This window comes from Halobacterium yunchengense (assembly GCF_037031165.1).
GTDB classification, from domain to species: Archaea; Halobacteriota; Halobacteria; order Halobacteriales; family Halobacteriaceae; genus Halobacterium; species Halobacterium yunchengense.
The window spans coordinates 161,133-215,798 of sequence record NZ_JAYEZL010000006.1; the positions used below are offsets into that span (position 1 = coordinate 161,133).

The 54,666-nt window shown below is 70.0% G+C and carries 57 protein-coding genes and 2 tRNA genes (1 of these 59 cut by a window edge); 25 read left to right on the plus strand and 34 right to left on the minus strand.

The features are described from left to right. The 10 genes from U5911_RS15115 to moaA all read right to left on the minus strand — a co-directional run. Positions 1–380, minus strand: partial view of a 30S ribosomal protein S9 gene (locus U5911_RS15115; RefSeq protein WP_336037888.1) — the 5' portion only. Its footprint begins 19 nt before the window's first position; 380 of the gene's 399 nt are visible here — the first part of the coding sequence; its start codon is at positions 378–380; the stop codon falls past the left edge of the window. Further along, positions 374–811, minus strand: a complete 438-nt coding sequence (locus U5911_RS15120) for a 50S ribosomal protein L13 (protein ID WP_336037889.1) — start codon at positions 809–811, stop codon at positions 374–376. The genes U5911_RS15115 and U5911_RS15120 overlap by 7 nt, the downstream gene beginning before the upstream one ends. After that, a complete protein-coding gene (locus tag U5911_RS15125; protein ID WP_336037890.1) occupies positions 808–1,161 on the minus strand; it encodes a 50S ribosomal protein L18e in 354 nt (117 codons plus the stop codon). Before U5911_RS15125 ends, U5911_RS15120 begins: the two co-directional genes overlap by 4 nt. 32 nt (positions 1,162–1,193) lie before the next feature. Next, positions 1,194–1,278: transfer RNA gene (locus tag U5911_RS15130), tRNA-Leu, on the minus strand. Positions 1,279–1,404: 126 nt separating this feature from the next. After that, on the minus strand, positions 1,405–2,148 hold the full coding sequence (locus tag U5911_RS15135) for a DNA-directed RNA polymerase subunit D (protein ID WP_336037891.1): 744 nt from the start codon (positions 2,146–2,148) through the stop codon (positions 1,405–1,407). A gap of 2 nt (positions 2,149–2,150) precedes the next feature. Next, a complete protein-coding gene (locus U5911_RS15140; protein ID WP_336037892.1) occupies positions 2,151–2,534 on the minus strand; it encodes a 30S ribosomal protein S11 in 384 nt (127 codons plus the stop codon). 6 nt (positions 2,535–2,540) lie between these two features. After that, a complete protein-coding gene (locus U5911_RS15145) occupies positions 2,541–3,053 on the minus strand; it encodes a 30S ribosomal protein S4 (RefSeq protein ID WP_336037893.1) in 513 nt (170 codons plus the stop codon). Then, positions 3,053–3,559: a 30S ribosomal protein S13 gene (locus U5911_RS15150; RefSeq protein ID WP_336037894.1), complete on the minus strand. Its 507-nt coding sequence runs from the start codon at positions 3,557–3,559 to the stop codon at positions 3,053–3,055. The genes U5911_RS15145 and U5911_RS15150 overlap by 1 nt, the downstream gene beginning before the upstream one ends. Positions 3,560–3,581: 22 nt before the next feature. Continuing rightward, a tRNA-Ser gene (locus U5911_RS15155) sits at positions 3,582–3,664 on the minus strand. Positions 3,665–3,889: 225 nt separating this feature from the next. Beyond that, positions 3,890–4,876, minus strand: coding sequence for a GTP 3',8-cyclase MoaA (moaA, locus tag U5911_RS15160; RefSeq protein ID WP_336037895.1), 987 nt, complete (start codon positions 4,874–4,876; stop codon positions 3,890–3,892). 140 nt (positions 4,877–5,016) lie between these two features. Here moaA and U5911_RS15165 point away from each other — a divergent pair, with 140 nt between their 5' ends. Both U5911_RS15165 and U5911_RS15170 read left to right on the plus strand, forming a co-directional pair. Further along, the gene (locus U5911_RS15165) at positions 5,017–6,060 is read left to right on the plus strand and encodes an Mrp/NBP35 family ATP-binding protein (protein WP_336037896.1); all 1,044 of its coding nucleotides are present in this window, start codon (positions 5,017–5,019) and stop codon (positions 6,058–6,060) included. 33 nt (positions 6,061–6,093) lie between these two features. Then, a complete protein-coding gene (locus tag U5911_RS15170; protein WP_336037897.1) occupies positions 6,094–6,309 on the plus strand; it encodes a DUF7976 family protein in 216 nt (71 codons plus the stop codon). Positions 6,310–6,330: 21 nt separating this feature from the next. On the opposite strand, the gene U5911_RS15175 is transcribed toward U5911_RS15170, so the two are convergent. Beyond that, entirely contained in the window at positions 6,331–7,272 is a 942-nt protein-coding gene (locus U5911_RS15175; RefSeq protein WP_336037898.1) for a hypothetical protein, read from the minus strand. Further along, positions 7,262–10,546 carry a PKD domain-containing protein gene (locus tag U5911_RS15180; RefSeq protein WP_336037899.1) on the minus strand — a complete coding sequence of 1,095 codons (3,285 nt, stop codon included), beginning with the start codon at positions 10,544–10,546 and terminating at the stop codon, positions 7,262–7,264. The genes U5911_RS15175 and U5911_RS15180 overlap by 11 nt, the downstream gene beginning before the upstream one ends. 221 nt (positions 10,547–10,767) lie before the next feature. On the opposite strand from U5911_RS15180, the gene U5911_RS15185 reads away from it, so the two are divergent. The 5 genes from U5911_RS15185 (at position 10,768) to U5911_RS15205 (ending at position 15,412) form a co-directional block, all read left to right on the plus strand. After that, on the plus strand, positions 10,768–12,651 hold the full coding sequence (locus tag U5911_RS15185; protein WP_336037900.1) for a 2-oxoacid:acceptor oxidoreductase subunit alpha: 1,884 nt from the start codon (positions 10,768–10,770) through the stop codon (positions 12,649–12,651). A 3-nt stretch (positions 12,652–12,654) separates the two neighbouring features. Beyond that, a complete protein-coding gene (locus U5911_RS15190) occupies positions 12,655–13,593 on the plus strand; it encodes a thiamine pyrophosphate-dependent enzyme (protein WP_336037901.1) in 939 nt (312 codons plus the stop codon). Positions 13,594–13,808: 215 nt separating this feature from the next. After that, positions 13,809–14,237: an HTH-type transcriptional regulator LrpA1 gene (lrpA1, locus tag U5911_RS15195; protein ID WP_336037902.1), complete on the plus strand. Its 429-nt coding sequence runs from the start codon at positions 13,809–13,811 to the stop codon at positions 14,235–14,237. A 112-nt stretch (positions 14,238–14,349) separates the two neighbouring features. Further along, positions 14,350–14,826: an SRPBCC family protein gene (locus tag U5911_RS15200; RefSeq protein ID WP_336037903.1), complete on the plus strand. Its 477-nt coding sequence runs from the start codon at positions 14,350–14,352 to the stop codon at positions 14,824–14,826. Between the two features lie 31 nt (positions 14,827–14,857). Then, entirely contained in the window at positions 14,858–15,412 is a 555-nt protein-coding gene (locus tag U5911_RS15205; RefSeq protein ID WP_336037904.1) for an NAD(P)/FAD-dependent oxidoreductase, read from the plus strand. 41 nt (positions 15,413–15,453) lie between these two features. On the opposite strand, the gene U5911_RS15210 is transcribed toward U5911_RS15205, so the two are convergent. Then, complete coding sequence (locus tag U5911_RS15210) at positions 15,454–15,681, minus strand: DUF7542 family protein (protein ID WP_336037905.1); 228 nt, start codon at positions 15,679–15,681, stop codon at positions 15,454–15,456. A gap of 131 nt (positions 15,682–15,812) precedes the next feature. Between U5911_RS15210 and U5911_RS15215 the strand changes: the two genes are divergently transcribed. Beyond that, entirely contained in the window at positions 15,813–16,670 is an 858-nt protein-coding gene (locus tag U5911_RS15215) for a DMT family transporter (RefSeq protein WP_336038088.1), read from the plus strand. A gap of 96 nt (positions 16,671–16,766) precedes the next feature. Further along, positions 16,767–17,507: a DICT sensory domain-containing protein gene (locus tag U5911_RS15220; protein WP_336037906.1), complete on the plus strand. Its 741-nt coding sequence runs from the start codon at positions 16,767–16,769 to the stop codon at positions 17,505–17,507. Positions 17,508–17,519: 12 nt separating this feature from the next. Here U5911_RS15220 and U5911_RS15225 read toward each other — a convergent pair whose 3' ends face one another. The 4 genes from U5911_RS15225 to U5911_RS15240 form a co-directional block, all read right to left on the minus strand. Beyond that, positions 17,520–17,918 carry an acyl-CoA thioesterase gene (locus U5911_RS15225; protein ID WP_336037907.1) on the minus strand — a complete coding sequence of 133 codons (399 nt, stop codon included), beginning with the start codon at positions 17,916–17,918 and terminating at the stop codon, positions 17,520–17,522. A 103-nt stretch (positions 17,919–18,021) separates the two neighbouring features. Continuing rightward, a complete protein-coding gene (locus U5911_RS15230) occupies positions 18,022–18,654 on the minus strand; it encodes a nucleotidyltransferase family protein (protein WP_336037908.1) in 633 nt (210 codons plus the stop codon). Next, complete coding sequence (locus U5911_RS15235; protein ID WP_336037909.1) at positions 18,651–19,865, minus strand: molybdopterin molybdotransferase MoeA; 1,215 nt, start codon at positions 19,863–19,865, stop codon at positions 18,651–18,653. The genes U5911_RS15230 and U5911_RS15235 overlap by 4 nt, the downstream gene beginning before the upstream one ends. Before the next feature lie 366 nt (positions 19,866–20,231). Further along, the gene (locus tag U5911_RS15240) at positions 20,232–20,996 is read right to left on the minus strand and encodes an IclR family transcriptional regulator (RefSeq protein ID WP_336037910.1); all 765 of its coding nucleotides are present in this window, start codon (positions 20,994–20,996) and stop codon (positions 20,232–20,234) included. Between the two features lie 329 nt (positions 20,997–21,325). On the opposite strand from U5911_RS15240, the gene U5911_RS15245 reads away from it, so the two are divergent. Then, positions 21,326–22,525: a CaiB/BaiF CoA transferase family protein gene (locus tag U5911_RS15245; protein ID WP_336037911.1), complete on the plus strand. Its 1,200-nt coding sequence runs from the start codon at positions 21,326–21,328 to the stop codon at positions 22,523–22,525. A 135-nt stretch (positions 22,526–22,660) separates the two neighbouring features. After that, positions 22,661–23,425 (plus strand): cyclase family protein, encoded by a 765-nt coding sequence (locus tag U5911_RS15250; RefSeq protein WP_336037912.1) that lies wholly within the window; start codon positions 22,661–22,663, stop codon positions 23,423–23,425. Positions 23,426–23,455: 30 nt separating this feature from the next. Here the strand turns inward: U5911_RS15250 and U5911_RS15255 are convergent, their stop codons facing one another. Beyond that, positions 23,456–24,871 (minus strand): uracil-xanthine permease family protein, encoded by a 1,416-nt coding sequence (locus tag U5911_RS15255; protein WP_336037913.1) that lies wholly within the window; start codon positions 24,869–24,871, stop codon positions 23,456–23,458. Between the two features lie 127 nt (positions 24,872–24,998). Between U5911_RS15255 and U5911_RS15260 the strand changes: the two genes are divergently transcribed. The 5 genes from U5911_RS15260 (at position 24,999) to U5911_RS15280 (ending at position 31,653) form a co-directional block, all read left to right on the plus strand. Further along, positions 24,999–26,045 carry an alcohol dehydrogenase catalytic domain-containing protein gene (locus tag U5911_RS15260; protein WP_336037914.1) on the plus strand — a complete coding sequence of 349 codons (1,047 nt, stop codon included), beginning with the start codon at positions 24,999–25,001 and terminating at the stop codon, positions 26,043–26,045. A 72-nt stretch (positions 26,046–26,117) separates the two neighbouring features. Further along, positions 26,118–27,266, plus strand: coding sequence for an MFS transporter (locus U5911_RS15265; RefSeq protein WP_336037915.1), 1,149 nt, complete (start codon positions 26,118–26,120; stop codon positions 27,264–27,266). A 104-nt stretch (positions 27,267–27,370) separates the two neighbouring features. Next, positions 27,371–28,519 (plus strand): XdhC family protein, encoded by a 1,149-nt coding sequence (locus tag U5911_RS15270; RefSeq protein ID WP_336037916.1) that lies wholly within the window; start codon positions 27,371–27,373, stop codon positions 28,517–28,519. 89 nt (positions 28,520–28,608) lie between these two features. Next, entirely contained in the window at positions 28,609–29,178 is a 570-nt protein-coding gene (locus tag U5911_RS15275) for a (2Fe-2S)-binding protein (protein WP_336037917.1), read from the plus strand. Then, positions 29,179–31,653: a xanthine dehydrogenase family protein molybdopterin-binding subunit gene (locus tag U5911_RS15280; protein WP_336037918.1), complete on the plus strand. Its 2,475-nt coding sequence runs from the start codon at positions 29,179–29,181 to the stop codon at positions 31,651–31,653. 118 nt (positions 31,654–31,771) lie between these two features. Here the strand turns inward: U5911_RS15280 and U5911_RS15285 are convergent, their stop codons facing one another. The 3 genes from U5911_RS15285 to U5911_RS15295 form a co-directional block, all read right to left on the minus strand. Continuing rightward, positions 31,772–32,275 (minus strand): CoxG family protein, encoded by a 504-nt coding sequence (locus tag U5911_RS15285; RefSeq protein WP_336037919.1) that lies wholly within the window; start codon positions 32,273–32,275, stop codon positions 31,772–31,774. Beyond that, the gene (locus U5911_RS15290) at positions 32,272–33,162 is read right to left on the minus strand and encodes an FAD binding domain-containing protein (protein WP_336037920.1); all 891 of its coding nucleotides are present in this window, start codon (positions 33,160–33,162) and stop codon (positions 32,272–32,274) included. The genes U5911_RS15285 and U5911_RS15290 overlap by 4 nt, the downstream gene beginning before the upstream one ends. 190 nt (positions 33,163–33,352) lie before the next feature. Then, positions 33,353–35,284 carry a CocE/NonD family hydrolase gene (locus U5911_RS15295; protein ID WP_336037921.1) on the minus strand — a complete coding sequence of 644 codons (1,932 nt, stop codon included), beginning with the start codon at positions 35,282–35,284 and terminating at the stop codon, positions 33,353–33,355. Between the two features lie 176 nt (positions 35,285–35,460). On the opposite strand from U5911_RS15295, the gene U5911_RS15300 reads away from it, so the two are divergent. Beyond that, entirely contained in the window at positions 35,461–37,032 is a 1,572-nt protein-coding gene (locus U5911_RS15300; RefSeq protein WP_336037922.1) for a uracil-xanthine permease family protein, read from the plus strand. Between the two features lie 54 nt (positions 37,033–37,086). After that, complete coding sequence (locus tag U5911_RS15305) at positions 37,087–37,509, plus strand: hypothetical protein (RefSeq protein ID WP_336037923.1); 423 nt, start codon at positions 37,087–37,089, stop codon at positions 37,507–37,509. 59 nt (positions 37,510–37,568) lie between these two features. Here the strand turns inward: U5911_RS15305 and U5911_RS15310 are convergent, their stop codons facing one another. Further along, the gene (locus U5911_RS15310) at positions 37,569–37,931 is read right to left on the minus strand and encodes a Zn-ribbon domain-containing OB-fold protein (protein WP_336037924.1); all 363 of its coding nucleotides are present in this window, start codon (positions 37,929–37,931) and stop codon (positions 37,569–37,571) included. Then, positions 37,928–39,076 (minus strand): thiolase family protein, encoded by a 1,149-nt coding sequence (locus U5911_RS15315; RefSeq protein ID WP_336037925.1) that lies wholly within the window; start codon positions 39,074–39,076, stop codon positions 37,928–37,930. Before U5911_RS15315 ends, U5911_RS15310 begins: the two co-directional genes overlap by 4 nt. A gap of 145 nt (positions 39,077–39,221) precedes the next feature. Here U5911_RS15315 and U5911_RS15320 point away from each other — a divergent pair, with 145 nt between their 5' ends. Beyond that, positions 39,222–40,646: a dihydroorotase gene (locus tag U5911_RS15320; RefSeq protein WP_336037926.1), complete on the plus strand. Its 1,425-nt coding sequence runs from the start codon at positions 39,222–39,224 to the stop codon at positions 40,644–40,646. A gap of 232 nt (positions 40,647–40,878) precedes the next feature. On the opposite strand, the gene U5911_RS15325 is transcribed toward U5911_RS15320, so the two are convergent. The 4 genes from U5911_RS15325 to U5911_RS15340 all read right to left on the minus strand — a co-directional run bounded on the left by U5911_RS15325 (position 40,879) and on the right by U5911_RS15340 (position 47,138). After that, complete coding sequence (locus tag U5911_RS15325; RefSeq protein WP_336037927.1) at positions 40,879–42,627, minus strand: methyl-accepting chemotaxis protein; 1,749 nt, start codon at positions 42,625–42,627, stop codon at positions 40,879–40,881. A gap of 295 nt (positions 42,628–42,922) precedes the next feature. Beyond that, positions 42,923–43,192 carry a DUF8152 family protein gene (locus tag U5911_RS15330; protein ID WP_336037928.1) on the minus strand — a complete coding sequence of 90 codons (270 nt, stop codon included), beginning with the start codon at positions 43,190–43,192 and terminating at the stop codon, positions 42,923–42,925. After that, complete coding sequence (locus U5911_RS15335; RefSeq protein WP_418771549.1) at positions 43,185–45,131, minus strand: DEAD/DEAH box helicase; 1,947 nt, start codon at positions 45,129–45,131, stop codon at positions 43,185–43,187. The genes U5911_RS15330 and U5911_RS15335 overlap by 8 nt, the downstream gene beginning before the upstream one ends. Before the next feature lie 69 nt (positions 45,132–45,200). Beyond that, positions 45,201–47,138, minus strand: coding sequence for an aldehyde ferredoxin oxidoreductase family protein (locus U5911_RS15340; RefSeq protein WP_336037930.1), 1,938 nt, complete (start codon positions 47,136–47,138; stop codon positions 45,201–45,203). A gap of 135 nt (positions 47,139–47,273) precedes the next feature. Here U5911_RS15340 and U5911_RS15345 point away from each other — a divergent pair, with 135 nt between their 5' ends. The 3 genes from U5911_RS15345 to U5911_RS15355 are packed head-to-tail and all read left to right on the plus strand — an operon-like array spanning position 47,274 to position 48,241. Then, positions 47,274–47,660, plus strand: coding sequence for a DUF7971 family protein (locus U5911_RS15345; RefSeq protein WP_336037931.1), 387 nt, complete (start codon positions 47,274–47,276; stop codon positions 47,658–47,660). Beyond that, complete coding sequence (locus U5911_RS15350; protein ID WP_336037932.1) at positions 47,657–47,974, plus strand: ubiquitin-like small modifier protein 1; 318 nt, start codon at positions 47,657–47,659, stop codon at positions 47,972–47,974. Before U5911_RS15345 ends, U5911_RS15350 begins: the two co-directional genes overlap by 4 nt. 3 nt (positions 47,975–47,977) lie before the next feature. Then, positions 47,978–48,241, plus strand: coding sequence for a MoaD-like domain-containing protein (locus U5911_RS15355; protein ID WP_336037933.1), 264 nt, complete (start codon positions 47,978–47,980; stop codon positions 48,239–48,241). Between the two features lie 13 nt (positions 48,242–48,254). Here the strand turns inward: U5911_RS15355 and U5911_RS15360 are convergent, their stop codons facing one another. Continuing rightward, complete coding sequence (locus U5911_RS15360) at positions 48,255–48,608, minus strand: DUF8159 domain-containing protein (RefSeq protein ID WP_336037934.1); 354 nt, start codon at positions 48,606–48,608, stop codon at positions 48,255–48,257. A gap of 101 nt (positions 48,609–48,709) precedes the next feature. On the opposite strand from U5911_RS15360, the gene U5911_RS15365 reads away from it, so the two are divergent. Further along, complete coding sequence (locus U5911_RS15365) at positions 48,710–49,120, plus strand: MoaD/ThiS family protein (RefSeq protein ID WP_336037935.1); 411 nt, start codon at positions 48,710–48,712, stop codon at positions 49,118–49,120. A 15-nt stretch (positions 49,121–49,135) separates the two neighbouring features. On the opposite strand, the gene msrB is transcribed toward U5911_RS15365, so the two are convergent. Together msrB and U5911_RS15375 are read right to left on the minus strand one after the other, a co-directional pair. After that, on the minus strand, positions 49,136–49,585 hold the full coding sequence (msrB, locus tag U5911_RS15370) for a peptide-methionine (R)-S-oxide reductase MsrB (protein WP_336037936.1): 450 nt from the start codon (positions 49,583–49,585) through the stop codon (positions 49,136–49,138). Positions 49,586–49,636: 51 nt separating this feature from the next. Further along, on the minus strand, positions 49,637–50,272 hold the full coding sequence (locus U5911_RS15375; RefSeq protein ID WP_336037937.1) for an alpha/beta hydrolase: 636 nt from the start codon (positions 50,270–50,272) through the stop codon (positions 49,637–49,639). A 233-nt stretch (positions 50,273–50,505) separates the two neighbouring features. Here U5911_RS15375 and U5911_RS15380 point away from each other — a divergent pair, with 233 nt between their 5' ends. Both U5911_RS15380 and U5911_RS15385 read left to right on the plus strand, forming a co-directional pair. After that, a complete protein-coding gene (locus tag U5911_RS15380) occupies positions 50,506–50,868 on the plus strand; it encodes a winged helix-turn-helix transcriptional regulator (protein ID WP_336037938.1) in 363 nt (120 codons plus the stop codon). A 91-nt stretch (positions 50,869–50,959) separates the two neighbouring features. Next, entirely contained in the window at positions 50,960–51,211 is a 252-nt protein-coding gene (locus tag U5911_RS15385; RefSeq protein WP_336037939.1) for a hypothetical protein, read from the plus strand. Positions 51,212–51,295: 84 nt separating this feature from the next. Here U5911_RS15385 and U5911_RS15390 read toward each other — a convergent pair whose 3' ends face one another. From U5911_RS15390 to U5911_RS15405, 4 genes are read right to left on the minus strand one after another with little or no spacing between them, the layout of a single operon-like run. Further along, entirely contained in the window at positions 51,296–51,562 is a 267-nt protein-coding gene (locus U5911_RS15390; protein ID WP_336037940.1) for a hypothetical protein, read from the minus strand. 47 nt (positions 51,563–51,609) lie between these two features. After that, positions 51,610–53,787, minus strand: a complete 2,178-nt coding sequence (locus U5911_RS15395) for a type B DNA-directed DNA polymerase (protein ID WP_336037941.1) — start codon at positions 53,785–53,787, stop codon at positions 51,610–51,612. Beyond that, positions 53,787–54,029, minus strand: a complete 243-nt coding sequence (locus U5911_RS15400) for a DUF8156 family protein (RefSeq protein WP_336037942.1) — start codon at positions 54,027–54,029, stop codon at positions 53,787–53,789. The genes U5911_RS15395 and U5911_RS15400 overlap by 1 nt, the downstream gene beginning before the upstream one ends. Then, positions 54,029–54,664: a hypothetical protein gene (locus U5911_RS15405; protein ID WP_336037943.1), complete on the minus strand. Its 636-nt coding sequence runs from the start codon at positions 54,662–54,664 to the stop codon at positions 54,029–54,031. The genes U5911_RS15400 and U5911_RS15405 overlap by 1 nt, the downstream gene beginning before the upstream one ends. Positions 54,665–54,666 lie beyond the last annotated feature (2 nt).

The window sequence follows — 54,666 nt, forward strand, 5'->3', positions numbered from 1 at the left end:
TAGCGGGCGCGAGCGCCGGGGCCGCCCCACTTCTTGGACTCGGACTGGCGGACGTCGTTGACCAGCAGGCTGCGGTCGAACTCGCGGTACGTGTCCTGGAGTTCGGCGTCGCCGTAGTGCTCGACGAGCCCGCGCGCGATGGCGGTGCGGACGGCGTCCGCCTGCCCGGCGAAGCCGCCGCCGGAGACGTCGACGTCGACGTCGACGCCGTCGCGGAGGTCATCGCCGGCGATGCGGAACGGCTCCAGCATCTTCAGGCGCGCCATCTCCGGTTCGACGAGCTCCACCGGCGTGGAGTTGATTCGCACGCGACCCTCGCCGTCGCTGACGGTCGCCCGCGCGACGGCGGTCTTCTTCTTTCCTGACGTGTTGGTTACCATGTGACGTTAGCCCCCAGTTCTTCGGAGACTTCGCCGAGGGTGACGAAGCGGATGGTCGAGAGCCGGTCGAGGGACGTCTCCTCGAGCACCTCGCCGTCCTCGTCCAGCGGGTTCCCCACGTAGACGCGGACGTTCTCGAACGCCTCGCGGCCGTCGCGCTGCTTGTACGGCAGCATGCCGCGGACGGCGCGCTTGAAGATGCCGTCGGGGCGCTTCGGGTAGTACGGGCCGCTGTCGGAGCCGAGCTCCGCGCGCTTGCGGTACGTCCCGAAGACGTCCTCCTTCGTGCCGGTGACGACCGCCTGCTCGGCGTTCACGACGGCGACCGACTCGCCGTCGAGGGCGCGCTCGGCGACGTTGCTCGCGACGCGACCCAGGATGCAGTCCCGGGCGTCGACGACGACGTCGGCGTCGAACTCCGCGAGACTCATCGGATCACCCGCACGTCGCTGCCCTCGGGGTTCTGTTCGACTGCCTGTGCCAGGTGGACGGTCTCGCCGTCGGCGTGCTCGATCTTCGTCTCCGCGCTGCCGGAGAAGTCCACGGCAGCGACGGTGACGGGCTTCCGCAGCGCGCCGGACCCCAGCACCTTGCCGGGGACGACGACGGTCTCGTCCTCGTTCGCGTATCGTTCGATGCGACTCAGGTTCACCTCGGCGTGCGTGCGGCGCGGCTTCTCCAGCCGCTCCGCGACGTCGCGCCAGACGTCCGCGCCCGAGTTCCGGGCGGCGGACTTCAGTTCGGCGATGAGACTGCTGAGTCTCGGACTTGTCTTACTCATACTCGTGCTCCTGAAAGTGCTGAGAAGTCGAGTGCAGGGAGCAGGATTTGAACCTGCGAACCCCTACGGGACAGCGCCCTGAACGCTGCGCCTTTGGCCTAACTTGGCTACCCCTGCACGGCCGGAACCCGGCCTCACTCCTCGTTTGCCGCCGGCCCTTCTTACCCATTTCGATTGCCGGTCCCGTGGCTCCCGGGGCAGGAGCGGACGCCGGAGCGGACTGAAGGGTGGCGGCGGACATTGTTACAGTTGGACTGCCTGTTCGAGTTCGTCCGCGCGGTCGACCAGGGAGTCGACGGCGCGGAGCACCAGCTCGGTGACGGGCATCGAGCCGTCGGATTCCACGTGGAAGACGAACGCGCCCTGGACGTCCTCGACCTCGACCTCCTTGCCCGGGTACCGGTTCGTGAGGTCGTTGTCGAACTCCTCGGTCGGCACGAGGTCACCGTCCTCCTCGACGACGCCGCGGAGGATCTCGGGTTCCTCCTCGGCGTACTCGGGCGCGTCGCCGACGACGTTCACGCGCTGGAGGTGCCGGTAGCCGACCGCGACCCCGCCCTGGTGTTTGGCGTGGTCGCGGCCGTAGCCGAGCTCGGCGTCGGCCTCCAGCTCGAGGCGCTGGTCGTCTTTCAGCTCGATGATGGGGATGTTCGTGTCTGCGGCCTCGACCTCGGGGTCCTGGCAGACCAGGTCGCCCGAGTACGCCGTCCCCGGGCCCTCGACGTCGAGCGCGAGCGTGACCGCGTCGCCCTCCGCGAAGTCCTCCGGCGTCGTCAGCGGGACGAGCCCGAGGCGCAACGCGAGCTGTTCGTCGAACATCACGCTGGAGTTCTCCACGAAGCGCACGCTGTCGATGGACAGCGTCGGCACGTCGGCGAGGATCGCGCGACGGACGCCGTTCGCGAACGCCGGCGTGATGTTGCGGACGACGAACCGGGCTTCCCGGTCGCCTCTGTCGACGAATTCGACGTCGAAGTCCGTGCTCATGCTTAGTACCCGCTGTTCTTCGGCGGTCGCGTCCCGTCGTGCGGAATCGGGGTGACGTCCTCGATGCGACCGATCTCGAGGCCGGCGCGAGCGAGCGCGCGGATGGCCGCCTGCGCGCCCGGACCCGGGCTGCGCTGGAGGTTGCCACCCGGGCCGCGCACGCGGACGTGCACCTTCTCGATGCCCTGCTCCAGGACGTCCTCTGCGAGCTGTTCGGCCATCTGCATCGCGGCGTACGGCGACGCCTCGTCGCGGTTCTGCTTCACCACGCTCCCGCCACTGGACTTCGCGAGCGTCTCGGCGCCCGTCTCGTCGGTGACGGTCATGATGGTGTTGTTGAACGAGGCGTGGATGTGCGCGATGCCCCATTTGGTGTCGTCAGCCATTGTTGGTCACTCCTGTGCACCGGCGCGAGCCGGGTGCAGTTCGTCCGTGAGGTCGCTTCGTTCGTCGAACGCGAGCGCGTCCTCCTCGTCGACGGTCACCTTGTACGACGGCTCCGTGACGCGGCTGCCGTCGACGGTGACGTGGCCGTGCGTGATGAACTGCCGGGCCTGCTTGGCCGTGTTCGCGAGTCCCTCGCGGTAGGCCACCGTCTGCAGGCGGCGCTCGAGGACGTCCGTCACGTCCAGGGACAGCACGTCGTCGAGGCCCTCCTGTTCGGAGAGCACGCCGATGCGCTGCAGGCGGGAGACGAACTCGTCGCCGCTGACGGCCTCCGTGCGACCGAGCAGCCGGCGCGCCTCGCGGCGGTAGTCGCGCAGTTCGGACTGCGCGCGCCACAGCTCCTCCTTGTTCTTCAGGCCGTACCGGGAGATCAGGTCGCTCTCCTCGGCGATGCGTTCGCCCTGGTAGGGGTGGTTCGGCGTCTCGTAGAACTTGGTGTTCTCACCGGGGAGCGCCATTACTCTTCACCACCCGCTTCTTCCTCTGCCTGTTCTTCCTTGATCGCCTCGACGTTGACGCCGATGGTGCCCTCCGTGCGACCGGTGGACTTCGTGCGCTGACCGCGGACCTTCTGTCCGCGCTCGTGCCGGATGCCCTTGTACGAGCGGATCATCTGCATCCGGTTGATGTCCTGGTCGCGCGTCAGGCTGACGTCGTTGCCGGTGACGTGCTGGGTCTCGCCGGAGTAGAAGTCCTTCCGGCGGTTCGCCAGCCAGTCCGGCGCGCTGTCGGCGAACTCGCCGACAGCCGTCTTGACGCTCTCGATGGCGTCGTCGTCGAGGCGGCCCATCGTCGCGGTGCGGTCGACGCCCGCTTGCTCCGCGACGACTCGCGCGACTCGGCGGCCGACGCCGTCGAGCTCCGCGAGGGCACGCTCGACGGTCTTCGTGCCGTCGAGGTCTGTCTGACCGATGCGGACGAAGTATCGAATGTCCTCGTCCGCGTCTCCTTCTTCCGAACTCATGTTTTGGTGTGTTGTGGAGAGGCGTCGTGGCGGGGATTTGAACCCCGGAGGCTTACGCCACAGAGTTAGCAACCCTGCGCCTTGACCAGGCTAGGCTACCACGACCCGCTTCCGTGTGTATCTTCGCCCTCTCGGACTCGGGGCCTGGGCCCCTACAGTGACTGCGTTCGAGAGAAATCGGGGACTACACTTAAACATCACGAAAGGCGGCGGTCTGCGGCGCTCCCGCCCCGGAACGCTCCGGCGCCCGCCCGGCGGCCAACGAGCCCCACTTACGGGGTCGACGAGCCCCCCGTTCACTGCGGCGACGAACGCCCTCACTCACTGCGTTCACTCCGGCTGTTCGCCGCCGTCCGCGTACACCTCGATGTACTCGTCGTTGACCTCCCAGCCGCCGTCACCGTCCTCGACCATGTACTCGCCGTAGTACGGCACGCGGTTCTCGACGGTCTCCCGGAACGCCTCGCGGATCTCGGGCTTCGTCATCTCGCCCATCGACCGCAGGTCGTCGTTGCGGTTCAAACAGCCCTTCAGGTAGCCCTCGTGGGTCACGCGCACCCGGTGGCAGTTCGCGCAGAACTCCTCGTTCCCCACGGGATCGACGATCTCGACCATCCCGCCGTCGACCCAGTACCGGCGCCGGTCGTGCATCTCGCGGTGCTCGACGCGGTCCGCGCGCTCCGCGAGCCAGTCGTGGACGTCCTCGATGTCGACCGCCCACTCGGGGTGGCCCGCGATCTCCGGCATGTACTCGATGAGCTGGAGCTGGAGGCTGTCGTGCTCGGCGACGTGGTCGACCATCTCCGGGACGTAGCCGGCCGTCTTCCGGAACACCACCATGTTCAGTTTCACCGGGTCCAGGCCGGCGTCCACCGCCGCCCGGACGCCATCCAGCACCTGCTCGTACGCGCCGCTCTGGGTCAGCCGCTTGAAGTCCTCGGGGTCGAGGGCGTCCTGGGAGACGTTCACGCGTTCGAGCCCCGCGTCCACGAGCCCCTCGGCGCGCCCGGGGAGGAACGTCCCGTTCGTCGTCATCGACACCTCCATCGAGTCCGGTGTGCGCCGGACGATCTCCTCGAGGTCGTCCCGCAGCATCGGCTCCCCGCCGGTGAGTTTCACCTTCCCGACGTCGAACTCCTCGGCGACCTCCAGGAAGCGGACGACGTCGTCCGCGCTCATCTCGTGGTCTCGCGGGTCCATCGGCCCGCGCGTGTCCCCCAGCCCCTCGTTGTGGCAGTAGACGCAGTCGAAGTTACAGCGGTCTGTGAGAGACACCCGGACGCCAGAGACCTCGCGTCCGAACGAGTCCGAGAGCATGCAAGAGGTTCGCACGTGAAGGTGCATAAACTCGTGGGTGGAAACCCCCGTTTCGTAACCGCGAGTGGTTACACTCCCGCCGGTGGGGCCACGAGTGTTCGTCACAATCCTTATCGGCGCACCGGCCCCTACTCGGCGCCATGAACGAAGACGACGTCCGGGACCTCCTGCGGGACGTGGAGGACCCGGGTCTCGGCGACGACATCGTCTCCCTCGGCCTCGTCAACGACCTCGACGTCGACGGCGACACCGTCACTGTCTCGCTCGCGCTCGGCGCACCCTACTCGCCCACCGAGACGGACATCGCCGGGCGCGTCCGCGAGGTCCTCACCGACGCCGGCCTCGAACCCGACCTCACCGCCGCCATTCCCGACCGAACCGGCGGCGACGTCCTCCCCGGCGTGAAGAACGTCGTCGCCGTCGCCTCCGGCAAGGGCGGCGTCGGCAAGTCCACCGTCGCCGTCAACCTCGCCGCCGGCCTCGCCGACCGCGGCGCCCGCGTCGGACTCTTCGACGCCGACATCTACGGCCCGAACGTCCCCCGCATGGTCGACGCCGACGACCACCCCAAGGCCACCGAGAGCGAGACCATCGTCCCCCCGGAACGCCACGGCATGAAACTCATGAGCATGGCGTTCATGGTCGGCGAGGACGACCCCGTCATCTGGCGCGGCCCCATGGTCCACAAGGTCCTCACCCAGCTCGTCGAGGACGTCGAGTGGGGCCACCTCGACTACCTCGTCGTCGACCTCCCGCCGGGCACCGGCGACACCCAGCTCACCCTCCTCCAGACCGTCCCGCTCACCGGCGCCGTCGTGGTCACCACGCCCCAGGAGGTCGCCGTCGACGACGCCCGCAAGGGCCTCCGCATGTTCGGCCGCCACGACACGACCGTCCTCGGCGTCGCCGAGAACATGAGCACGTTCGTCTGCCCGGACTGCGGCGGCGACCACGACATCTTCGGCAGCGGCGGCGGCCGGCAGTTCGCCGACGACAACGAACTCCCGTTCCTCGGCTCCATCCCCCTCGACCCGAGCGTCCGCGAGGGCGGCGACGACGGCAAGCCGGTCGTCCTCGACGACGACAACCAGACCGGCCAGGCGTTCCGCGAGTTCGTCGCCGAGACAGCGGACATGGTCGGCCTCGTCCACCGCCGCGACGCCAGCCGACCCGCCAAACACTAACTACGCGGTCGGTGTACCACCCACACAGCACCCATGTCAGAGTTCGACGACAGCGAGAAGCGCGACGCCCTCCGCGAGGTCGCTGACGACCTCCGCGGAGAGGGCAGCGAGGAGGCCGAACGCGTCGCCGCAATCGTCCACCGCGTCAGCGACATCTACGACGACGGCGAGGACACCGACGCCCAGCACGTCTACCTCAACATGCGGAACATCTTGCGGATCTCCGAACAGGGCGGCATCGAACGTTAGCGGAAGGTCCGGAACCCGGCGTCACCGGAACTTCCGCCTGCGCCGCCACGCGACTGCCGCGACGAGCAACACGACGACGCCAGCCGCGCCGATTTTCTGAGTGCGCTCGGAGTAGTAGTCCTCGTCGACCACGCCCGATCGCGCGTGCCTCGCCGACTCGTTCTGGTAGGGCGCCTCGGAATCCGTGCCCGGCATGTGTTCGAACTCCTTCTGCCAGGACTCGGTGTCCGCACCGGGCTCGGACATGAACTCCACCTGCCCGTACTTCGTGTCAGGGTCGCCCCAGTCGTCGAAGATGCGGACTTTGCCAGCGACGACAGCGTCCGATCCCTCCTCCAGCGGGAGCGTGAACACCTTCGTCTCGTTCGGCTGCGGTGCGCCCGTCGTGTAGACGCGTTTCGTGCCGAACGTCTTCGCTTGGACGTACATCCCGTACCCGCGCTCTGTGGGATTCCTGACGGCGACTCGAAGCGCTGACGACCCGTTGTCCTCGTACCGCGCGACTTCCACGTCTTCGATGTACGGCGACAGGGAATTACGGGCCGTCGAATCGATCTCCCGGGTGAAGTTGTACGTGTACGACGTGCCCCAAGCACCCATCTCGACCGTGTGGTTCTTTTCTAGGGAATCTAGATGGTTGGAGATGTTCACCTTGTAATGATTCGACTCGTTGGGGGCTACTTCTGATACTTCTGGTGTTGCAGATATATTGTCCACGCCGATATGAAATATACCGGAGTGTTTCTTTTCACCCTCATTACTTACCTCCACACAGACTTTGTTCGATTCCCTAGAATATTCAAATATGTATTCAATGTGGATTGACTCACCCATCTCATGAACAACGGTCTCACTGACTGCACTACCACATGGCTGCTGAGTATTTATTGCACCCACCGTCACAACCGATGAACTCATCACTAATATGACCAAAGCTAAAAGGATTCCCCTATCAACGCTCATGTTTCCTCTTTAATTCCTTTACTAATTGGTCTTTAATCTTCTCTCTGGTAACTTGGCTTTGTTCGATTATTTCTATTTTTGTCTGTTGCTCTTTAGTCCTTTTAGAAGCAACTTGCTTGCCGCTGTTCGGAGTATAGTGCTGGATTACGGTGGCTTCCGCAGTACCGATGGTTTCGAGAACCTCCCAGTCGGGCTCTGTGTAGCCTCTCGTGGTAACTTCCGTCCCGTCCTGTTTCTTGAGGATCCACTCTCGAGTCGGTCTCGTTTCGGCGATGCGCGTGTCGTCGGCGTTCGCTTCTAGTTCGGCCAGCGACTGCCTGGCCACGGTCTTTTCCGTCTGCCACTCGTACTCTGCGGGCTGGACGAGCGTCCGGTGCGCTGCGAAGTAGACTCTCGTCGTCTCCTCGTGTCGTTCTTCGACCTCGAATTCGTACTGGCGCTCGTATTCCGGTTCCTCGAGCGTGATGGTCCGTTCGCGTCCGGTGCGTTCGTGCGACCACCCTCGTGGACGCGTGGCCCAGTAGGTCTCGGTCACCGTTCTGGTCTCCTGCACTCGCCGAGTTCGCGTCACAGTGTGGTACTCCGTTTCGGTAGTCGTCGTCTGGTAATTGTAACAGCCGAACGCAGTGCAGCGCTCCCTGGTCACGGTCTCTGTCTCGGTCGTTGTATATGTGTCCTGGTAGGTCTCGGTCGTCCAGTAGGTCTCCGTCGTCTCGTGACGGTACTCGTGCTCGGTCTGGTACCGACCGTGCTCGACGAGTTTCCGCCGTGTGTTCCCCGTGAACGTTCCATCGCCGCTCTGGTCGGATCTCCACTCGCGTTCCGTCGTCGTCCAGCTTCGCGTCTCCAGTTGCGAACCGGCGTCCTCCCACTCGGGGTTGTCCTCGAGGTACATCCCGCGCCGACCGCGCTGCTGGAACTCCATCCGGTCGACGTCGTACTCCGCATCCTCTACTTTCACACGCTCCTCGAGAACGTACTCCTGTCCGCTGTTGGTCGTCAGCGCGACCTCGTACCCGTCCCCGAGTAGCTCGTCTCGGTACGTTTCGTCGACCGTCGCGCGTTTCTGGTAGGTCGGACGTTCGACGCGGTACCGAACGGAGGTATCTATCTCGTCAATTTCGGCGTCAGTCGGCACGAATACGGTCGGCTCCTCGAGAGGCAGCGAGTCGGCGATCACGGGTTTCTCCGTCGGCGCGGAAGCGACCTCAAGCGGCTCAGACGAATCCAGGAACTCGCGTGCCGGAATCTCGACTGTCCAGCGGTACTGGCGGGAGCGCGGTTCCCCCTCCGGGATTCCGTTCTGTGGGCCGGGGTCGCGGAACAGCTCTCTGTCGACCACTCGGCCGCTATCGGAATCGAGAGCGAAGGACGCCGAATCCTCGTACTCGGGCTTGGAGTACCGGAACACGTCCGACCAGACGACGACTTCGACGGTCTCGTTGGGGTAGAACGGCCCCTCGTCGACTACCGAAGCGTTCCTCAGTTCGGGGGCGAACCAATGCAGTAAGTCTCTCGTGCTACTCGACAGTCCAGCCCCGTCTGTGACTACCAGCTCTGCGACGTCCAGCGAGTCCAGTTTCGCTATCGGACCCTCCGCGTGTCCACTACTAACGCCGTACCAATCGTATTCGAGACTCCGGCCATCGGGGTCGAACGATCCGCTGGCGTTCAATGCCATACCGCTTATTGTATCAGCATCAGCTGATTGTGGGGAAATTATCGAAATACGGATTTCCGGCGGTGACGGGGTTACTTGAATTGATGCTCTTGAGACGCCTCGGTCAAGCTCCCATCTCGTTGACGAAATTCGGGAATTCCCAACGATTGATCCTATATTTTCTCTATAAGCTTTCTTTTGAATGACCAACTTTCCATCCGAAGTGGCGGTTCGGTTGACTTCAGAATTCCAGCCTTGAGTTTCTACACTTATCTCTGAATCTACTAACTCCGGTTCGACACCGTTCAGATCGACGACCACCCGGTACGTCGCCACGTACCGAGATTCGTCGATGCGTGGGTGGTACTGGTCGAGGGGGCCGTCCTGGACGAATCCGGCCGAGACGACTTCCGGGGGCCCCGGGACCTCGACACTCCGGGTGACCGTGTCCGTCTGTCCGCGGCTGTCGCGAGCGGTCACCGTGACCTCGTGTCGGCCGGGGTCGAGCGTCCGGAGGTGTGCTACAGCGCCGAGGCTATCACCGGTCGCTCCAGTTCGCAGTCCGTCCTCGGTGACGGTCTCGACCGTATCCCCGTCGACTTCGATAGTAATCGACTGGAGGTTCCCGAAGTCGTCGGTGGCGTGGACGTCGACGGGGACGATCGAGGCGTTCTCGACGGACACGGTTTCCAGTACCGGCGCTGGGTCGGCGACGACGGTCCTGGTGCCGTCCGAGAACGTCGCGGCGGCGTCGGCAGTCGTCGCGTAGAGTTCGTGGACGCCCGCGGGGAACGTCTGCACGGTCTGCTGGCCGCTGTCGACGCGGTCCCCGTCGCGTATCCACGTGCCGGACGTCCCCGAAGTGAGTTCGTACGTGCCAGTGAGCGCGTCGTCGCTGGTGAGCACGCGAGGGCCGTCGACGTCCGGCACGCTACTCGCGGGGGAGTCCGTCGTGTCGTCCATGGGATTGTCAGGGTTCGTAACGTCGATGGCCCGCGTGTCGGCGGCCCGCTGGCCGTCCTCGTCGATCGCCAGGACGGTGACGTCGTGAGCCCCGTCTGTGGGGAAGTGGAGGTCGCGGTCGGTGGTGGCCGCGCCGCCCGAGAGGTACTCAGTGGCGACGCGTTCGCCGTCCTGTTTCCAGACGAGCCGGTCCAGCGGCGCTGCACCTGCGTCAGTGTCCGCGGTGAACGCGGCGGCGTCGGCCGTCGTCGTCGCCGTGGGGCCCGACAGCGACACGGACGGTGGGTCGCCGGGTTCGACCGTGACGTAGAGCGCATCGGTCGCGGTAGCACCGTCGTCGTCGGTCACTTCGAGCGTGGCGCGGTACGTGCCGGTGGCTTCGGCCTGGAACTTCGTGCGTTCGCAGGTCGGGCAGGCGGGCGTGGTCGCGTTGGTCGCGTCGCCGTCGACGCCGGCGATCGACCACTCGTAGCGTTCGATGGTCCCGTCGGGGTCGCGCGAGCCAGCGGCGTCGAGGTAGACGGTGCTGCCGCGCGTGACCGTCTGGTCGAGGCCGGCGTCGGGCAGCGGCGGGTCGTTCGCGGCGGCGATACCAGGGGTCGTCGCCGCCCCGAACACGAGGAGGGCGGCGAACAGCCACTCAACATTCACACTACAGGTAGTTGAATCCGCTAACCCGTATATAAAATTTCATCGCGATAATACAGAATGATAATTGCGGGCCTCGCCTCCGCTCCGCCGGCGCGAACGCAGGAGCGCGGTCGGCGTGGGGGAGTCCTTAATCATCTTTCCGTGATAATGGATGGCAAACGATTTAGTGGCGAACGCACCAACCTCCAGTAACGGTCCGAGCACGGGCCAGAGGTTACACTATGACTGATGACGAACTCATCTGGCGAGTGGCAGGGGGTTCCGGCGACGGAATCGACTCCACGAGCCAGAACTTCGCGAAGGCGTTGATGCGTTCGGGACTCGACGTCTTCACGCACCGTCACTACCCGTCCCGCATCCGCGGCGGCCACACGTACGTCGAGATCCGCGCGCGGGACGGCGAAGTAACGTCGCGCGGCGACGGCTACAACTTCCTGCTCGCGCTCGGCGACTCGTTCGCGCGGAACCCGAGCGAGCACGCCGTCTACGGCGACGAGGAAGTGAAGCCGCTGACCGAGAACCTCGAGGACCTCCGCGAGGGCGGCATCATCGTCTACGACGAGGGGCTGCTCGACGAGGAGGACGTCGACGGCCTCGAGGAGCGGGCCGAGGAGAACGACTGGCACGTCTACCCGCTGGACCTCCGCGGCCTCGCGAAAGAACACGGCCGCGAGGTCATGCGGAACACCGCGGGCGTCGGGGCGACGGCGGCGCTGATCGACATGGACCTCGACCACGTCGAGGACCTGATGTCCGAGGCGATGAGCGGCGACGTCCTCGAGCAGAACCTCGAGGTCCTGCACGACGCCTACGAGCAGGTCCAGGACCTCGAGCACACGCACGACCTGACGGTCCCGGAGGGCGAACACGACGAGGAGCAGGTGCTCGTCTCGGGGAGCCACGGCATCGCGTACGGCGCCATCGACGCCGGCTGTCGGTTCATCTCCGGGTACCCGATGACGCCGTGGACCGACGTGTTCACCATCATGAGTCAGGCGCTGCCTGACATGGGCGGCATCGCCGAGCAGGTCGAAGACGAGATCGCGGCGGCGGCGCTCGCGGTGGGCGCGAGCCACGCCGGCGTGAAGGCGATGTCGGGCTCCTCCGGCGGCGGGTTCGCGCTCATGTCCGAGCCGCTCGGACTCGCGGAGATGACCGAGACGCCGCTCGTGCTGCTGGAGGCGATGCGGGCCGGCCCCTCGACGGGGATGCCGACGAAGCCCGAGCAGGCCGACCTCGAGCACATCCTGTACACGAGCCAGGGCGACAGCCACCGCGTGGCGTTCGGTCCCAGCGACCCGAAGGAGTGCTACGAGCAGACGCGAACCGCCTTCGAACTCGCCTACGAGTACCAGATCCCCTCGATCGTCGTCTACGACCAGAAGCTCTCCGGCGAGTACCGGAACGTCGACGCCTCGTTCTTCGACCGCGAGCCGAACCCGAGCCTCGGGAGCACGCTCACGGAGGACGAGATCGAGGACGCCGCCCACGACGTGACCGGGAAGTTCGAGCGCTTCCAACACGACGTCGAGGACGGCGTGAGTCCGCGCACGATCCCCGGCCAGAAGGGCGGCCGGTTCCTCGCGACGGGCAACGAGCACTGGCCGACCGGCCACATCGCCGAGGACCCGGACAACCGCGTCGCGCAGGTCGAGCGGCGCCTCCAGAAGCTCGACGCGGTCCGCGAGGACCTCGACGAGCGCGACCAGCAGGTCGTGTACGGCGACGAGGACGCGGACTTCGGCCTCGTCGTCTGGGGCAGCCAGCAGGGCACCGTCGCGGAGGCCGTCGAGCGGCTGAACGACGACGGGAACAGCGTGAAGGCGCTGGGCGTCAGCGACCTCTCGCCGTTCCCCGCCGAGCGCGTCCGCGAGTTCGTCGACAGCGTCGACGAGGCCATCGTCGTGGAGATGTCTTCGACCAAGCAGTTCCGCGGGCTCATCCAGAAGGAGGTCGGGGACTTCGGCGGGAAGCTCTCGAGCCTCCTGAAGTACAACGGCAACCCCTTCGAGCCCGCGGAGATCGTCGAGGCCGTCGAGCTCGAGCAGGACGGCGGCGGCGAACCGACCGCACAGACGACCCTCGAACCCGCAGCAGGTGACTAATCCATGAGCAAAGCGTTCAGCGCGATCGGAGAGGAACGGGACGTCGAGCGAGACGAGTTCACGCCCGGCATCGAGCCGCAGCCGACGTGGTGTCCGGGCTGCGGCGACTTCGGCGTCCTGAAGGCGCTGAAGGGCGCGATGGCGGAACTCGGCAAGGACCCCGAGGAGGTCCTGCTGTGCACGGGCATCGGCTGCTCGGGGAAGCTCAACAGCTACTTCGAGAGCTACGGCTTCCACACGATCCACGGCCGGTCGCTGCCGGTCGCTCGCGCGGCGAAGCTCGCGAACCACGACCTGGAAGTGGTGGCCGCCGGCGGCGACGGCGACGGCTACGGCATCGGCGGGAACCACTTCATGCACACCGCCCGCGAGAACCACGACATGACGTACATCGTGTTCAACAACGAGGTCTTCGGCCTGACGAAGGGCCAGACGTCGCCGACGTCGCCGAAGGGCCACAAGTCGAAGACCCAGCCCCACGGGAACGCGAAGGACCCGGTGCGGCCGCTGTCGATGAGCCTGTCGGCGGGCGCGTCGTTCGTCGCGCGCACCGCGGCGGTGAACCCGAACCAGGCCCAGGAGATCATCGTGGAGGCCGTCGAGCACGACGGCTTCGCGCACATCGACTTCCTGACGCAGTGTCCGACGTGGAACAAGGACGCCAAGCAGTACGTCCCCTACGTCGACGTCCAGGAGTCCGACGACTACGACTTCGACGTCACCGACCGCCGCGAGGCGTCGGAGATGATGCACGAGACGGAGAACGCCCTCTACGAGGGCACCGTCTTGACGGGCCGGTACTACAAGGACAGCGAGCGGAACTCCTACCAGCAGGAGAAACAGCAGCGCGGCGACATGCCCGAGGAGCCGCTGGCGGAGCGGTACTTCGACGACGACTACGAGTGGGAGCGCTCGTACGACCTCGTCGACCGCCACAAGTAGCACCGCCGCCGCCACCGGCAGCCGACTGTCGCTGACTGGACGGTCGCCACCGGCAGCCGACTGTCGCTGACTGGACGGTCGCCACCGGCAGCCGACTGTCGCTGACTGGACGGTCGCCACCGGCAGCCGATTGCCGCCGGGCGGTCGTTGTGCGTTCGTCCCGCGCGACTTACTGATTCGGAAGATATTTTTTCACAGCCACCAAAACGACGGGTGTGAGTACCGAATCGACGGAGGACCGCATCCTCGCCGCGCTCGAGGAGGACGCGCAGGCGTCGTACGCCGACATCGCCGCGCGCGCGGACGTCTCGAAGCCGACGGTCCGGAAGTACATCGACAGACTCGAGGAGGAGGGCGTCATCGTCGGCTACTCCGCGGACGTCGACCCGAAGAAGCTCTCCGGGCAGAGCATCGCGCTCGTCGGCATCGACGTCGCCTCGGAGCGCTACGTCGAGGCGACCCGCGACCTCAAGGAGATGGACGCTGTCCGCGCGCTGTACACGTCCAGCGGCGACCACATGCTGATGGCGGAGGTCCGCGCGGCGGACGGCGACGCGCTCGGGGAGGTCATCAGCGACGACATCATGGGCATCGACGGCGTGACGGCCGCCCACCCGTCGTTCCTCCAGGAGCGACTGAAGTAGCGGTCACCGCCGCTCGGGCGCGTGCCGGTCGCGGCACCGACCGGAGCGGGTCGTGGCACGTGGTAGCACTGTCGCCGCCGGAATTTTGCGCCCGCGCGCCCAACGAGTAGGTATGGCGACGTTCGAGCGGGAGGTCCGGGTCCGCGCGCCGCTCGCGGACGTCTGGGCGTTCCACTCCACCATCGACGGCCTGCGGTCGCTGACGCCGGACTGGCTGCACCTCCGCGTCGAGGAGATCGAGCGCCCGGCGGCCGAACCGGAGACGCACGTGCTGACCGCGGGGACGCGCATCCGCGCGTCAGTGCAGCCGTTCGGCGTCGGGCCGCGGCAGCGCTGGGTGTCCCGCATCACGGCCCGCGAGGAGGGCGAGGCCACCGCGTACTTCGTGGACGTGATGGAGGACGGGCCGTTCCCGCACTGGGAACACACGCACCTCTTCTACGGCGACGGCGACGGGACGCTGGTCAGGGACCGCGTGGAGTACCGCGCGCCCGCTGGCGGCGTGCTCGACGGCGTCGCCGGCGCGTTCCTCGAGCCCGGGTTCCGGTACCGCCACCGGAGAACCCGTGAGATCCTCGAGGACGCGTAGCTTTATCGGACGCGCGGCCGAACTGTCACCCATGACGGACGTCATCGTCGTCGGCGGCGGCCCCGCCGGCCTGAGCGCCGCGCTGTTCACGGCGAAGAACGGCCTCGAAACCACCGTCTTCGACACGGACGAGACGTGGATGCACAAGGCCCACCTGTTCAACTACCTCGGCATCGACTCGCGGGACGGCTCGGCGTTCGTCGAGGACGCCCGCGAGCAAGTCGACGAGTTCGGCGTCGACCGCCGCCAGGGCGAGGCGGTCACGGGCGTCGCCTCGAGCGGCGACGGCTTCACCGTGACCACCGAGGACGACGAGTACGAGGCCGCGTACCTCGTGCTGGCGACTGGCGCGGACCGCGACCTCGCGGACGACCTCGGCGCGGCGTTCGACGGCGACGTCGTGGACGTCGACGTGGACATGGAGACCAGCGTCGCTGACGCGTACGCGACCGGCGCGATGGTGCGCGACCAGGAGTGGCAGGCGGTCATCTCGGCGGGCGACGGCGCGGCCGCCGCACTCGACGTCCTCTCGAAGGAGGAGGGCGAGCACTTCCACGACTTCGACACGCCCGCCGACGCGGAGTAACAGCTCTCTCGCGCGGTTTCGCTGTACCGCGTCCGCCCCCGCTACAGGTCGTCGCGGAACAGCGGCGACGCCTCGTCCGTGCACTCGGGGCGGCCGCAGACGCCCGCGTCCTCGCCCGCGCGCTCGACGCCCGGTGCGACCCTGCGGATGTCCCAGTCCGCGTCGTGGCCGGCCGACTCGTGGGCGTCGACGGCCTCGCGCGCGTCCCGCAGCCGGTCGAACCCGGCCTCGAAGCCACACGAGCACTCGACGACTGTCTCGCCGTGCATGCGCGCAGCTTCGCGCCGGTCGCGCATAACGGTCCCGGCTCGACGACCCCGCTACCGGAACCCCAACCGCTATTCGCCGCCGGCGCCCTGGTTGGCGTGTGAGTCCCGGGACCGACCCGCGCGTGCCGCCGATGGCCGCCGTCGCCGTCGCGGTGGTCGCGGTGAGCACGTCCGCGATTCTCGTGGAGCTCAGCGAGGCGCCCCGCGTCCTGAAGGCCGGCTACCGCGTGCTGTTCACGACGGCGCTGGTGGCGCCGTTCGCGTTCCGGGAGCGCGAGGCGTTCGCGACGGTCTCGGGCACGGACTGGGTCGTCGTCGGGGTCGCCGGCGTGCTGTTAGCCGTGCACTTCACGGCGTGGTTCGCGTCCATCGAGTTCACGTCCATCGCGGCGTCGACGACGCTCGTGCAGACCCAGCCGGCGTTCGTCGCGGTGGGCGCGTGGCTGCTGCTGGACGAGCGCGTCGGGCCACGCATCGTCGGCGGCATCCTCGTGGCGCTCGCCGGCTCCGTCCTGCTGTCGGCCGGGGACTTCCTCTCGGGGACGGCGGTCGGCGCCGCGCCGACGCTCGGGAACGCGCTCGCCGTCCTCGGCGCGGTGTCGGGCGCGGGCTACGTGCTCGCCGGCCGGTCCGTCCGCCAGCGGCTGTCGCTGGCGCCGTACGTGTTCGCCGTGTACGGCGTCTGCACGGTCGCGCTGTTCGCCGGCGCGGTCGCCTCCGGGATCCCGCTGTTCGACTACCCGCCACGGGAGTGGGCGCTGTTCGTGGCGATGGCGGTCGGGCCGGGGCTGTTCGGGCACACCGTCGTGAACTGGGCGCTGAAGCACGTCGAGTCCAGCGTCGTGAGCGTGTCGCTGCTCGGCGAGTCGGTGGTGAGCACGCTGCTCGCGCTCGCGGTGTTCGCGGAGGTGCCGGGCGCGTTCACGCTCGTCGGGGGCGCAGTCGTCCTCGTCGGCATCGGCGTCACGGCGACCGGCCGAGCGACGTGACGAGACCGTTGCTGCCGAGTGGGGGTGCCTCCGGCGGCGGTGACGACGGGCACGCGAATTTAAGGGGGGCGCGGTCTACTGTCCGGCCAGCGACAGATGCACGCCGACGACCCGCCGCCGCTCCCCGACATCGTCGACGACGTGGACGAACGCGCGCTCACGCTGTCGTTGTACAACGCCGACGTCCCGCGTGAGGTGCTGGTGGACGTGCAGTCGTACTTCGACGTGCAGTCCGTGGACCTCCGGCGCGCCGGCACCGACGACGGCCGCCCGCGGAACTTCGTCGTGCTCCACGACGGCGACGAGTACGTCGCGGCGAGCGACCTCGCGTCGGTGTACCGCGTCGTCAGACCGGACTCGCCGCTGCTTGCCGCCGCCGACCCGAGCGAGGTGGACTACCCCGACCTCCTCCGGCAGATCGACCAGACCGTGTTCACGGACTACGGCCGCGCGCGGATGGTGGTCGCCTCCCGGGAGATCGAGGCGGCCGCGGCGCGGTACGGCGGCACCCTCCACGCCGGCTTCCAGCGCCTGTCGAACCTCCGGCCGCAGTTCCGGCTCTACGAACGCGTCGCGGCCGCCGGCGTGGAGACCCACGTCTACGGCGCGCCTGACTGGGAAGTGCCCACCGACGCCCACGCCGTCCACGCGTCGGCGGACCCGGAGATCACTGATTCGTGGTTCGTCGTGCTGGACGCCGACGACGACGCACAGAAGCGCGCGCTGCTCGCCGAGGAACGCGACGACGGCCGGTTCTTCGGGTTCTGGACGTTCGACGCGGGCATCGTCGACGTGATCCTCGCGCGCCTGGCGGCGTTCCCCCCGACCGACGCCTGACCGGGGCGCGCGTCAGCGCCGCGCGCCCTCGAGGGCGGCCCGCCAGTCCGCTGGGATCGGCTGGCTCTCCGCGGTCTCGGGGTCGACGACCACCTGCACGGACTCGGCCTCGACGGCGACCGCGTCGCCGTCCCGGACCTCGTAGGCGAACCCGAAACTCGTCGTGCCGACGTCCGTGACGGCGAGCGCGACGTCCACCTCGCGGGCGTCCTCGACGGGGGCGCGGTAGTCGAACTCGAGGTGCGCGAGCACCATGTCGATGTCGCCGGGCCTGAGGCCGACGTAGTCGTCGAGGAACTCGGTGCGCGCGTCCTCGAGGTACGCCGCGTAGACGGCGTTGTTCACGTGGCCGAGCATGTCGTAGTCCTGGTAGCGGACGGCGACGGTGTGCACGAACGGGAACTCGGTCATCACCGGAGGTGCGCCCGCGGCGGGGTTAACGCCCCCGGTTCGCGGGAACTCGACGGCCGGCGGTCGGGCCGCGGCCGCTGGCTGCCGTCGGCGGACCACGTGCTCACGAGAGGTCTCCGGGTTCGTCGACGTCCCGCCGGACGCCGGGGTCGCCCGTCTCCACGACCGCGGCGTCCTCGGCGTCCAGCAGGACCGCTCTGCCGCCCGCGTCGCCCTCGCGGTCGGCGAGCGCGGGGAAGTGCCGCGAGTCGAACAGCACGGGGTTGCCGCGCTCGCCACGGACGCCCGCGGCGAGCGCTGACCCGGCGCCCGCCTCGTAGGCCGCGACCAGCGCGCGCACCGACCCGGGGTCGACGTACGGCATGTCGCCGAGCGCGAACACCGCGGCGTCGACGGACGCGTCGTCGCCGTCCGCTCCCGCGAGGGCGCGCACGGCGGCGCGGACGGAGGACGCCTGGCCGGACGCGTAGTCGGCGTTCTCGACGAACTCGACGGGCGCGTCCGCGAGCGCGGCGCGGACGCGGTCGGCCTCGTGGCCGACGACGACCAGCACGCGGTCGAGGCCGGCGTCGAGGAGGGTGCGCGCGCTCCGCCGGACCATCGGCTCGCCGTCGACGGACGCGAGGAGCTTGTTGTCGCCGCCGAACCGCGAGCTGGTGCCCGCGGCGAGCAGGACGCCCGCGACGGTCGCGTCGCCCGTTCGCGCGTCCGGGGGGTCGACGACGGGGAGCGTCATTCGACCACTGGATAGGGGACGACGCGGACGTCCGCTCCGGCCGCCAGCGGCGTCTCGGTGAGCACGAAGCCGTCGGCGCGCGTCGCGCGCGTGCTGGACGAGAGCACGCTCGGGTCGAAGGTCTCCTCGTAGACGGACAGCGCCGACGCGGTGTGCCCGAGGGGTGTCGCGTCGCCGCCGTCGAGCGTCACTGGCACCGCGTACTCGAAGCCGTCGGGACCGAGGCCGACGTCGTGAGTGCAGGCCGCCGGGACCGTCGCGAGGTCCGTGCGGCCGGTGAAGAACGGTCGCGCGACGAGCACGGCGACGGTGTGTGCGCCCACGGGCTTGCCCGGGATGGCGAACGCGGTCGCGTCGAACTCGGGGAGGTCGGCGAGCGCGATCGGCTTCCCCGGGCGGACGCGCACGCGGTGGAAGTCGACGTCGCCGAGGTCGGCGAGCGCGCGCACGACGTAGTCCTTCCGCCCGACGCTCGTGCCGCCGGTCGTCACCACGACGTCGTGGCGCTCGGCGAGGGCCGCGACGCGGTCCCGGACCGTCTCGGCGTCGTCGGGGACGCTGCCCTCGTAGGTGGCGTCGTGGCCCCAGGACTCCACGAGGCCGGCGAGCATCGGCGAGTCGAGGTCGTCGACGCGGCCCTCGTGGATCTCCGTGCCGGTCGCGAGCACGCCGACGGAGAACCGCTCGCGGACGGGCACGGACTCGACGCCGAGGTCGCGGAGCAGGACGGCGTCCTTCGGCGAGAGCCGCTCGCCCGCGTCGAACAGCCGGTCGCCGGCGGCGACGTTGCTGGCGCGCTCGTAGACGTACGTCCCGGGGTCGACCGGTTCGCCCGCGAGTTCGCCGCCGTCGACGACGCCGTCCTCGACTTTCAGGACGGCGTTCGCGCCCCGCGGCAGTGGCGCGCCGGTCGCGATGCGGACCGCCCGCCCGGAGCCGAGTTCGCCGGGGTCGTCCTCGGGGAACACGTCGCGGTCGACCACCTCGAGGGGGTAGTCGGCGGTCGCGTCGAACGCGAACCCGTCCATCGTCGCGAAGCTGTGCGCCGGCCGGTCCTCGCTGGCGGTGACGTCCTCGGCGAGGACGCGGCCCGCGACCGCGTCGAGGCCGACCGACGTCACGCCGAGCCGCGACAGCGCCGCGTCGCGCGCGTCGAGGACGCGCTCGACGGCGTCCGACCGCCACAGCAGGTCCGCGTGGTCGTGACTCATACGCACACGAGAGTCCCCGGGCCGTTAAGGTCTTGTCGCGAACGGTGCCGCCCGCCCCTCTCGACCGCGGGGCGAGAAAAATCAGAATTTATAGATATATAGTTATACCGTCCGCTGGGGTAGGAATCTAATTCTCCACTTTCAGGCCAACAGAAACGATAATACTCGAGAATAGTACTGTACTGGCGCCGTTCCTCCTGGGTGCTCTTCTAACAGCGTAACCGTATTTTGAGGGTACTAGACGCCATTTAAGCCCGGTTCCCGCGAATTCCGCGGCTCTCCTCGGAAACGTACTGGAAAAATTACTATATAGGCGAACCGCGTCGACTCCTCCAATTCTCGTTACAGGCGTACATACGTCACGGCTCACGAGTAGGTGACGTTGAGGTCGATGACGTTGACGGCGCTGCGGACGACCTCCGGGATCTCCTCGCGGAACCGCTCGTCCTGGAGGCGGGTCGTCGGGCCGGCGACGCTGACGGCGCCGAGGACGTCGCCGTCGGGGTCGGTGACGGCGGCGCCGACGCTGCGGAGGCCCTCGAGGCGCTCCTCGTCGTCGAAGGCGATGCCGGCCTCCCGGATCTCGGCGAGTTCGTCGGCGAGCTCCTCGCGGTCGGTGATGGTGTTCTCGGTGAGCGCGGGGAGGCCGTGGCGGTCGACGATCTCGTCGACGCGCTCCGCCGGGAGGTTCGCGAGGACGGCCTTCCCGAGCGCGGCGCCGTGGAGGTAGATCCGCTTGCCGGCGTACGTGTCGACGTGGACGGCGCGGTCGCCTTTCGCGCGGTGGAGGAAGACGCCGCGGCCGTGCTCCTCGACGACGACGCCGGACAGCTCGCCGGTCTCCTCGGCGATGCGGTCGACTTCGGGCCGCGCGACCTCGTAGACAGCGCGGCGGTCGCGGGCGTGGGCGCCGAGCTCGAGGAAGCGCGTGCCGACGCGGTACGTGCCGTCCTCGTTGACGACGTACTCGTTGCGCTCGAGCGTCTGCAGGTGGTTGTGGACGGTGCTCTTCGGGAACGCGAGTTCGTCGGCGAGCTCCGTGACGCCGGCGCCGCCGCTGTCGTGGAGCGCCTCGACGATGCGCAGCGTGGTCTCGACCGACTTCACCGCCGGGGTGCCCGTGTCGTCCATGGTGTTCGTTCACACGTCTGCGTTCGGTGACGTAAATCTTTTGTTCAACTGGACAGGACAACTGTCCAGACAGGCGCGCGATTCGTGCCGCGAATCCCCGATAGTGAACGGTGTGCTAACACGGGGCACTCGGGGTGCTCTGCGGATTGTCGCCCTTCGAGGCCCGAGGCGCCAGTTCGGAAGTATGCACGTTCTTGAACACGAACGCGTGCGTTCAGCGATGCCGAACGAGCGGTCGAACCGGGCCCCATCCGCGGCGCGCGCGGTCGACTCCAGCTCGCCGCGGCGACGGCAATGATTTATGGCCCGGGTCCGCGTCGGTGACTACGATGAGCGACGGACACGTACTCGACGGCGTGACGGTCCTCGACCTGAGCACGTTCGTCACCGGGGGGTTCTGCTCGCTGATGCTGGCGAACCAGGGCGCGGACGTCGTCAAGGTGGAACGTCCCGGGGTCGGCGACGACAACCGCCACTCCGGGCCGCCGTTCGTGGACGGCGAGTCGCCGTACTTCTGGACGGTGAACTACGACAAGCGCAGCGTCGAACTGAACCTCAAGAAGCCCGAGGGGCTGGCCGCACTCTACGACCTCGCCGAGGAGGCGGACGTCTTCGTCCAGAACTACCGCCCGGGCACCGCCGAGAAACTCGGCGTCGCGTACGACGAAATCAGTGACGTCAACGACGAGATTGTCTACTGCGCAATCTCGGCGTTCGGCCAGACGGGCCCGTGGAGCCAACGTCCGGGCTACGACCTCCTCATCCAGGGGATGAGCGGCATCATGTCCGTCACGGGCGAACCGGACGGCCGACCGGTGAAGGTGGGGCTGCCCCAGACCGACCTCATCACCGCGATGTGGTCGGCGTTCGGCATCATGGGCGCGCTCTACCGCCGCGAGCGCACCGGCGAGGGCGAGTACGTCGAGCTCGGGATGCTCGACGCCACCCTGCCGTGGCTCACAAAGCAGGCCGGGAAGGCGTTCGTCGGCGAGGAACCGAAGCGCATGGGCACCAAGGACCCCGTGCTCGCGCCGTACCAGACGTTCGAGACGGCGGACGGCCACATCAACGTCGCGTGCCTCAACCAGAAGCTCTGGCGGCAGTTCTGCGAGGCCATCGGTCGTCCGGACCTCCCCGAGGACGACCGCTTCGAGACGAACGGCGACCGCGTCGAGCACATGGACGAACTCGAGGCGGAACTGGAGACCGAGCTGCGCGAGCGCAGCACCGACGAGTGGATGGACGTGCTCGTCGAGGACGCCGGCATCCCCGCCGGCCCCGTCTACGACGTCGAGGACGCCCTGTACAACGAGCAGACCGAGGCGCGGGGCGTCGTCACGGAGATGGAGGCGCGCGGCAAGACCATCCCCGTCGTCGAGCACCCCCTGAACTTCGAGCACAGCGACAGCGGCTTCGAGTCGCCGCCGCCGGAGCTCGGCGAGCACAACCGCGAGGTGTTCGCGGAGCTCGGCTACAGCGACGAGGAGATCGAGGAACTCGCCGACGCCGGCGTGTTCGGCGACGACTGACCGGCGTCTCCTCGAATCCTCGACTGACCGGCGTTCTGTCACCCCGCCGACCGAAGTCTTGGTACCGTCGCCGTGTTCCCCCGTCGGTCTGCCCTATGGCCAACCGTTAAGAGGGAGTCGCGCGACGGTCGGGGTATGCTGGATGGCTACGAGATGCACGACCTGACGCAGCCGTGGTGTGCCGACACGCCCGCCTGGCCGACCTACGACAACCCGAAGGTCTGGTACGAGAAGTCACTGGACACGGAGAAGGTCAACGGCCAGAAGATCGAGTTCATGAACCACACGGGCACGCACCTCGACGGCGAGAAGCACTTCGTCGCCCACGGCCGGGACATCGAGAGCATGCCCCTCGAGGAGCTCGTCAGCGACGCCGTCGTCGCGGACATCTCCGAGAAGGTCGGCGACTACGACGTCTACACGCCGGAGATGATCGAGGACGTCGTCGACGTCCGCGAGGGCGACATCCTGTTCGTCCACACGGGCTACCAGGAGTACGCCTGGCACAAGGAGAACGCGGACCCGCACAAGTTCTTCTGCAAGCACCCCGGCCCGAACCAGGAGTTCGCGGACTGGTGCAAGGAGAAGGACCTGAACTACCTCATCCTGGACTGCGGGAGCGCCGACCACCCGATGAACACCGTGATCCGGGACGTCCGCCCGGAGCTCGCCGCGGAGGCCCGCGAGCACTTCGGCGTCGACGACCTCGACGAGATCTTCCCGCCGGAGGGCTACCAGCTGATGCACACGGAGCTGTTCCCGGAGGGCATCGTGCACGTCGAGAACGCGCAGGTACCCGAGGAGCTGCTGAACGAGCGCTGCCAGATCGGGACGTTCCCGTGGCGGTTCCGCGGCGGCGAGTCCTCGGTCTCGCGGGTCGTCGCGTTCACCGAAGAATAGGCGGTTCGAGCGGCTGCTTTCGTCCCGTGCTCAGTCGTCGACGGCCTCCTCCGGGTCCTGTCCGGCGACGGGTTCGCCGACCGGGCCCTCGCCGACGGGCGGGACGTTCTCGGGCAGGACGGCGTTCAGGACGAGCGCGATCGTCCCGCCGACGATGATGCCCGACGTCGCGAAGATCTGGACGTCCTGCGGGAGCTGTGCGAGCGCGTCCGACTGCCACTCCACGCCGACGCCGAGCAGGACCGACACCGCGAGGATGGTGAGGTTGCGGCGGTTGAGCTCGGCGCCGCGGGAGACGATGCGCACCCCGATGGAGAAGATCATCCCGAACAGCACGACGGCGGCGCCGCCCAGCACGGGGTTGGGCATCGCCGCGACGACTTCCGCGACCTTCGGCACGAGGCCGAGGACGACGAGGAACACGCCCGCGATGGCGACGACGAACCGGCTTGCGACGCCCGTGAAGCTGATGAGGCCGACGTTCTGGCTGAACGACGTGTTCGGGAACGCGCCGAACACGCCCGCGAACGCGGACATCACGCCGTCGGCGACGAGCCCGCCTTTCGTCTCCTCGCTGGTGGGTTCGCGGCCGACCGACTCGGTGGTCCCGGCGATGTCGCCGATGGTCTCCATCCCGGTGACGACGTACGCGAACGCGACCAGCAGGATGGCGCTGGGTTCGAAGGAGACCCCGTAGGACAGCGGGGTCGGCAGCGAGAACCACGACGCGCCCGCGACCGCCGAGAGGTCGAGCAGGCCGAGCGGGATGGCCGCGAGGTAGCCGACGACGACGGCGACGAGCACGCTCGCGGCCCGGAGGAAGCCGTCGAAGAACTGGTTCACGACGACGGAGACGACGAGCACGAGCGCCGCGAGCCCGAGGTTCTCGAGGTTCCCGTACGTCGGCGCGCCGGGGCCGCCCGCGGCGTACTGCATCGCGGTCGGGATGAGCGTCAGGCCGACGAGCATCACGACGATACCGGTCACGAGCGGCGGGAACAGCCCGCGGACGTCCTCGAAGACGTACCCGAGCAGGACCTCGACCGGCGCCGCGACGATGACCGCGCCGAAGATGGCCGCCAGCCCGAACTCGCTGCCGACGTCGATGAGCGGCGACACGAAGATGGCGCTGGTGCCCATGACGATGGGGAGGCGCGCGCCGACCGGGCCGAGCGGGTACGCCTGGACGATGGTGGCGACGCCGGCGACGAACAGCGCCATCTGGACGATGAAGGTCGTGTCGGCGCCGCCGAGGCCGATGGCGCCCGCGATGACCAGCGGGAGCGCGACCGTCGAGAGGAACATCGCGAGGAGGTGCTGGGCGCCGAGGGCGACGGACTCCCCGAGCGGCGGTTCCTCCTCGATGCCGTACTCGACGAGCCTGGCCCCGCCGTCGGTGCGTGGTTCTGCGTCTACGCTGGACTCTGTGGTGGTGTCTCGTGGCACACTCTCGGGCACACAATCGCCCCCAATAAACATTTATAACATTTTTTAGAATGGTCCGCAGCGGGTATTATCACCCGGGGCTGCCGCGGGGCGAACAGCTAACTGACAGCGCGCAGACTGGGCCCGTATGTCACGGATGGACGCAGTCGTCCTCGAGGAGTGGGGCGGCGACCTGACGGTCCGCGAGGTCGAACGCCCGGAGCCGGCACCCGGCGAGGTGCGCGTCGACGTCCGCGCCTGCGGCGTCACCCGAACCATCGAGAACGCCGTCCGGGGCGGCCTCAGCGACGACCCCGGCCTCACGCCGCGGATCCCCGGCCACGAGTTCGCCGGCGTCGTCGACGCGGTCGGCGACGGCGTCACCGACGTCGCGGTCGGCGACCGCGTCCTCGCGTACTTCTACCTGACCTGCGGGCGCTGTGACCGCTGCCGGCGCGGCGACACGAACCAGTGTACGGACTTCGGCGGCTGGTTCGGCGTCCACCGGGACGGCGCGTACGCCGACGCCACCACGATTCCGGCGTCGAACGTCCTCCCGCTCCCGGACGGCGCGTCGTTCGCGGAGGGCGCGGTGGCGGCGGACGGCCTCGCGACGCCGCTGCACGTCTGCGACCGCACCGGCGTCGGCGACGACGACACCGTACTCGTGCTCGGGGCGGCGGGCCGCATCGGCGTCCACCTCTCGAAGCTCGCGGCGGCGCGGGGCGCGCACGTCCTCGCGGCGGACGTCCACGACGACCGTCTCGCGCACGTCGACGCGGTCACGCCCGACGCCGTCACGCCGGTCGACGCGCGCGGCGACGACTTTCCCGAGCGCGTCCGCGCCGCGACCCCCTACGGCGAGGGCCCGACGGTGGTCGTGGACACGGTCGGGGACCTCGAGACGCTGCGGGACGCCTGGGCGGCGCTGGCGATGGGCGGCCAGGTGGTCACGCTCACGACCCACCACGAGCGTTCGTTCGCGCCGCTCCTGAAGGAGTTCGTCGTGACGGAAGCGAGCGTGGTGGGGTCGCGGTACGCCACGAAGGACGAGGTGGTCCGTGCCGCGCGCCTGCTCGCCGACGACCGCGTCGAGGTCGACGACGCGCGCACCGTCGACCTCGCGGGAGTCCCCGAGTACCACCGCGACCTGCGCGCCGGCGACGCCTACGGGATGGCGGTCCTGGAGCCCTGACGCGCTCGTACCGACCGCTCGCCGGTCGCCGGAGCCGGGACAGTTTTTACACCGGCCGCGGAACCCCGGGGCGTGAGCGACGAACTGCCGCGGCGCGCGCTCGCCGTCCTCGGCGTCGGCCTGCTCGGCATGGGGCTGGCGGTCGGGAGCTACGGCGCGGCGGTCGCGCGGCTGCTCGAACGCGGCGTGGCGCCCGGCGTCGCCGGCTTCGGGATGACGCTGTTCCTGCTCGGCCAGCTCGCCGTGGTCGCGCCCGCGGACCGCCTGACGCGGACGCGCCGGGCGGCGTGGGTCGCGGCGGCCGGCCTCACCGCCGGCGCGGCCGCGAGCCTGCTGTCCGCCGGCGAGACGGTCGCGACGACCCTGGCGGCGCGCGCGCTCCTGGGGCTCGGGCAGGGCGCGGCGTTCGTCGGCGCGATGAAGCACGTCGGCCGCCGCACGCCACGGCCGCACGTTTCGACTGTCCAGGGGTTCCTCGGCGCGATGTTCACGCTCGGGCTCGCGGTCGCGCTCGCCGCCGCGCCCGTGACCTTCGCGGCCGTCGGGCTCGGGGCGTCGATGACGGCCGTCGCCGCCGTGACCGCCGCGGGCGCGCTCGGCGCGCCGTTCCTGGCGTCCGCCGACGAGGAGCCGGTGGTGCCGTTCCGGGCGTACCTCGCGCCGCTGCAGTCGCCCGTCGGGCTGGCGCTCGGTCTCGGGAACATGGCGACGTTCGGCTTCCTGATGGTGGCGACGACGTGGTACGAGGCCGCCCTCGACGGCGTCGCGGCCGTCCCGACGACGACGGCGCTCGTGGCGTTCGCCGCGACGACGGTGGTCGGGCGCGCGCTCGGCGGCGTGCTCGCGGCCCGCGTCGGCGACCGCGCGGTCGTCCGGCACTCGCTGCTGGCGCTCGCCGTCGTGCTCGCCGGGATGGCAGCGGGCGTCCACTACGAGTCCGCGGCCGTGGTCGTCGCCGCCGTCGCGGGCACCGGCCTCGGGTTCAGCGTGCCGTTCGGGCCGCTGTTCGCGCTCGCGTTCTCGAACCTCGCCGACGACGCCGGCGTCACGCTCGTGGTGATGCTCGCGGTGGGGAACGCCGGCGCGCTCGCGTACCCCTGGTTGGTCGGCGAACTCGTCGCCGCCACCGACACGTACGCCGTGGGGTTCGCGGCGATGGCGGCGTCCGTGCTCGGCGTCTGGCTGCTGTGGCGGCGCGCGATCACGGCGCGGGCCGAGTGAACGGCGTTTCGTACCCGCATTCGGCCGTGAACCCGGCGCGGCGAAACCGGTCCCGGTTACACGTTCGAGGAACGCCTAAGTGCCAGTGGGTGGAACGTGCTGGCATGGACCGAGACGACCCGTGGAGCGTGACCGACCGCGACCTCCACGACGCCCTGCGCTCCCTGCGCGAGGCGGGCGCGTCCGCGGCCGTCGCCACCGTCGTCGGCGTCGAGGGGTCCGCGTACCGGCGTCCCGGCGCGAAACTCGTCGCGCCCGAGGGCGACGACGCGCTCGGCGCGATCACAGCCGGCTGCCTCGAGGGGCCGGTCGCCGACCTCGCGGCGGACGCCCGGGAGACCGGCGCGAGGACCGTGGAGACGTTCGACCTGATGGACGACGACGAGTGGGGCCTCGGCCTCGGCTGCAACGGCGTCATCGACGTGCTCGTCGAACCGCTGGACGACTCCGTCGACCCGCTGCTGGACGCGCTCGCCGACGGCGAACCGGCGGCGCTGCTGACGGTCGTCGGAAGCGACGACCCGGACGTCCCCGTGGGAGCGCGCGCCGTCTTCGACGGCCGGGACTTCCTGACCGGCGAGGACCGCGCGGCGCTGCCCGCGGACGCACGCAGCGACCTCCGGGACGCCGCCGCGAACGCCCGCGACGCGGGAGCGAACGCCTCCCTCGAGGTCGCTCGCGACGCGGGCGACCTCACGGTGTTCGTCGACGGCGTCGAACCGGCGCCGGAACTCCTGCTGTTCGGCGCGCAGAACGACGTCCACGCGGTCGCGCGGTTCGGCGCGCAGGCAGGCTTCCGGGTGACCGTCGCGTCGCCGCGAGGCGGCCGCGCGAGCCGCGAGTCGTTCCCGCACGCCGACCGCGTCGAGGCCACGCACCCCGACGACGTCGCCGACCTCGTGGTGGACGACGAGCGCACGTACGCCGTCCTGCTGTCGCACAACCTCGTCGACGACCGGCTCGCCCTCGAGTCGCTGCTGGACGACACCGCCGTCGGATACGTCGGATTGATGGGGCCGCGCAAGCGCTTCGAGGACCTCCGGGAGGACGCGAACGCGGACGGCCGGACGTTCTCGCCGGCCGACCTCGACCGGGTGTCGACGCCGGTCGGCCTCGACCTGGGCGACGGCGGCCCGACCGGCATCGCGCTCAGCGTCGTCGCGGAGGCGGTCGCCGTGGCGAACGGCGCGTCCGGCGGCCGCCTCGCCGAGCAGTCCGGCCCGATTCACGCGCGCAGCGACCCGACGCCCTGAACTGCGGTCCCGCGCGAGCGTCGGCCTCCCGGTCCCGTCCGCCGATTTCGGCGAAACAATAATGAACAGTCGCCGCGATGGTCGTGTACATGAGTAGTGAGAGCAGTTCACAGAGCCTCGCCCGCCCCACCGAGGCCGTCTCGGTCACGGTGAACGGCGAGGCGGTCTCGGCCACCGTCGAACCCCGCCTGAAGCTCTCGGACTTCCTCCGCGAGGAGTGCGGCAAGCGAGGGGTGCGCGTCGGCTGCGAGCACGGCGTCTGCGGCGCCTGCACCGTGCTCGTCGACGGCGACGCCGTGAAGAGCTGTCTGACCTACGCCGTCCAGGTCGACGGCAGCGAGGTCACGACCGTCGAGGGCCTCGCCGCGGACGGCGACCTCCACCCCATCCAGGAGGCGTTCCACCAGGAGCACGCCCTCCAGTGTGGCTTCTGCACGAGCGGGTTCGTGATGGCGACGAAGGAACTGCTCGACCGCGAGCCCGACCCGGACCGCGAGGCCATCGAGGACGGCCTCGCGGACAACATCTGCCGCTGCACCGGCTACCAGAACATCTACGACGCCGTCGACAGGGCGGCCGAGGAACTGATGGACGCGCCCAGCGACGGCCTCGACGACCGCACCGGTGGGGCCGACGGCGGCGCCGGGGGTGACGACTGAATGTCCGAGGCCGGCACGACGACGGACGTCGACACCGGCGACGAGGCGGAGTCGGACCGCCAGTCGTTCGTCGGCACGGGTCTCGAGCGCGTCGAGGACCACCGCATCCTCACCGGCGAGGCCGAGTACATCCACGACGTCGCGCCGGAGAACGCCCTCCACATGGCGCTCGTCCGGAGCGTCCACCCCCACGCGCGCATCGTCGACGTGGACACGAGCGCGGCCGAAGACCACCCCGACTGCGCGCTCGTCCTCACCGGCGAGGACGTCCAGGCGGACTACCAGCCGATGCCCTGCGGCCTCGAGGGCTTCGAGGAGTGGTCGCTGGCGGTCGAGAAGGTCCGGTACGTCGGCGAGCCCGTGGTCGCGGTGTTCGCGCCCGACCGGTACGCCGCGGAGGACCTCGTCGACCTCGTGGACGTCGAGTACGAGCAACTCGACCCGGTCGTGGACGCGATGGCCGCCCGCGAGGACGAGACCGTCGTCCACGAGGACGTCGGGACGAACGTCCCGGACGGCGAGACCCTCGAGTTCGGCGACGTCGAGGAAGCGTTCGAGGCCGCGGACAACGTCATCGAGCGCGAGTACTCGTGGGGCCGCATCTCCGGTGTCCCCCTCGAGACGGCGGGCGTCGTCGCGGAGTACGACACCGACCGCGACGCCTTCGACATCGACTGCAACATCCAGTTGCACACGCTCGTCGACGACACCGTCTACGAGGCGCTCGGCTACCCGCCCGAGAAGGTGAACCTGGAGGTGCCGGCGGACGTCGGCGGGAGCTTCGGCACGAAGATCGCCATCCACCGGTACTGCGCGCTCGCGTCGATGGCGAGCCAGCAACTCGACGGCCGGCCCGTGACGTTCGTCGAGGACCGCGTGGAGAACCTCCAGGGCGGCGACATGCACTCCTCGGACCGCGAGTACCGCGTGCGGCTGGCGTACGACGACGACGGCACCATCCGCGGCCTCGACACGTGGTTCGTCGACGACTTCGGGGCGTTCCCGCGGTACCCCGTAAACCAGGCGCTGAAGCCGCTGTCCGTCGTGAACAACGCCTACGACATCGAAAACGTCCGCTACGACTACGAGCTGGTGATGACGAACAAGACCAGCCAGACCGCCTACCGCGGGTTCGGCGTGCCGGCGCACATCCACGCCGTCGAGATGGTCGTCGACGAGGCGGCCGCGGAGCTCGGCGTCTCCCGGGAGGACTTCCGGCGCCTGAACCTCATCCAGCCCGACCAGCTGCCGTACCGGCTGCCGACGCACAACGTCTACGACTCCGGGGACTTCCCGGCGGCACTGGACCGCATCGAGGAGATCGTCGACGAGCGCGAGCGCTGCGAGGGCGGCCTCCTCGACCCCGAGGTCGTCGCGGCGAAACGCGAGGAGGGCAAGTACCGCGGCGTCAGCCACACCGTCCACATCGAGCCCGGCGTCTCCGGGTCGGACTGGACGGACCGCCAGCGCACCGACCGGGAGACCCTGGCCGACCGCGACCGCGAGGACGTCGCGGAGCTCCCCGAGCACTTCCGCATCGCGCTGGACGAGGACGGCACCGTGCAGGCGTCCCTCGCGACCGACACCTCCGGGCAGGGCCACCAGACCCTGGTCACGCAGCTGCTCGCCGACGGCCTCGAGGTGCTGCCCAGCGACGTGGAGGTCGGCTACCTCGACAGCGTCACCGCGCCGACGGAGTACGGGACGGCGGCCTCGCGGATGGCGGTGATGCTCTCGGGCGCCACTGAGGGCGCCGCCGAGCGGCTCCGCGAGAACTGCCGCCGGCTCGCCGCCGAGGCGGCCTTCGACTGCGCCGTCGAGGACGTCGTCTACCGGGACGGCGGCGTCGAACACCGCGAGACGGGCGACCGCCTCGACTTCGCGGCGCTCGCCGACCTCGACGCGGACCGCGACGAGCGCCTGACGCGCGTGAGCTACGACTACGACCACCCGGCGACCCAGGTCGAGGACTTCGACGAGGCGCTCACGAGCAAGTACCCCGTCTACCCGACGGCGGCCTTCGCCGCGAACGCGCCCATCGTCGAGGTGGACGTGCACACCGGCGAGGTCGAGGTCCTGAAGTTCTACACGCTACGGGACTGCGGCACGATGCTCAACCCCACCATCGTGGAGGGACAGGCCCACGGCGGCCTCGCGCAGGGCGTCGGCGCCGCGCTCATGGAGGAGTTCCAGTACGACGACGAGGGCCAGCCCCAGGCCATCACGATGTTCGACTACCTCCTGCCGTCGACGAAGAACATGCCGGACGTCGAGATGGAGCACACGGAGACGCCGTCGCCGTTCACGGAGACCGGCGCGAAGGGCACCGGCGAGGGCGGCATGATCGACGGCCCCGCCGCGGTCGCGTCCTCCATCAACGACGCGCTGGCGGAGTTCGACTTCGTCACCGACCAGATCCCGATGACGCCCCACCGCGTCCGGCAGCGACTCCGCGACGCCGACGGCGGGGACTGACGCCGGTCACCGGTGGGGACCGACGCCGGTCACCGGTGGGGACCGACGCCGATCGACGCTGGGGACCGACGGCGCTTCCGCTGGGCGTCGCGCACTGGACGGGAGGAGGCGGGTCGCGTTACTCCTCGAGGGTCGCGGTCGCCTCGGGTTTCGCGCTGATCTTCGACTCCGCGGGGACGCCCTCGTCCGCGAGGTCCTCGACGTCCTCGAAGAAGTCGTTGACGAGGCGTTCGGCGACGCTGCCGAGCGCGCGCTGGCCGAGGCTCGCGATGAGGCCTGAGACGTTCACCTCCGCCTGCCAGGACGCCGTCGTGGTGCCGTCGTCGTTGTCCACGAGGTCCATCTCCGCGACGGTCTCGAAGGAGTTCCGGGACGCGTCGCCGCCCGCGTGCATCACGAGGCGGTTCGGCCGGTCGGCCTCCACGACGACCATGTCGACGTCGAAGGTGGGTTTCACGCTGCCGACGCCGACCGCGATGGTCGCGGAGAGCTCGGCGTCGGACTCCTGTTCGATGTGGTCGCAGCCGGGCGCGCACTGCGCGAGGATCTCGGGGTCCGTGAAGTAGTTCCAGAGCTGTTCGGGCGCGTGGTCGGAGTCGAAGTCGCCGGAGAATTCTATCATTGGATTGTGCGGTCGTAGGCCGTCCGCAGGGAACGGCGGGTGTACTCGCCTGCCAGTTCTACCTTCCACTCCTCGTCGGCGTGCATCTCGGGCGAGGGGTCCGCGGCGTCGCTCGCTGCGGCCGCCGCCTCGTCGAGGGCGTCCTCGTCGAGGCTCGTGCCCTCGACGGCGGCTTCGGCGTCGGGGACGTGGAGCGGGACGTCCGCGACGTTCGCGAGCGCGACGCGCGCCGCCTCGACCTCGGGGTCGTCGGCGTCCGGGTCGTCGACGCGGACGGCGGTGCCCGCGCTGACCGTCGGGAACGTCTGGGCTGCGCGCTTGAGCTCCTCGAAGGCCATCCCCGTCCGCTCGGGCGGGAACGGCTCGCGGTCGACGGTCACGCCGGTGACGAGCTCCTCGGGGCCCAGGTCGGTGAACATGTACGCGACGAAGAACTCGCGGGCGGGGACGGTGCGCTCGCCGTCCGCCGACGCGAGGTGGAGGTCGGCGTCGAGCGCGACGAACGCCGCCGGGTAGTTCCCCGCAGGGTCGGCCTCCGCGACGCTGCCGCCGACGGTGCCGCGGTTGCGGACGCTCGGGCCGGCGATCTGTTCGGCGGCCTCCGGCACCATCTCGACGGCCTCGCGGAGGTCGTCGGCGAACTCGAGGTCGCGGTGGGTCGTCATCGCGCCGATCTCGACCTCGTCGTCGCGGACCTCGTAGCCGGCGAGGTCGTCGACGCGGTCGAGGTCGACGAGGTGGTCGGGGGTGGCGAGCCGGTTCGCCATGATGATGCCGAGGCTCTGGTTGCCGGCGAGCACCTCGGCGTCGTGCCCGAGGTCCGCCAGGAGTGTCGTCGCCTCCTCGACGGACGTCGGGCGGTGGTACTCGAAGGCCGCGGGCTTCATCGCGGGCGGCCTCCGGGGTGAGGGCGGGGTCTGTCTGCGCTATGGGGTCGGTGCCAGCACATGTGTCTCACGTGGATCCGGTAACCCGGTCGGACAATCATGAGATAGGCGCGAGCCGGCTATTAAGCGTTTTGCCAACTCGCCCCACGGGACGGGGTGACGGGGACCGGTCCCTCGCGCTCGACGCCGTTCACTCCGACGGCTGGACCGGGAGCTCGACGTGCGTCGGGTGAGTGGCGGAGTGGTGGACGGTGTTCTCGGCGACCCGGTACTCCTGGTCGGTGTAGAGGGGTCCGCCCGTGTTGTGGTTGACGTCGAACCGCGGCCAGTTCGACGACGACACGTCGAGGCGGATGCGGTGGCCCTCCCCGAAGCGGTTCGCGGTGTCGTAGGGCTCCATGTAGAACTCGTAGACCTCGCCGGGCGTCAGCAGGTCGGGCTCGTCGCGGTAGCCGCGGTAGCGGCCGCGGCAGATGGAGTCCGAGAGGTTCAGGTCGTAGCCGTCCGGGTAGTCCTCGCTCTCGGGGTACTCGTCGACGAGCTTCGCCGTGAAGTCCGTGTCCGGACCGTCCGTCTCGCCGAACACGCGGACGCGGATGGGCCCCGCGATCTCGACCGGCTCCTCGAGGGGCGGCGTGCGGAACGTCAGGACGTCCTCGCGCTCGCTCAGCGGGCCGTACGGCGGGCTCGCGCCGAACGTGTCCTCGCTGGTGCGCTGGTCGTAGCCGCCGCGGCCCGCGAAGTCGACGATGTTCCGGTCGCCCAGGGGGTAGGCCTCGACGGACTCCTCGCGGGGCTCGTAGGTGAGGTACGAGGACGTGTTCCCGCCGATGGTGGGGACGGGGTCCGTGGGGTCGAACTCGAAGCTGGTCGTGGACTCGCTGGCCGTCGGCTGCTCGGTGGAGAGCGTGCCGTCGGCGTGCGCGTAGAACCGCGTCATCTCCGTGCCCTCGGGCGGCCACTGGTCGGCGCTGCGCCACTCGCCGCCGTGGAACAGGCGGCCGTCCTCGGTCCGGTGACCGTCGCCGGTCCCCATCAGGAAGTACTGGACGCGGGGCTCGTCCCAGGCGTCCTCGACGCCGCGGACGTAGCGGTCGAAGAAGCGCTTGCGGGTCTCGCGGTACTTCCGGGTCGCGTTCTCGCCGAACGCGAGGTCGCCGGCCGTCGGCTGCTCCCAGGTCAGCGGCGGGAACAGCAGCTGCTCGCTGTGGTCGTGGCCGCCGGGGAGCCGCGCGAGGTGCGTCCACGGCCCCATCAGGAGGTAGTGGTCGCTGTCCTTGCGGTCCGCGAGCCCGACGAAGTTGTCGCAGGTCGCGCCCGTGTACGAGTCGTACCAGCCGCCCGAGTAGACGGTGGGGACGTCCGCCGACTGGTCGTAGTGGGCCTCGAAGTTCAGGCCGGGGTTCTGCCAGAGGTCGTCGCTGGCGGACGCGGTGGTCATGATGTCGAACGCCCACTCCTCGTACTGGGGGAGCTCGGCGAGCGCGCTCTCGCCGCGCTGGACGGGGCCGTCCTCGAACACCTCGCGGACGTCGACGTCGGCGAACGTCTGCTGGACGTCGGGGTCGGCGAGGCTCTCGTGGGCGAAGCCCGCGCCGAGCGTGAGCGCCCACGACAGCCACCGCTGCTCGAACGCGCCGTTGTGCCGGAACGTCTTCTTCCGGCCGTTCGCCGCGCCCATGTTCACGAACATCCCGGCGAGGCCGTCGGGGTCCTGCGTGGCGAGTGCGTTCTGCACCCACGCGCCGTAGCTCGTGCCCAGCGTGACGACCTGGCCGTCGCAGTAGTCCCGCTCGGCGAGGTACTCCACGGCGTCGGCGCCGTCCTCTGCCTCGTGTCGGTGGATGTAGAAGTCGCCGCCGCTGTCGAAGCGCCCGCGCACGTCCTGGATGGCGATCACGTACCCGCGGGAGGCGTACCACTCGCCGTGCCGCAGGCGACCGCCGGTCTTGTCGTACGGCGTCCGGTCGAGGATGACCGGCCGCGGGTCGTCGATGGGCTCGTTCGTCTCCGGGTCCGCCGGCCGGTAGACGTCCGTCGAGAGGCCGACGCCGTCCCTGGTCGGTACCTCCACGTCCAGTTCGGCGTGGACGCCGTAGGGTGGGTCGCTGTCGCTCGCCATACGCGTACCACCGAGACGACCCGCAAATACGTTTCCCCGCGACCGGTCCCGGACGGCCGCCCGGCGCCGCGTCACAGGCGGCACATTTATAATGGATGTTTGTAGAGAAAGGTACGTGTCCGGTGTGGCAGCACTCCACACATGACGGCTGCCAGGCCAGGACGGAGGGCCACCACATGACAGCCGACCCCCTAGACGGAGCCGAGACGCACAGCACGGACGAGGAACTGGTACCGGACGGCGGCAGCGAGGCCTCGATGGTCGAGTACGGCATCGAGGACAAGCCGCCGCTGTTGCAGTCCATCTTCCTCGGCACCCAGCACTGGCTGACGATGGTCGGGTCGACCATCGCCATCCCGTTCGTGCTCGCCGGCGCGCTCGGGTTCGACGGTGCGCAGACCGCCCAGCTCATCGGGACGTTCTTCGTGGTGTCCGGCGTCGCGACGCTCGCCCAGACCACCGTCGGGAACAAGTACCCCATCGTGCAGGGCGGGACGTTCTCGATGCTCGGACCGGCACTCGCCATCATCACCGTCCTCGGCGGCGCAGACGGCGGCGCGAGCTCGACCGAGATGATGCGGGAGTTACAGGGCGCGATCATCATCGCCGGCGGCGTCGAGGTGCTCATCGGCTACTTCGGCCTGTTCGGCCGCCTGAAGGAGTACATCGGCCCGCTCGTCATCTCCGTCGTCATCGCGCTCATCGGCCTCGCGCTCATCGACGTCCCACAGATCGTCAGCGCGTCCCAGAACTGGTACCTCGCGGGCCTCACGCTCGTGCTCATCGTGCTGTTCTCCCAGTACATCGACAGCTACTCGCGGCTGTTCAAGCTGTTCCCGGTGTTGCTGGGGCTCGGCGGCGCGTACCTGCTCGCCGCCGTGTTGTCCGTCGCCGGCGTCGTCGATATCGTGAGCTTCGGCGCCATCGGCGAGGCGCCGCCGGTCCGGGACATCACGCCGTTCCAGTGGGGCACGCCGCTGTTCACGCCGTCGTTCTCCGCCGGCATGATCGCGGGGATGCTCGCGTCCGCCATCGAGAGCTTCGGTGACTACCACTCGGTCGCCCGCATGGCCGGCGAGGGCGCCCCGAACAAGCAGCGCGTCAACCACGGCCTCGGCATGGAGGGCCTCGGGAACGTCTTCGCCGGCATCATGGGCACCGGGAACGGCTCGACGTCCTACACGGAGAACATCGGCGCCATCGGCATCACCGGCGTCGCCTCCCGGTACGTCGTCCAGATCGGCGCCGTCGTGATGATCCTCGTCGGCTACGTCGGCTACTTCGGCGCGTTCGTCGTGACGATCCCGAACGCCATCGTCGGCGGCCTGTTCCTCGCGATGTTCGCGCAGATCGTCGGCGTCGGGCTCAGCCAGCTCCAGCACGTCGACCTCAACCAGAACCGGAACGTCTTCGTGCTCGGGTTCGGCCTGTTCGCCGGCCTCTCGATCCCGCTGTACGCGAGCAACGTCGAGAGCTTCGAGGCGGGCTTCTCGCAGATCCCCGTGCTCGGGAGCGTCCTCGGCATCCCCGAGGTCGCGACCACCATCGGCATCATCCTCGGCACCGAGATCGCGGTCGGCGGCATCGCGGCGTTCATCCTCGACAACACCATCCCCGGTAGCAAGGAGGAGCGCGGCCTCACTGCCTGGGAGGAGATCACCGAGGACGAGGACGCCTTCGAGCCGTACCACGAGAAGTTCTACCCGCTCGGCGAGCCCGCCAACGAGGACATCGCGGACGACGACTAGTCCCGTCCTCGCCTCCGGCGCAACGCAGAAGTCCCCCCGCGAGTTCTTTCGACCATGGCCGCACAGGACGACCGCAGCGCCGTCGAGATCACGCGCATGTCGCTGCGCGGGGACGGCTGGATCGGCTACTCCGAGGACGCCGTCTACGTCGACGAGGGCGGCGACGACCGCGTGAAGATCCCCCACGACGCCGTCGAGGCCGTCACGCTGCGCACCCTGGAGTGGGACCTCGCGGTGATGAGCCTCCTCCTGGTCGGCGTCGGCGCGTACGTCGTCGTCACGCGCAACCCCCTCGTCGGCGTCGCGTTCGCCGCGGTCGGCGCGTTCAGCGCGTACCGGACGTACCGGCACCGGCACGAACTCGCCATCCGCGTCCGGAACCGCCCGAAGCCGCTGACAGTTCACCCCGAGCACCCCCACCAGTGCCTCGACGCCCTCAGCGACCGCGTCGGCCTCCAGAAACAGACCGGTCCCTGAATCCGCCCGTACAGTAGCCCAGTTCCGCCAGAAGAGTCCGGCCCCCGAAGCCTCGCCGGTCAGTCGTCCGCGCGCTCCAGCCGGGGGCCGCGGCGGCCGTCCCTGAGTTCGTAGTCGCCGGCGAGGACGACCCGGTCGTCCGCCGCGAGGTCGCCGTCCGCCAGCTGCGCGGTCACCTGCACGTCCGCGTCCGGGAACCGCGCGACGCCGAGCGGGTTCGGGCTCCTGACGCCCGAGGGCGGCACCCTGGAGACGGTCGTCGCGACGAGTTCGCCCACGCCCAGCGCGAGCTCGCGGAACGACTCGCCGCCGCAGCTCGGGCACCGCACGCGGTCGTAGGCCCACGTCTCGCCGCACGCCTCGCAGGCGGTCGCCGCGGACGACACGCGCTCGGCGTCCTGGCCGCCACCGCCGTCGCTCATTCCGCCACCTCCAGCACCGAACAGACGGCGTTGTTCCCGAACCCGGCGACGTTCACCGCCAGCCCCGTCCCGCAGTCGACCTGGCGGTCGTCGGCCTCGCCGCGCAGCTGCCAGACCAGTTCGACGAGCTGGGCGACCCCGGTCGCGCCCAGCGGGTGGCCGCGGGCCTTCAGGCCGCCGCCCGGATTCACCGGGAGCGCGCCGTCCAGGGCGGTCTCGCCGTCCAGCGCTGCGCGGTACGCCTCGCCGGCCCCGTAGAACCCGAGCTCCTCGAGTTCGAGCAGTTCCAGGACGGTGAACGCGTCGTGGATGCACGCCACGTCGACGTCGCCGGTGTCGCGGTCGGCGGCCGCGAACGCGCGCTCGCCCGCCCTGGCGACGCTCTCGACGCGCAGGAGGTCCTCGCGCTCCGCGACGGCGTGCGTGCCCACTGCGCTCTCGCAGGCGCGAACGCGCACGGCGTCGTCCGCGTCGTCGGCCGCCGCCAGCACCACCGCGGCGGCGCCGTCGCTGGTGGGACAGCAGTCGTACAGGCGCAGCGGGTCGGCCACGAGCGGGGACTCGGCGGCGTCCCCGGTGGTGATGCGCTTCTGGAACTGCGCGTAGGGGTTTCGCGCGCCGTTCGCGTGGTTCTTCGCGGCGACGGCCGCCAGCGATTCGTAGGGCGCGTCGTACCGCCGCAGGTAGGCGTCGGCGGCGAGGCCCGCGAACGACGGCAGCGTCACGCCGTACGCGTGCTCGCGGTCGTGGACGATGCTGCCGATGACGCCCGTCGCGGTCTCCGTGCTCGCGGTGGACATGCGCTCGCCGCCGACCACGAGCGCGGTGTCGGCGGCGCCAGCGGCGACCGCCTGGACGCCGCGCTGGAACGCGGACGCGCCGCTGGCGGACGTGTTCTCGACGCGGTCGGCCCGCGCGCCGTGCGCGCCGAGGCTCGCCGTCAGGGCGTTGTGGAGGCCGGACACGCCGTCGAACGCCTCGGCGGCCATGTTCCCGACGTGGACGGCGTCGAGGTCGGCGGCCGCGAGGCCGGCGTCGTCGAGCGCGCGCGTCGCGGCGGTCTCCAGCAGTTCGTGGATCGGGACGCCGGCGTCGCCGCTGAACGCGGTCATGCCGGCGCCCGTGACGCAGACGTGGCTCTGCATGGGGCTCGTTCACACTGTCCGCGGCTGCCGGCTTGAACGTTGTGCCGGCCCGGCCGGCGCGGGTCGGCGTGCGCCATCGACCAGACTCCGGCCTCGGCGCCGCTACGTCCATAATTATAAATAACAGAGCGGTCTCTTTCGGTACGTGAGCCAGCACGCAGACCTGCGAGTAGTCAACGCCAAAGTCGTCACGCCCTCGGGCACTCTCGACGGCGGCGTTGCTGCCCGCGACGGCAAGATCGTGACGGTCGGCACCGAGGCCAACCTCCCGGACGCCGAACGGACCATCGACGCGGACGGCAACTACCTCATCCCCGGCTTCGTCGACCCCCACGTCCACTGGGGGCTGAGCCGGTACGAGTACGAGTACCACGAGGGCCTCGAGCACGACTTCGAGACCGAGACCCGGGGCGCCGTCCACGGCGGCGTCACCACGGTCGTGAACTTCCTCCTCCAGCCGGAGCCGTACGCGCCCGACATGGAGTTCTTCAAGCGCGCCGGCAGGGAGCACTCCTACATCGACTTCGCGTACCACGCCATCGTCCACAAGGACCACCACTTCGAGGAGGTCCAGGACCTCGCCGCGGAGGGCGTCCGGTCGTTCAAGATCTTCTTCAACTGGTACAAGTACGCCGCGCCCGAGCTCGGCATCGAGCACTCGGACGCCGGCCGCGTCTACAAACTGCTCTCGGAGGTCGCGGACATCCCCAACGGCGTCGTGATGTTCCACGCCGAGAACGAGGACCTCGCGCACGTGCGCCGCCAGGAGCTCCAGGCGGAGGGCCGCAACGACCTCGAGGCGTGGTCGGAGTCCGCGCCGAACGTCTGCGAGGCGATGCAGATCGAGCAGATCGCCCAGCTCACGGAGTACACGGACTCGCGGTCGTACATCGTCCACATGTCCACGGGCGAGGGCGTCGACATCTGCGAGCGCTACCAGGACCAGGGCGTCAACGTCCACGCAGAGACGCTGCCGGCGTTCCTCTGTCACACCAAAGACGACGACCTCGGCGTCTGGGGGAAGATCAGTCCGCCGCTGCGCGGCGACGACTCCGTGCAGCGCCTCTGGGAGGGCCTCCGGAACGGTACCGTCGACTACATGGGCACCGACCACTGCCCGCACAAGATCGAGTTCAAGGAGAAAGACCAGGGCAAGCACGGCGACATCTGGGACGCCATCCCCGGCGACAACAACGGCATCGAGTACTTCCTGCCCGTGATGATGAGCGAGGGCGTCAACCGGAACCGCATCTCGATGGAGCGCCTCGTCGAGGTCTGCTGTGCGAACAACGCCAAGCGCTGGGGCCTCTACCCGCGGAAGGGCGCGCTCGTCGAGGGCAGCGACGCCGACATGGTGATCGTCGACCTCGACAAGAGCAAGGTCGTCGACGACGACTTCTACCACACGATGGAGCCCCGCTACTCGACGTTCCACGGCGAGGAACTCACCGGCCTGCCGACCCACACCATCGTCGGCGGCGAGGTCGTCGTCGAGGACGACGAACTCCAGGTCGAGAAGGGCGGCCGCGACTACCTGCCGCGCTACGACGAGGGCGTCCCACGGGAGTGACGGGAGCGTGGGGCTCGATAGCCGACCGCAGTGAGGGTATCGGCGTCCCGCGCGCCGACGAGTAGCGCCGCCGCCTCGGCACGTCCGGGCACCGCTTTCGAGGTACCGCTGGCGTCTCGGTGGCCGGAGGGCTGTTTTCGAGGTGCTGGGGGCCGGGACGCCGTGGACTGTTCTCGAGTGCTCGCTGCGCCGGCAGGAGAAGTGTCCGCTCGACCGGGCCGTCGGCGCTCCGTCAGTCGGTCCGCAGCGCGCCGCCGGCGGCGTCGCCGCCTGTCGCGCCCCGGGCGCCGTCGAGGGCCGCCGTCTCGCTCTCGTGCAGGCGGAACGGCCGGAGGCTGCCGGCCAGTTCGTCGGCGATGTCGTCGACGTCCGCCGACTGGTCCGCGACGTCGTCGACGGAGTCGCGTTGCTGCTGGACGCCCGACGCCACCTGCTGCATGCGCGCGCTGACGTCCCGGCTGGACTCCGCGACCTCCTCGACGAGCTGGTGGACGGTCTCCGCGCTCTTCGCCTGGTCCTCCGTGGCGTCCGTGATCTCGCCGAGGCCGTGGTTCGTCTCCGCGATGGCGTCGTCGATCTCCTCGATGCGCTCGACGACGTCCTCGACGACCGCGGCGCCGCGCTCGACCTCGCGGTTGGACTCCTCGATGGCCTCGGCGGTCGTCTCGATGCCGTCCTCGAGGTCCTCGACGTTCGCCGAGATCTCCGCGACTGCCGCCTTCGACTCGTCGGCGAGGGCCTTCACCTCGTCGGCGACCACCTTGAAGCCGTCCCCCTCGTCGCCGGCGCGCGCCGCCTCGATGTTCGCGTTCAGCGCGAGCAGGCTCGTCTGGTCGGCGATCTCGTCGATGAGCTTCGTCATCTCGTTGATGACGTCCATCTGGGCCTCGAGGGACTCGACGACCTCGCGGTTGCGCTCGGCGGCGTCCATCGCCGCCTCCATGCGCTCGATGGCCACCTCGGCGTCCTCGCTGCCCTCGGACGCCAGTTCGGCGGCGTCCGCCGCGAGGCGGTCGATCTGCCGGGCGGTCGCCGCGATCTCCTCGACGGTCGCGGACAGCTCCGAGACGTTCGCCTCCGCGCGCTCCGTGCGCTCGGTCTGGGCGGCCGCGACGTCCGTGACGTCCTCGCTGGAGGCCTCAATCTCCCGGATGGCGGCCCGGGCCTGCCGGCTGGCGCCGCTGAGCGTCTCGGCGATGGCGTCGAGGTCGGTCGCGTGCTCGCGGGCCTCCGTCAGCGCCGCGCGCGCGTTCCGGACGGCGTAGTTGAGGTCCGCGGCCATCTCGTCGAACTCCCGGTGGACGTTCCGGATGGCCTCGAAGTCCGCGTCCGGCTCCCTGACCTCGGCCTCGACGGTGAAGTCCCCGGACGCGAGGGCGTCCAGGCTCGCCTGCAGCTCCTCGACGACCTCGGTCTGGTAGGCCTCGAGTCGCTCCTCGCGGGCCTCGAGCTCGACGCGCTCGGTGACGTCGCGGTTGATCTCGAGCGCCCCGACTACCTCGCCGTCGGGCCCGTGGAACGGCATCACGGTGCGGCTGACGGGGATCTCCTCGTCGTTCACGACGATTGTGTCCTCGAGGTTCCGGACGGGCTCGCCCGTCTCGAGGACTTCCCGCATCACGGAGTTGTCGGCCTCGTCGTAGTCGAACAGCGAGTCGCCGTACAGCTGGCCGGGCTCGCGGTCGAAGAGGTCCCGTGCCTCCTCGTTGAGCTTCGTGAAGTAGCCCTCGTCGTCGACGACGAACACGGGGTAGCCGAGGCCGCCGAGGAGGCTCTCGACGACCGAGCCGACCGTCGCCCGCTCGCGCCACGCCTCGGGGACGTGGTCGCCGTCGTGCTCCCACTCGCGGGGGTCGTGCTGGTCTGCGGTCCATCCGCCGGCGGCGTCGGCCGCGTCGCCGGTCGCGGTCGCGTCCTCCTCCGGGCCGGTCGCTGCCGACCCCGTCACGGTAGCGACGACGCTACCGAGTAGCTCGAACATGCCTTGCGGTCACCCTGGTCGGTGCCCCGTCAAACACGGCGCACTTAAATCATCGTGCCCGACTCTCAGCGCTGATACTCGCGGCCGGCCGTGCGGTGACGCTCCGAACGCTGCCCGCAGTCGAACGTGAACCGGATCTGTCTGCTTCGAGGTGCTGTACAGAATTCGATGTCTCCTGGCGGAAATCGTGGAACGCGAGCGTTCACCGAACTCGAACGGAATTCTAGCTACGCTCGTCAGGTTCCACCTAGTCGTTCCAGTCAACCACTCTCGAAATCTTTCCGACCTGTCTGGTTCACTCGTCGTCGAGCAGCGCGTCACAGAGCACTCGCGCCGCGTCGACGTGTTCGTCCGCCGTCTGGTCGCCGGTGCCCTCGACGTGCGAGAGCAGGTCGCGTGCCTGCGCGACGCGCTCGCGGACGACCGACTCGGGCGTCCCGGGCGCGAGCGCGTCCGCGACGACGGCCTCGGCCTCGCCGAGGTAGCGGCTCGCGGTCGTCTCGACCGGGCGCTCGCCGGTCGCCTCGAGGTGGCCGTGGAGCAACTCGAGTTCGTCCTCAGGCACGCTCGCTCCCCGACTCCGTGACGCGGACGCCCTTCGCCGAGAGGTGGCGCATCCGGCGGCGCGCGTCGTCCTCCTCGCCGGTGCCGCGGGTCGCCAGCACGAACAAAAGCGACTTGCCGGCCGGCCGCATCGTCCGGCCGGCGCGCTGGGCGCCCTGGCGGCGGCTCCCGCCGAGGCCGGACGCGACGACGGCGAGCTCGGCGTCCGGCAGGTCGATGCCCTCGTCGCCGATGCGGGAGACCACGAGCGCGTCCAGCGCGCCCGTGCGGAACCGGTCGAACAGCGCCTCGCGCTCGGCGTGCCGCGTCTCCCCGCTGACGAACGGCGCGTCCAGGCGGTCCGCGAGCCGCTCGCCCTGGTCGAGGTAGTCGACGAACACCAGCGCCTGCTTGTCGTCGTGCTGGGCCAGGAGGTGTGCGACCTCGTCGTCTTTCGCGGGGTTCTCCGCGGCGAGCCGACGGCGCGTGTGCCCGCTCTCGGCGGCGTACTCCTCGCGCGCGTCGTCGTCCGCCCAGGGCACGTACCGGATTTCGACGGTGGGCTCGGCGACGTAGCCCGCGTCGAACAGCGCGTCCCAGTCGGTGCCGATGGGCCGGCCGACCAGCGTGTAGATGTCCCTCTCCAGGTCGTCCTCGCGGACCGGGGTCGCCGTCAGCGCCAGGCGGTGCTTGCTCTGGAGGTCCGCGGACCGCCGCGCGACGTCCGCCGGCAGGTGGTGGGCCTCGTCGTAGACGACGAGCCCCCACTCGCGGTCGTCGAAGACGTGCCGGTGGCGGTCCATCCCGGCGGTCTGGTAGGTCGCGATCGTGACGGGGCGGAGCCGCTTCTCGCCGCCGTGGTACTCGCCGACCTGGTCGCGGTCGAGGCTCGTGTTCGCGAGCAGTTCGTCGCGCCACTGCGCCGCGAGTTCGCGACTCGGCACCAGCACCAGCGTCTCGCCGCCCACATGCTCCAGTACGCCCATCGCGGCGACGGTCTTCCCGGAGCCCGGCGGCCCGACGAGCACGCCGGAACCGGCGTCCGCGAAGCGCTCGACCCAGTCGGCCTGGTAGTCCCGGAGCTCGAGGTGGAGGTCGACGTCCAGGGGCTCCCCGGACTCGAGGTCGCGGTCGTCCCGGACGGGGTAGCCGGCCTCGTACAGCGACCGCTTCAGTTCCGCGACCTTCCGTTCGGCGACCCACGCCTCGGTGTCCGAGATGGGCGCGCGCAACACGTCGTCGGCGAGGTGCTGCTCGGCGACGTTCCCCAGCAGGCTCTCGTTCGCCGCCTCGAGGACGACGTAGCCGTCGTCGTGCGTGCGCAGGCGGAACCGCGTCGCGCGCGTCCACTGCTCGCGCACCCAGTCGAGCAGGCCGGGACAGTCACGCGGCAGCACCGCCTCGACGGCGTCGAGCAGCTCCTCGAGGGAGTCGAACGGCGCCGCCCACACGTCCTCCTCGCGGACCACGTACCGGTAGCTGCCGGCGCGCGTGGTGTCCGCGAGGTGCGCGAACCGCGACAGCCGGGCGCGCGTGAACTGCGACGGCTGGTCGACGACGAGCTCGCGGCGGTCCGGGAACGCGACGACGCGCTCGCGGTCCGTCAGCTCCAGCCAGTCCCGCGGATACCACACCACGGGGTCGTTCTCGACGTCCGCGCGCGCCACCTCGCCGCGGTCGGCCAGCTCGGCGAGCGCTTCGGCTGCCGCCGCCTGCGTGCACTCGAGTTCGCGTGCCACCTGGTCGGCCGTCGCGAGCGGACGCCCCACCGACTCCAGCGCGTCGAGGAACGCGTCCTTCGAGATGTCGGTCACTACCCGGCGTAGGGCGCGCGGCGGAAAACGGGTTTCGGGTCGTTCCTCGACGCACGCTGCCGAACCGACGCGCTCCCCGCTTCCCGCTGAGAGCCCTCGGCCGTTCAGTCCGCCAGCCGGCTTCCGGGCGTCGAGCCGTCGTCGCATCCGCTCGCGAGTCGCCGCATGCGCTCCCGGGCGGACCTCTCGAAAGAACGTGGACGGTGTGCTCGCGCCCTAGTCGTCGGCGGAGGCCGCGCCGCCGGCGGAGACGCCGGTGCCGGGGCCGACGTCGATGCCGAGGTCGTCGAGCTTCTCGTCGGGGACGACGCCGTCGACCCAGCCGCGGTGCTCGTAGTACTCGTCGAGCATCTCGTCGAGCTCGCAGAGCTCGCCCTCGATGCCGCCGCCCGCCGGAACTGCGTCCTCGGCGCCCTTCACGAAGCGGCCGGGGAGCGTGTCGTCGTCGCCGTCGAACCCGGCGAGGTTGTTGTAGTAGCGCTCGAGGTTGTACACGCGCTCGCCGGCCTCCAGGAGCTCGTCCTCGGTGACCGAGCGCCCGGTCATGCCGTTGTACTGGTCGATGTACTCCTCGACGCCCTCCGCGAACGCGTTGAACTTGCAGATGTCGAAGGAGTCCGAGATGGCGTGGAGGTCCTGGAAGGTGGCGGTGAGTTCGCCCTTCCCCTCCCAGTCGGTCGGGTCGACCTTCTCCGGGATGCCGAGGATCTCGGCGGCCGGCGTGTAGCCCCGGAGGTGGCAGGCGCCCCGGTTCGAGGTGGCGTACCCGATGCCCATTCCCTTGAGGCCGCGCGGGTCGTAGGCCGCGATGGACTGGCCCTTGACGTCGAGGCGGCAGTCGTGGGCGTCGAGCTCCTCGGCGGCGCGCTGCTGGCCCTCCGCGAGCACGTCCGCGAACTCGGTCTCGCGGTGCGCGATGCGGTCGAGCATCTCCACCATCTCGTCGACGTCACCCCAGTCGAGGCTCCCGTCGAGGTGGTCGACGTACCCCTTCTCGGTCGCCTCCATGGCGAACGCGAGCATGTTCCCGCTGTCGATGGTGTCGATCCCGAGGTCGTTACACCGGTCGATGAGGTACGCGACCTTGTCGCGGTCGTCGTTCATGGAGTTCGGGCCGAGCGCCCACGCGGACTCGTACTCGTAGGACTCCATGCGGACGTTGAGGTCCTGGCCCTTGTGGTGGACGTCCACCTCGACTTCCTTCTTGCAGGCGACCGGACAGGAGTGACACGTCGGGTCGTCGACGAGGATGTTCTCCTCGACGTTCTCCCCGGAGACCTTCTCGGAGTCGATGTTCGGCTCCGAGGGGTCGGCCTCCGCTTCGGTGCTGGTGGACGTGTACCGGCCGTTCCGCGTCGGGAGGCCGTCCATCTCCTCGGTGAGGTTCATCAGGACGTTCGTCCCGTACACGGAGAGGCCGCCCTCGTTCGGCGCGGTGACGTCGGACTCCTGGATGGCCTGCATCGCGGCCTTGTGGCCCTCCATGAACGTCTCGCGGTCCGCCGGCTTGGGCATGTCCGTCGAGGACTTCACGACGACCGCCTTGAGGTTCTTCGAGCCCATGACGGCGCCCGTGCCGCCGCGGCCGGACGCGCGGTCGTCCTCGTTCATGATGCAGGCGTACCGCACCTGGTTCTCGCCGCCGGGCCCGATGGCCATCGCGGAGAGGTTCTTCCCGTACGCGCCGTCGACCTCCTCCTCGAGTTCGTCGATCGTTTCGTGGATGCCCTGCCCCCAGAGGTGGCTGGCGTCCCGGAGTTCGAGTTCGCCGTCCTCGACGACCGCGTACACTGGGTCGTCGGATCTGCCTTCGAACAGCAGGCCGTCGAAGCCCGCCCACTTGAGGCGGGCGCCCGACCAGCCGCCGTGGTGGGAGTCGGTTACCGTCCCCGTCAGCGGGGACTTCGTGACGACCGCGATGCGGCCGCTCATCGGCGCCTGCGTCCCCGTGATGGGGCCGTTCATGAACGCGAGGAGGTTGTCCTCGGACAGCGGCTCGACCTCCGGGCCGTTGTCGAAGACGTACTTCACGCCGAGGCCGCGCGCGCCGATGTACTTGCGCGCGTCCTCGTCGTCGATGCTCTCGTAGCCGACGTCGCCCTCGCTGAGGTCCACGCGGGCGACTCGGTCCCGGAATCCGCCTAGGTCGGTCATAGTTAGTGTTCTACCGTTACATACGGTCCGTTGCCGCATAGTGATTCCCACGCGCACGTAACCAGCAGTAGTTACATCGCGGCGCGGCACGGGTGCTGCGGGGGATTTATGCACGTCGCAGCGCGAATCACTCGCATGGAGACGGTGTCACTCGGCGTCCCGGAACCGATTCTCGACGTGCTGCCCGCCGACAGCGACGACACGCGCGCGGACATGCAGGAGGCGGTGGCCGGCTGGGAGCGCCGCCTCAACGACGCCATCGAGTCCGCGGACTCCGAGGAGGAGGCCGTGTCGTACGTCGTCGACGGGGTCGAGCGCATGGAGGACCGCCTCGAGCGCTACGACTCGTTCGTCCCCGAGCTCCGGGCGTGGGGCCAGAGCCCCATCTACGCCATCGCCTGGCGGAACCTCTACGCGGAACTGCTCGGCCAGCTCTACGACCACGACGAGCTCGCGCGGGCGCTGGACCGCGAGCGCAACCAGCGCCTCGTCGAGGACGGCATCCGCCTGCGGGACACATGAACGTCGAGCTCCGCTTCTTCGCGACGTTCCGGCAGGCCGTCGGGTCGAAAGTCGTCGAGCGCGAGTACGCGGACGGCGCGACCGTCGGCGACGTGCTCCGCGACCTCGAGGCCGAGTACGAGGGGCTGTCCGGCCAGCTCGTCGAGGACGGCGACCTCCGCCCGCACATCAACGTCCTCAAGGACGGCCGGGAGGTCCTCCACCTCGACGGCATGGCCACGGAACTGGCGGACGGCGACCGGCTGTCAATCTTCCCGCCGGTCGCCGGCGGCAGCACCGCCACCGCCGACCGGCCGGCGGCCGGGGAGCGCTGACGCGTGCACCGCGAGAAGTCGTTCCGCGGCATCTCCGTGCGGCTCGCGCGGAACTACCTGGAGAACCTCGGCGGCACCGCCGTCGACGACGAGACGGTCGAGGGCGACGGCTGGCGCGCGGACCTCTCCGCGGAGAAAGTCGCCGTCGGGCCGTCGCTGGAGCTCACCGAGGTGACGGTGGCGTTCGACGCCGACGGCCTCGCCGAGTCGGAGTTCGAGGCGCTCGTCGCGGACTTCTCGCGGAAGGCGATGCGCGCCGGCGGCTGACGAGGGGGCGGCCCTACGCGTCGTCGTGGAGGCTGTCGAGCACGCGCCCCGAGAACTCGACTTCGGTGAGGTCGCCGTCGGCGAGCGCGTCGAACCACGCCGCCTCGGCGCGCCACGACCCCAGCTCCTCGCCGTCGAGGTCGGTGACGGTCGCGCGGACGGTCCGGACCGGCCAGTCCTCCTCGTCGAACAGCTCGCGGAAGACGTTGACGACGTCGCCGACCTGCTGGTGGGGGACCTCGCCGTGCTGGCCGGCGGCGACCGACTGGTAGGTGAGTTCGTAGGCGTCGCCGGCGGCGACCGACTCGAGGTAGCAGCCGCTGTTCGTCAGCCGGGACTCGAGCGCGAACCGTCGGTCCTCGTCCATCAGTACGCGTGTTCGCGGCGACGCGGATAGGCGTTTTCCCCGGCGCCGGGCCGAACACGTTCGGGAGGAGGGGTTTTCCGCGTGGGCGGCTAACTGGGTGTATGAGCGTCCAGGACCGCGACGACCCGGCGGAGGCGGGCAGCGAGCGCGTGCAGACGACCGTCGAGGTGCGCGCGACCGGCCACGTCCGCCGCGCGCTCGGCACGCACACCATGGAGTTCACCTTCGAGGGGAACACGCTCGGCGAGTTCCTCGACGCGTTCTTCGAGGAGTACGGCCTCGAGGAGATGCTGCTCGCGGAGAGCGAGGACGAGGAGACCGCGGCGACGTGGGCGAACTACCCCGGCGACCCGCCGGGCCGCTGGGAGCGCAACCCCGAGGGCGAGCGCACTCGCGCGTACGCGAGAGTGCTCGTGAACGGCCGGTTCAACGAACTCCTCGACGGCTTCGCCACGGAACTCGAGGACGGCGACCGCGTCGCGCTCACGTACCCGTTCTCGTTTTGCTTCTGACGCGCGGAACCGCGGCTACTCCTCGTCGCCGGCCGCCTCGAAGTCCAGCGCGACCGAGTTGATGCAGAAGCGCTCGCCGGTCGGCTCCGGGCCGTCCGCGAAGACGTGGCCGAGGTGGCCGCCGCAGGTCGCGCACACGACCTCCGTGCGCTCCATGCCCATGCTGTGGTCGGGCCGGCGCTCGACGGCGCTCTCGTCGACTGCGTCCCAGAAGCTCGGCCAGCCGCAGTGCGCGTCGAACTTCGTCTCGGCGTCGAACAGCACCGCGCCGCAGCCGGCGCACCGGTAGACGCCGTCGTCGTCGCGGTCGACGTGCTCGCCGGAGTACGGCCGCTCGGTCCCCGCCTCGCGGAGCACGCGGTACTCCTCGTCGTCGAGGCGCTCGCGCCACGCCGCCTCCGTTTCGGGCAGCGGGTCGCCCGCCGCCTCCTGGGCCGTCCGGTCGGGGTCGTCGGCGTCGCTCATACCGGAGCGTTGGCGTTCGAGGACGGTAAGCGTGTAGTTCCCTCGACAGTCCTACAGGTCCGCGACCAGGTCCGCGGCGACCGCGAGTTCGTCCTCGTTGACGCCGTGGCCCATCCCCTCGTAGATGCGCTCGGTGACGTCGGCGCCCATCGCCTCGAAGACGTCCCGGGTCTCGTGGACGCGCGACTCGGGAATGTGGGGGTCGCGGTCGCTGCAGCCCAGGAAGACCGGCGTCCCCTCGAGGCTGCCGTCGTAGTCGTAGGTCGTCCCTTCGGGGCCGTGCAGCCCCCCGGAGAACGCGACGAAGCCGCCGTACCGCCGCGGGTTCCGCGCGACGAACTCGCTGCCGAGGCACGCGCCCTGCGAGAACCCCAGGACGAGGACGCGCTCGGCCGGGACGTGCGCGGTGACGTCCTCGAGGACGTCGCCGACGAGGCCGAGCGCGGAACCGAACCAGGGTTCGTTCTCCCCGGTCGGCCGGAGGAACGGCTCCGGGTACCAGGTCGCGCGCTTCGCCTGCGGCGCGACGAACGCCGTGCCCTCGCCGGGCAGGTCGTCGGCGAACTGGAGCATGCCGGTGGCGCGCGCGCCGCGGCCGTGCAGCAACACGACGGCGCGGTCGGCGTCGGCGAGCGGCGTCCCGCGGTGTTCGACCGGCTGTCCGGCGTGGGGGTCCGAGGTCGACATGCCACGTGGTAGACGCCCCACGCGTAAACGCTTCTGCTAACGGGGCGGCCACCCGGTGACGGCCGCGTCACCGACGCGCGCGGTGAGCAGCGACGGTCGTCCGGCCGCGAGCAGCGACGGTTGCTCGGCCGCGAGCAGCGACGGTCGTCCGGCCGCCCACCGCAGCCTGGTTTCACGGCGACACCTGGTAGCCGGTCGGAACCACTATGCGTCGCGGGCGCCTACCGCGTGGCATGACCGACGAGCGTTACAGCGAGGAGGCCTGCTACGTCATCGACTCGCTGGAGCAGATCGGCAGCCAGTGGCGGCTCATCGTCCTCCACGACCTCCAGGACGGCGAGAAGCGGTTCAACGAACTCAAGCGCTCCACGGACGCCAGTTCGCGGACGCTCTCCCGCGTGCTCGACGACCTCCAGGAGACGGGGTTCGTCGACCGCCGCCTCGAGGAGGAGTCGCCGGTCGCGACGTACTACTCGCTGACGCCGAAGGGCGAGTCGCTGTTCCCCGTCTTCGACGCCATCGAGGCGTGGGCCGAGGAGTGGCTCGCCGACGAGGAGGACGGCGTCGAGGCCGTCGGGTCGCTCGCCGACTCCTGACCGCGTCGAGGCCGTCGGGTCGCTCGCCGGCTCCCGACCGCGGCACGCCGCTATCGGCGGCTTTTTGTCGTCGGCCGGCGACGGTCGGCGCGTGCCACCGACGCCCTCCACGCCGCCCGCAGCACCGCTCGCCGAGTACGTCGAGGACGGCGCGCGCATCGCCGGCATCCTCCTCGTCTGGGGTGTCCTGTCCGGACTGTTCACGCACGGCGTCGCCGACCTCGGCCTGCCGTTCGGGGCCTTCTGGGCCGGCCTGGGCACGCTGTTCGCCGCGACCGGCGTCCTCAACGCCGTCCTCTACGTGCTCTACCGGACGGTCGACCACTACCGGCAGTCCGCGTAACGCCAGGCCGAACTGCAGACGGACGCGCGACGCTGGCCGACGCGCGACGCTGGCCGACGCGTGGCGCTGGTCGACCGACGCGCGTTACTCGCCGCCGACGGCGCGCGCGATGGCCTCGAGTTCGGCCTTCCGGAACGCGCGCGTCTCGTTCTCGCCGTCCGGGTCGGCGAGGCCGTCCACCCGCTCGCGGACGGCCGCGCGCATCGCGGCCTTCCCCGGCGAACCGGTCGCGCCCACGGCCTCGCAGACGGCCGCCAGTTCCTCCTTCGTGAACGCCGCGGCCGCCTCGCGCTCGAAGCGCCCCACCGACGCCCGGATCTCGTTGCGCAACTCGTGGACAGTCTTCGCCATGCTCGCCCCGAGGGCGTCGACCACCGTCAACTGTCGGGTTCGACGGTCTAGAACGACGAGAGGCTGGCGTCCCGCGTCGACCGGAGTTCGCGCTCGACTCGAGCGCGCGACCAGCCGAACGGCGACAGCACGGTCTCGGCGGCGCGCAGCAGGCGGTCGGCGTAGTGGTCGGCGTCGTAGTCGCCGGCGCCGTCCTCGAACGGCAGGCGGACGCGGTGGCGGCCGTCGGCGTCGTCGTCCACGACCACGAACTCGACGCTCTGTCCGGGGTGGCGGTCGACGCCGTGGGCGTCGTACCGGCGGCGCGCGGCGACCGCGCGCGTCTCGCGGCGGTACTCGCCCTGGGGCTTCGACACGCGGCGCGTCACGGCGAGGTCGGCCGGGTCGACGCCGCCGCCGTGGAGCGCCCGGAGGTCGCGCTGGAGCGCGTCCACGACCGCGTGCGGGCCGCGGTCGCCGCTCGCGCCGCCGCTCGAGCCGCCGTCGCACGCGCGGTCGAGCACGCGCAGCCACTCGCGCTGGCAGTCCGCGACGAACGGCGGCGTCGAGCGCTGGCGGGCCTCCACGCCGCGCAGCTTGAACGCGTCCTCGTCGCCGGGGTCGACGCCCGCCTTCTTCCCGAAGTACGTCGTGAGCGCGCCGCCGGAGCCGTCGCGGCGCGGCGCGAAACACACCCAGTCGTAGTGCGCCTCGCGCTCAAGGCGGACGCCGGCGGCGTCGGTGACGCGCTCGCAGAGCGCGTCCAGCGGCTCGGGGTCGTCGGCCCGCGGCGTCGCCCAGAGGCTGTCGACGATGCCGTGGACGACGTGCCAGCCCGCGCGCTCGAGGGCGTCCTTCGCGTCCAGCAGGACGTCCCGGGCGTAGGCGTTGATGGCCTCGTGGCACTCGATGCGCCCGAACTTGCTGTTCCGGTAGCCCTGGTAGCCGAAACACGACACGAGCACCCACTTGATGGCCGACGACTCCGCCTCGAGGCGGTCGCGGCGGTCGCCGGTCGCGGAATCGAGGGCGTCCTTGATGTCCGCGCGGTCCTCCAGCAGCGGTTCGAGGACGTCCACGAGGAACCCCCGCTCGGGGCAGAGGTTGTAGTCGAGTTCCGGCACCACCTCGCGGTCCGGGTGGCAGTCACAGCCCACGGTGTCCGGGCTGACGTTGTACTCGCAGATGATCGTCGGGTAGAGCGACGCGAAGTCGACCTCGTGGACGTCGCGGTGGCGGCCGACCTCGGGCGCGAGCGTGGTGCCGCCGCGGTCGGCCGCCTGGAGCGTGCGCGCGTCCTTGAACGCCTCGGGCTCCCACTTGTTCCACGGCACGAGCACGTCCCTCGCGTGGGCCGCCCGGATCTGCATCGCGGTGAGGACGTTCCCGATGCTCGCCCAGCCGGCCTCCTCGATGGGCTTCCAGGACCGCCCGACGAGGTACCGGAGGCCGGCGAGCCCGGACTGCTCCCAGAGGAAGCTGTTGGACTCGTCGAGGACTGCGCGCCCGGTGACGGTGTACCGCGCCGGCGAGTGGCCGGTGCGGCCGTAGCTCACGTACGTGTTCGCGCCCGACAGCTGGACGACGTCGCGGTCGGGCGCGACGGCGGCCTCCCGGCCCCACCGGAAGCCGACGCCGAGGTCGGCGGCGCGCTCGCTCGCGAGGTCGAGGAGGCCGCCGTGGCTCACGACGAGGACGTCGGGGTCGCGGCGGTCGACCCGGGCGGCGAGCGCGCGCAGCACCGCGTCCTCGCCGCCCTCGAGCCGGTCGCCGTCGACGCGCAGGCTCGCGAGGTCGCCGTCGGCGAGCGCGCGGTCGGTCGTCCGCACCGCGAGCGTCCGCAACTCGCGGTCGGGCGTCGGGTCCGTGCCGGTCTCCAGGCAGTACCGGAACGCCGGGGAGAAGTCCACGTCGAACAGCCGGTAGGTCCCGGGCGCGCGGCCGGCCTCGCGGTCGACGCGGATCTCGCGGGCGAGCGTCCCGACCTCGCGGACGCGCTCGACGTCCACCGCGAGGACTTCGGTGCGGTCGTCGGCGTGCAGGTCGAGGTACCACTCGGCCCACCGGAGGCCGGCGACCTTCGGGTCGTCGGCGAGACTGTCGGCGAGCGCGCCCAGCGAGCCGTCGGTGGCGTGGACGTGCATCGTGGGCGCGTACCCGGTGTCGCGTTCGGCGTCCACGCCGCCGTCAGCGCGAGCGTGCCACAGCGTCACGCCGCCGTCGTCGACGTCGAACGCGTACGCCATCAGTCCAGCCGCTCGCGGAGCGCCCGGAGTTCGGCCTCCTGGGCGAGCAGCATCGAGAGGACGGCCGCGCGCTCCGGGTCGACGTCGTTCAGGTGGCCGGCGGCGTGGGCGTGGTTCCGCGCGCGCTCGAACAGCCGGTCGAAGTCCTGCTCGTACTCGTAGCGGAGCGCGCGCCGGAACGGCTGGCAGCGCTGCTCGTAGGCGTCGAGGTGGTCGCGGTACGTCGGATTGGTGCGGCCCATCAGGCCACCACCTCGGTGTGGGGCGCGACCGGCGGCGCGGCGTCGACGGCGCCGACGAGGTCGACCCAGTACGGGATGGTGGTCTGCCAGCCGCCGCGCGTCCAGTACGCGGTCGTCTCGGCGTCGTCGCCGTCGAAGCGCGGCCCGAACGCCGTCTCGGTCACGTCGAGTTCGCGGTCGACGTACTCGGCGACCGCGTCGCGGTCGGTCGCGGTGACGACCACGGGGACGTCGCGGGCGTCCGCGAGCGCGGCGAGCGTCGACAGCGACGCCGCCCGAAGCCGGTCGGCTTCCGCGTCGAGCAGGTCGTCGTCGCGGTAGAGGTCGTCGACGGCCGGCGCGACGACGAGGCTCGTGGGGCGGCGCGCGTCGGCGACGAGTTGGCGGACGAGCGCGTGGTGCTGGTGGGCGGTGAACGCCCGCGCCACCACCACCTCGTCGAGGACGCGGTGCGTGCGGCCCGCCTCGGCGAGCGCGAACGCCGACGCGTGGTTGCGCGCGTCCACCCAGCGAGCGGGGCCGTCGCGGCGCTCGACGGCCGCCGCGACCAGCGCGGCGACGGTGCTGCGGTCGGTGCTGTCCAGCAGCGTCACGCCCGGGTCGAGTTCGGGGAGCGCGTGCGATGCGGTGCGCATAC

Bases quoted from the DNA above. Each gene is read 5' to 3' on its own strand.
- U5911_RS15140 (WP_336037892.1), bottom strand. From the start codon at position 2,534: ATGGCTGACGACACCAAATGGGGCATCGCGCACATCCACGCCTCGTTC.
- U5911_RS15125 (WP_336037890.1), bottom strand. From the start codon at position 1,161: ATGAGTAAGACAAGTCCGAGACTCAGCAGTCTCATCGCCGAACTGAAG.
- U5911_RS15290 (WP_336037920.1), bottom strand. From the start codon at position 33,162: ATGAAGCCCGCGGCCTTCGAGTACCACCGCCCGACGTCCGTCGAGGAG.
- U5911_RS15215 (WP_336038088.1), top strand. From the start codon at position 15,813: ATGGCCGCCGTCGCCGTCGCGGTGGTCGCGGTGAGCACGTCCGCGATT.
- U5911_RS15190 (WP_336037901.1), top strand. From the start codon at position 12,655: ATGAGCAAAGCGTTCAGCGCGATCGGAGAGGAACGGGACGTCGAGCGA.
- U5911_RS15220 (WP_336037906.1), top strand. From the start codon at position 16,767: ATGCACGCCGACGACCCGCCGCCGCTCCCCGACATCGTCGACGACGTG.
- moaA (WP_336037895.1), bottom strand. From the start codon at position 4,876: ATGCTCTCGGACTCGTTCGGACGCGAGGTCTCTGGCGTCCGGGTGTCT.
- U5911_RS15225 (WP_336037907.1), bottom strand. From the start codon at position 17,918: ATGACCGAGTTCCCGTTCGTGCACACCGTCGCCGTCCGCTACCAGGAC.
- U5911_RS15310 (WP_336037924.1), bottom strand. From the start codon at position 37,931: ATGAGCGACGGCGGTGGCGGCCAGGACGCCGAGCGCGTGTCGTCCGCG.
- U5911_RS15280 (WP_336037918.1), top strand. From the start codon at position 29,179: ATGTCCGAGGCCGGCACGACGACGGACGTCGACACCGGCGACGAGGCG.
- U5911_RS15270 (WP_336037916.1), top strand. From the start codon at position 27,371: ATGGACCGAGACGACCCGTGGAGCGTGACCGACCGCGACCTCCACGAC.
- U5911_RS15285 (WP_336037919.1), bottom strand. From the start codon at position 32,275: ATGATAGAATTCTCCGGCGACTTCGACTCCGACCACGCGCCCGAACAG.
- U5911_RS15400 (WP_336037942.1), bottom strand. From the start codon at position 54,029: ATGGGCCGCACCAATCCGACGTACCGCGACCACCTCGACGCCTACGAG.
- U5911_RS15145 (WP_336037893.1), bottom strand. From the start codon at position 3,053: ATGGCGCTCCCCGGTGAGAACACCAAGTTCTACGAGACGCCGAACCAC.
- U5911_RS15350 (WP_336037932.1), top strand. From the start codon at position 47,657: ATGAACGTCGAGCTCCGCTTCTTCGCGACGTTCCGGCAGGCCGTCGGG.
- U5911_RS15325 (WP_336037927.1), bottom strand. From the start codon at position 42,627: ATGTTCGAGCTACTCGGTAGCGTCGTCGCTACCGTGACGGGGTCGGCA.
- U5911_RS15230 (WP_336037908.1), bottom strand. From the start codon at position 18,654: ATGACGCTCCCCGTCGTCGACCCCCCGGACGCGCGAACGGGCGACGCG.
- U5911_RS15250 (WP_336037912.1), top strand. From the start codon at position 22,661: ATGCTGGATGGCTACGAGATGCACGACCTGACGCAGCCGTGGTGTGCC.
- U5911_RS15295 (WP_336037921.1), bottom strand. From the start codon at position 35,284: ATGGCGAGCGACAGCGACCCACCCTACGGCGTCCACGCCGAACTGGAC.
- U5911_RS15305 (WP_336037923.1), top strand. From the start codon at position 37,087: ATGGCCGCACAGGACGACCGCAGCGCCGTCGAGATCACGCGCATGTCG.
- U5911_RS15335 (WP_418771549.1), bottom strand. From the start codon at position 45,131: ATGCGACGACGGCTCGACGCCCGGAAGCCGGCTGGCGGACTGAACGGC.
- msrB (WP_336037936.1), bottom strand. From the start codon at position 49,585: ATGAGCGACGCCGACGACCCCGACCGGACGGCCCAGGAGGCGGCGGGC.
- U5911_RS15300 (WP_336037922.1), top strand. From the start codon at position 35,461: ATGACAGCCGACCCCCTAGACGGAGCCGAGACGCACAGCACGGACGAG.
- U5911_RS15345 (WP_336037931.1), top strand. From the start codon at position 47,274: ATGGAGACGGTGTCACTCGGCGTCCCGGAACCGATTCTCGACGTGCTG.
- U5911_RS15170 (WP_336037897.1), top strand. From the start codon at position 6,094: ATGTCAGAGTTCGACGACAGCGAGAAGCGCGACGCCCTCCGCGAGGTC.
- U5911_RS15260 (WP_336037914.1), top strand. From the start codon at position 24,999: ATGTCACGGATGGACGCAGTCGTCCTCGAGGAGTGGGGCGGCGACCTG.
- U5911_RS15175 (WP_336037898.1), bottom strand. From the start codon at position 7,272: ATGAGCGTTGATAGGGGAATCCTTTTAGCTTTGGTCATATTAGTGATG.
- U5911_RS15135 (WP_336037891.1), bottom strand. From the start codon at position 2,148: ATGAGCACGGACTTCGACGTCGAATTCGTCGACAGAGGCGACCGGGAA.
- U5911_RS15360 (WP_336037934.1), bottom strand. From the start codon at position 48,608: ATGGACGAGGACCGACGGTTCGCGCTCGAGTCCCGGCTGACGAACAGC.
- U5911_RS15365 (WP_336037935.1), top strand. From the start codon at position 48,710: ATGAGCGTCCAGGACCGCGACGACCCGGCGGAGGCGGGCAGCGAGCGC.
- U5911_RS15165 (WP_336037896.1), top strand. From the start codon at position 5,017: ATGAACGAAGACGACGTCCGGGACCTCCTGCGGGACGTGGAGGACCCG.
- U5911_RS15150 (WP_336037894.1), bottom strand. From the start codon at position 3,559: ATGAGTTCGGAAGAAGGAGACGCGGACGAGGACATTCGATACTTCGTC.
- U5911_RS15390 (WP_336037940.1), bottom strand. From the start codon at position 51,562: ATGGCGAAGACTGTCCACGAGTTGCGCAACGAGATCCGGGCGTCGGTG.
- U5911_RS15315 (WP_336037925.1), bottom strand. From the start codon at position 39,076: ATGCAGAGCCACGTCTGCGTCACGGGCGCCGGCATGACCGCGTTCAGC.
- U5911_RS15200 (WP_336037903.1), top strand. From the start codon at position 14,350: ATGGCGACGTTCGAGCGGGAGGTCCGGGTCCGCGCGCCGCTCGCGGAC.
- U5911_RS15275 (WP_336037917.1), top strand. From the start codon at position 28,609: ATGAGTAGTGAGAGCAGTTCACAGAGCCTCGCCCGCCCCACCGAGGCC.
- U5911_RS15380 (WP_336037938.1), top strand. From the start codon at position 50,506: ATGACCGACGAGCGTTACAGCGAGGAGGCCTGCTACGTCATCGACTCG.
- U5911_RS15405 (WP_336037943.1), bottom strand. From the start codon at position 54,664: ATGCGCACCGCATCGCACGCGCTCCCCGAACTCGACCCGGGCGTGACG.
- U5911_RS15245 (WP_336037911.1), top strand. From the start codon at position 21,326: ATGAGCGACGGACACGTACTCGACGGCGTGACGGTCCTCGACCTGAGC.
- U5911_RS15205 (WP_336037904.1), top strand. From the start codon at position 14,858: ATGACGGACGTCATCGTCGTCGGCGGCGGCCCCGCCGGCCTGAGCGCC.
- U5911_RS15240 (WP_336037910.1), bottom strand. From the start codon at position 20,996: ATGGACGACACGGGCACCCCGGCGGTGAAGTCGGTCGAGACCACGCTG.
- U5911_RS15235 (WP_336037909.1), bottom strand. From the start codon at position 19,865: ATGAGTCACGACCACGCGGACCTGCTGTGGCGGTCGGACGCCGTCGAG.
- U5911_RS15210 (WP_336037905.1), bottom strand. From the start codon at position 15,681: ATGCACGGCGAGACAGTCGTCGAGTGCTCGTGTGGCTTCGAGGCCGGG.
- U5911_RS15375 (WP_336037937.1), bottom strand. From the start codon at position 50,272: ATGTCGACCTCGGACCCCCACGCCGGACAGCCGGTCGAACACCGCGGG.
- U5911_RS15185 (WP_336037900.1), top strand. From the start codon at position 10,768: ATGACTGATGACGAACTCATCTGGCGAGTGGCAGGGGGTTCCGGCGAC.
- U5911_RS15395 (WP_336037941.1), bottom strand. From the start codon at position 53,787: ATGGCGTACGCGTTCGACGTCGACGACGGCGGCGTGACGCTGTGGCAC.
- U5911_RS15120 (WP_336037889.1), bottom strand. From the start codon at position 811: ATGAGTCTCGCGGAGTTCGACGCCGACGTCGTCGTCGACGCCCGGGAC.
- U5911_RS15340 (WP_336037930.1), bottom strand. From the start codon at position 47,138: ATGACCGACCTAGGCGGATTCCGGGACCGAGTCGCCCGCGTGGACCTC.